52 protein-coding genes, 1 tRNA gene, 1 other RNA gene and 1 pseudogene (1 of these 55 cut by a window edge) are annotated in these 56,797 nt (G+C 65.2%); 33 read left to right on the plus strand and 22 right to left on the minus strand.

The window, feature by feature from the left end:
- Positions 1-182: 182 nt before the first annotated feature.
- Positions 183-1,376: a right-handed parallel beta-helix repeat-containing protein gene (locus tag QX132_RS28075; RefSeq protein ID WP_316163387.1), complete on the minus strand. Its 1,194-nt coding sequence runs from the start codon at positions 1,374-1,376 to the stop codon at positions 183-185.
- A gap of 299 nt (positions 1,377-1,675) precedes the next feature.
- Positions 1,676-2,044: a hypothetical protein gene (locus QX132_RS28080; RefSeq protein ID WP_316163388.1), complete on the minus strand. Its 369-nt coding sequence runs from the start codon at positions 2,042-2,044 to the stop codon at positions 1,676-1,678.
- On the opposite strand from QX132_RS28080, the gene QX132_RS28085 reads away from it, so the two are divergent.
- Both QX132_RS28085 and QX132_RS28090 read left to right on the plus strand, forming a co-directional pair.
- Positions 2,022-3,209 carry a TCR/Tet family MFS transporter gene (locus QX132_RS28085; protein WP_316163389.1) on the plus strand — a complete coding sequence of 396 codons (1,188 nt, stop codon included), beginning with the start codon at positions 2,022-2,024 and terminating at the stop codon, positions 3,207-3,209. The genes QX132_RS28080 and QX132_RS28085 overlap by 23 nt on opposite strands.
- Positions 3,209-3,463 carry a hypothetical protein gene (locus QX132_RS28090; RefSeq protein WP_316163390.1) on the plus strand — a complete coding sequence of 85 codons (255 nt, stop codon included), beginning with the start codon at positions 3,209-3,211 and terminating at the stop codon, positions 3,461-3,463. Before QX132_RS28085 ends, QX132_RS28090 begins: the two co-directional genes overlap by 1 nt.
- Positions 3,464-3,494: 31 nt before the next feature.
- On the opposite strand, the gene QX132_RS28095 is transcribed toward QX132_RS28090, so the two are convergent.
- Entirely contained in the window at positions 3,495-3,887 is a 393-nt protein-coding gene (locus tag QX132_RS28095; protein ID WP_315734901.1) for a hypothetical protein, read from the minus strand.
- Positions 3,888-4,295: 408 nt separating this feature from the next.
- Between QX132_RS28095 and QX132_RS28100 the strand changes: the two genes are divergently transcribed.
- The gene (locus QX132_RS28100; RefSeq protein WP_315734902.1) at positions 4,296-4,472 is read left to right on the plus strand and encodes a hypothetical protein; all 177 of its coding nucleotides are present in this window, start codon (positions 4,296-4,298) and stop codon (positions 4,470-4,472) included.
- Positions 4,473-4,688: 216 nt separating this feature from the next.
- On the opposite strand, the gene QX132_RS28105 is transcribed toward QX132_RS28100, so the two are convergent.
- A complete protein-coding gene (locus QX132_RS28105; RefSeq protein WP_316163391.1) occupies positions 4,689-5,927 on the minus strand; it encodes an NF038122 family metalloprotease in 1,239 nt (412 codons plus the stop codon).
- Positions 5,928-6,178: 251 nt separating this feature from the next.
- Between QX132_RS28105 and QX132_RS28110 the strand changes: the two genes are divergently transcribed.
- Both QX132_RS28110 and QX132_RS28115 read left to right on the plus strand, forming a co-directional pair.
- Positions 6,179-7,129, plus strand: coding sequence for an aldo/keto reductase (locus QX132_RS28110; RefSeq protein ID WP_316163392.1), 951 nt, complete (start codon positions 6,179-6,181; stop codon positions 7,127-7,129).
- 292 nt (positions 7,130-7,421) lie between these two features.
- Entirely contained in the window at positions 7,422-8,585 is a 1,164-nt protein-coding gene (locus QX132_RS28115; protein ID WP_316163393.1) for a hypothetical protein, read from the plus strand.
- Between the two features lie 42 nt (positions 8,586-8,627).
- On the opposite strand, the gene QX132_RS28120 is transcribed toward QX132_RS28115, so the two are convergent.
- Both QX132_RS28120 and QX132_RS28125 read right to left on the minus strand, forming a co-directional pair.
- A complete protein-coding gene (locus QX132_RS28120; RefSeq protein ID WP_315734906.1) occupies positions 8,628-10,079 on the minus strand; it encodes a HAMP domain-containing sensor histidine kinase in 1,452 nt (483 codons plus the stop codon).
- 5 nt (positions 10,080-10,084) lie between these two features.
- On the minus strand, positions 10,085-10,756 hold the full coding sequence (locus tag QX132_RS28125) for a response regulator transcription factor (RefSeq protein WP_315734907.1): 672 nt from the start codon (positions 10,754-10,756) through the stop codon (positions 10,085-10,087).
- A 468-nt stretch (positions 10,757-11,224) separates the two neighbouring features.
- Between QX132_RS28125 and QX132_RS28130 the strand changes: the two genes are divergently transcribed.
- Positions 11,225-12,781 (plus strand): glycosyltransferase family 39 protein, encoded by a 1,557-nt coding sequence (locus QX132_RS28130; RefSeq protein ID WP_316163394.1) that lies wholly within the window; start codon positions 11,225-11,227, stop codon positions 12,779-12,781.
- A gap of 101 nt (positions 12,782-12,882) precedes the next feature.
- Here the strand turns inward: QX132_RS28130 and QX132_RS28135 are convergent, their stop codons facing one another.
- The gene (locus QX132_RS28135; protein ID WP_316163395.1) at positions 12,883-13,206 is read right to left on the minus strand and encodes a hypothetical protein; all 324 of its coding nucleotides are present in this window, start codon (positions 13,204-13,206) and stop codon (positions 12,883-12,885) included.
- A gap of 781 nt (positions 13,207-13,987) precedes the next feature.
- Here QX132_RS28135 and QX132_RS28140 point away from each other — a divergent pair.
- Both QX132_RS28140 and draG read left to right on the plus strand, forming a co-directional pair.
- The gene (locus QX132_RS28140; RefSeq protein WP_316163396.1) at positions 13,988-14,812 is read left to right on the plus strand and encodes an NAD(+)--dinitrogen-reductase ADP-D-ribosyltransferase; all 825 of its coding nucleotides are present in this window, start codon (positions 13,988-13,990) and stop codon (positions 14,810-14,812) included.
- A gap of 12 nt (positions 14,813-14,824) precedes the next feature.
- Complete coding sequence (draG, locus tag QX132_RS28145) at positions 14,825-15,715, plus strand: ADP-ribosyl-[dinitrogen reductase] hydrolase (RefSeq protein WP_316163397.1); 891 nt, start codon at positions 14,825-14,827, stop codon at positions 15,713-15,715.
- Positions 15,716-15,802: 87 nt separating this feature from the next.
- Here draG and hisC read toward each other — a convergent pair whose 3' ends face one another.
- Positions 15,803-16,870, minus strand: a complete 1,068-nt coding sequence (hisC, locus tag QX132_RS28150; RefSeq protein ID WP_316163398.1) for a histidinol-phosphate transaminase — start codon at positions 16,868-16,870, stop codon at positions 15,803-15,805.
- A 316-nt stretch (positions 16,871-17,186) separates the two neighbouring features.
- Between hisC and QX132_RS28155 the strand changes: the two are divergent.
- From QX132_RS28155 to QX132_RS28190, 8 genes and pseudogenes are all read left to right on the plus strand, one after another.
- Positions 17,187-18,546 (plus strand): annotated as a pseudogene (locus QX132_RS28155) (tyrosine-type recombinase/integrase).
- A 275-nt stretch (positions 18,547-18,821) separates the two neighbouring features.
- On the plus strand, positions 18,822-19,295 hold the full coding sequence (locus QX132_RS28160; protein ID WP_316163399.1) for a helix-turn-helix transcriptional regulator: 474 nt from the start codon (positions 18,822-18,824) through the stop codon (positions 19,293-19,295).
- Positions 19,296-19,307: 12 nt separating this feature from the next.
- Positions 19,308-21,323 carry a hydrogenase 4 subunit B gene (hyfB, locus tag QX132_RS28165; protein ID WP_316163400.1) on the plus strand — a complete coding sequence of 672 codons (2,016 nt, stop codon included), beginning with the start codon at positions 19,308-19,310 and terminating at the stop codon, positions 21,321-21,323.
- Complete coding sequence (locus tag QX132_RS28170) at positions 21,314-22,267, plus strand: respiratory chain complex I subunit 1 family protein (RefSeq protein WP_316163401.1); 954 nt, start codon at positions 21,314-21,316, stop codon at positions 22,265-22,267. The genes hyfB and QX132_RS28170 overlap by 10 nt, the downstream gene beginning before the upstream one ends.
- A 2-nt stretch (positions 22,268-22,269) precedes the next feature.
- Positions 22,270-22,935 carry a hydrogenase-4 component E gene (locus QX132_RS28175; RefSeq protein WP_315734917.1) on the plus strand — a complete coding sequence of 222 codons (666 nt, stop codon included), beginning with the start codon at positions 22,270-22,272 and terminating at the stop codon, positions 22,933-22,935.
- Complete coding sequence (locus tag QX132_RS28180) at positions 22,935-24,383, plus strand: hydrogenase 4 subunit F (RefSeq protein WP_315735705.1); 1,449 nt, start codon at positions 22,935-22,937, stop codon at positions 24,381-24,383. The genes QX132_RS28175 and QX132_RS28180 overlap by 1 nt, the downstream gene beginning before the upstream one ends.
- Before the next feature lie 5 nt (positions 24,384-24,388).
- Positions 24,389-25,900 (plus strand): NADH-quinone oxidoreductase subunit C, encoded by a 1,512-nt coding sequence (locus tag QX132_RS28185; protein ID WP_316163402.1) that lies wholly within the window; start codon positions 24,389-24,391, stop codon positions 25,898-25,900.
- Positions 25,901-25,914: 14 nt separating this feature from the next.
- Complete coding sequence (locus QX132_RS28190) at positions 25,915-26,442, plus strand: NADH-quinone oxidoreductase subunit NuoB (RefSeq protein WP_315734919.1); 528 nt, start codon at positions 25,915-25,917, stop codon at positions 26,440-26,442.
- A 211-nt stretch (positions 26,443-26,653) separates the two neighbouring features.
- Here the strand turns inward: QX132_RS28190 and QX132_RS28195 are convergent.
- Together QX132_RS28195 and QX132_RS28200 are read right to left on the minus strand one after the other, a co-directional pair.
- Positions 26,654-26,730 (minus strand) — tRNA-Arg (locus tag QX132_RS28195).
- A 269-nt stretch (positions 26,731-26,999) separates the two neighbouring features.
- Entirely contained in the window at positions 27,000-28,475 is a 1,476-nt protein-coding gene (locus tag QX132_RS28200) for a HAMP domain-containing sensor histidine kinase (protein ID WP_315734920.1), read from the minus strand.
- A 501-nt stretch (positions 28,476-28,976) separates the two neighbouring features.
- Here QX132_RS28200 and rpmH point away from each other — a divergent pair.
- The 10 genes from rpmH (at position 28,977) to dapE (ending at position 37,979) form a co-directional block, all read left to right on the plus strand.
- Positions 28,977-29,111, plus strand: a complete 135-nt coding sequence (gene rpmH / locus QX132_RS28205) for a 50S ribosomal protein L34 (RefSeq protein ID WP_006609582.1) — start codon at positions 28,977-28,979, stop codon at positions 29,109-29,111.
- Between the two features lie 31 nt (positions 29,112-29,142).
- Positions 29,143-29,553 carry a ribonuclease P protein component gene (gene rnpA / locus QX132_RS28210; protein ID WP_315775596.1) on the plus strand — a complete coding sequence of 137 codons (411 nt, stop codon included), beginning with the start codon at positions 29,143-29,145 and terminating at the stop codon, positions 29,551-29,553.
- A gap of 22 nt (positions 29,554-29,575) precedes the next feature.
- A complete protein-coding gene (yidC, locus tag QX132_RS28215) occupies positions 29,576-31,441 on the plus strand; it encodes a membrane protein insertase YidC (protein WP_315734922.1) in 1,866 nt (621 codons plus the stop codon).
- 139 nt (positions 31,442-31,580) lie between these two features.
- Entirely contained in the window at positions 31,581-32,237 is a 657-nt protein-coding gene (gene yihA, locus QX132_RS28220) for a ribosome biogenesis GTP-binding protein YihA/YsxC (protein ID WP_316163403.1), read from the plus strand.
- Positions 32,234-32,605, plus strand: a complete 372-nt coding sequence (locus tag QX132_RS28225) for a DUF423 domain-containing protein (protein ID WP_316163404.1) — start codon at positions 32,234-32,236, stop codon at positions 32,603-32,605. The genes yihA and QX132_RS28225 overlap by 4 nt, the downstream gene beginning before the upstream one ends.
- 75 nt (positions 32,606-32,680) lie before the next feature.
- Entirely contained in the window at positions 32,681-33,577 is an 897-nt protein-coding gene (gene argB / locus QX132_RS28230) for an acetylglutamate kinase (RefSeq protein WP_012047096.1), read from the plus strand.
- A 203-nt stretch (positions 33,578-33,780) separates the two neighbouring features.
- Entirely contained in the window at positions 33,781-34,791 is a 1,011-nt protein-coding gene (locus QX132_RS28235; RefSeq protein WP_316163405.1) for a DUF1036 domain-containing protein, read from the plus strand.
- A 220-nt stretch (positions 34,792-35,011) separates the two neighbouring features.
- The gene (locus QX132_RS28240) at positions 35,012-35,704 is read left to right on the plus strand and encodes a pyrimidine 5'-nucleotidase (RefSeq protein WP_316163406.1); all 693 of its coding nucleotides are present in this window, start codon (positions 35,012-35,014) and stop codon (positions 35,702-35,704) included.
- A 215-nt stretch (positions 35,705-35,919) separates the two neighbouring features.
- Positions 35,920-36,765 carry a 2,3,4,5-tetrahydropyridine-2,6-dicarboxylate N-succinyltransferase gene (dapD, locus tag QX132_RS28245; RefSeq protein ID WP_315775602.1) on the plus strand — a complete coding sequence of 282 codons (846 nt, stop codon included), beginning with the start codon at positions 35,920-35,922 and terminating at the stop codon, positions 36,763-36,765.
- Positions 36,766-36,824: 59 nt separating this feature from the next.
- Complete coding sequence (gene dapE / locus QX132_RS28250) at positions 36,825-37,979, plus strand: succinyl-diaminopimelate desuccinylase (protein WP_316163407.1); 1,155 nt, start codon at positions 36,825-36,827, stop codon at positions 37,977-37,979.
- Positions 37,980-37,998: 19 nt separating this feature from the next.
- Here dapE and QX132_RS28255 read toward each other — a convergent pair whose 3' ends face one another.
- The 4 genes from QX132_RS28255 to def all read right to left on the minus strand — a co-directional run bounded on the left by QX132_RS28255 (position 37,999) and on the right by def (position 42,670).
- Positions 37,999-40,056 carry a HAMP domain-containing methyl-accepting chemotaxis protein gene (locus QX132_RS28255; protein WP_316163408.1) on the minus strand — a complete coding sequence of 686 codons (2,058 nt, stop codon included), beginning with the start codon at positions 40,054-40,056 and terminating at the stop codon, positions 37,999-38,001.
- A gap of 154 nt (positions 40,057-40,210) precedes the next feature.
- Complete coding sequence (gene truA / locus QX132_RS28260) at positions 40,211-40,948, minus strand: tRNA pseudouridine(38-40) synthase TruA (protein ID WP_316163409.1); 738 nt, start codon at positions 40,946-40,948, stop codon at positions 40,211-40,213.
- Between the two features lie 117 nt (positions 40,949-41,065).
- On the minus strand, positions 41,066-42,001 hold the full coding sequence (gene fmt / locus QX132_RS28265; RefSeq protein WP_316163410.1) for a methionyl-tRNA formyltransferase: 936 nt from the start codon (positions 41,999-42,001) through the stop codon (positions 41,066-41,068).
- Between the two features lie 141 nt (positions 42,002-42,142).
- The gene (gene def, locus QX132_RS28270) at positions 42,143-42,670 is read right to left on the minus strand and encodes a peptide deformylase (RefSeq protein WP_316163411.1); all 528 of its coding nucleotides are present in this window, start codon (positions 42,668-42,670) and stop codon (positions 42,143-42,145) included.
- Positions 42,671-42,839: 169 nt separating this feature from the next.
- On the opposite strand from def, the gene QX132_RS28275 reads away from it, so the two are divergent.
- On the plus strand, positions 42,840-44,072 hold the full coding sequence (locus tag QX132_RS28275; RefSeq protein WP_316163412.1) for a DNA recombination protein RmuC: 1,233 nt from the start codon (positions 42,840-42,842) through the stop codon (positions 44,070-44,072).
- Positions 44,073-44,188: 116 nt separating this feature from the next.
- Entirely contained in the window at positions 44,189-45,571 is a 1,383-nt protein-coding gene (locus QX132_RS28280) for an AmpG family muropeptide MFS transporter (protein ID WP_315775609.1), read from the plus strand.
- Between the two features lie 205 nt (positions 45,572-45,776).
- On the opposite strand, the gene QX132_RS28285 is transcribed toward QX132_RS28280, so the two are convergent.
- The 5 genes from QX132_RS28285 to ffs form a co-directional block, all read right to left on the minus strand.
- Positions 45,777-46,202 carry a hypothetical protein gene (locus tag QX132_RS28285; protein WP_316163413.1) on the minus strand — a complete coding sequence of 142 codons (426 nt, stop codon included), beginning with the start codon at positions 46,200-46,202 and terminating at the stop codon, positions 45,777-45,779.
- A 20-nt stretch (positions 46,203-46,222) separates the two neighbouring features.
- A complete protein-coding gene (recR, locus tag QX132_RS28290; RefSeq protein ID WP_008964175.1) occupies positions 46,223-46,822 on the minus strand; it encodes a recombination mediator RecR in 600 nt (199 codons plus the stop codon).
- Positions 46,823-46,847: 25 nt separating this feature from the next.
- Entirely contained in the window at positions 46,848-47,168 is a 321-nt protein-coding gene (locus QX132_RS28295) for a YbaB/EbfC family nucleoid-associated protein (RefSeq protein WP_315775610.1), read from the minus strand.
- A gap of 103 nt (positions 47,169-47,271) precedes the next feature.
- Entirely contained in the window at positions 47,272-49,110 is a 1,839-nt protein-coding gene (locus QX132_RS28300) for a DNA polymerase III subunit gamma/tau (protein ID WP_316163414.1), read from the minus strand.
- 132 nt (positions 49,111-49,242) lie between these two features.
- An RNA gene (gene ffs, locus QX132_RS28305) (signal recognition particle sRNA small type) lies at positions 49,243-49,339 on the minus strand.
- A 145-nt stretch (positions 49,340-49,484) separates the two neighbouring features.
- Here ffs and QX132_RS28310 point away from each other — a divergent pair.
- The 5 genes from QX132_RS28310 (at position 49,485) to QX132_RS28330 (ending at position 53,412) form a co-directional block, all read left to right on the plus strand.
- Positions 49,485-49,904: an HIT family protein gene (locus tag QX132_RS28310; protein ID WP_315734951.1), complete on the plus strand. Its 420-nt coding sequence runs from the start codon at positions 49,485-49,487 to the stop codon at positions 49,902-49,904.
- Positions 49,905-49,907: 3 nt separating this feature from the next.
- Complete coding sequence (gene nudC, locus QX132_RS28315; RefSeq protein WP_315773626.1) at positions 49,908-50,852, plus strand: NAD(+) diphosphatase; 945 nt, start codon at positions 49,908-49,910, stop codon at positions 50,850-50,852.
- A gap of 130 nt (positions 50,853-50,982) precedes the next feature.
- A complete protein-coding gene (locus tag QX132_RS28320; protein ID WP_315773624.1) occupies positions 50,983-51,483 on the plus strand; it encodes an Lrp/AsnC family transcriptional regulator in 501 nt (166 codons plus the stop codon).
- A gap of 112 nt (positions 51,484-51,595) precedes the next feature.
- Positions 51,596-51,925, plus strand: coding sequence for a hypothetical protein (locus QX132_RS28325; protein WP_315775612.1), 330 nt, complete (start codon positions 51,596-51,598; stop codon positions 51,923-51,925).
- Between the two features lie 20 nt (positions 51,926-51,945).
- Positions 51,946-53,412 (plus strand): methyl-accepting chemotaxis protein, encoded by a 1,467-nt coding sequence (locus tag QX132_RS28330; protein ID WP_316163415.1) that lies wholly within the window; start codon positions 51,946-51,948, stop codon positions 53,410-53,412.
- Positions 53,413-53,475: 63 nt separating this feature from the next.
- On the opposite strand, the gene QX132_RS28335 is transcribed toward QX132_RS28330, so the two are convergent.
- From QX132_RS28335 to hrpB, 3 genes are all read right to left on the minus strand, one after another.
- Positions 53,476-54,975: a phosphomannomutase/phosphoglucomutase gene (locus QX132_RS28335; protein WP_315812548.1), complete on the minus strand. Its 1,500-nt coding sequence runs from the start codon at positions 54,973-54,975 to the stop codon at positions 53,476-53,478.
- A 224-nt stretch (positions 54,976-55,199) separates the two neighbouring features.
- The gene (locus tag QX132_RS28340) at positions 55,200-55,700 is read right to left on the minus strand and encodes a TIGR02281 family clan AA aspartic protease (protein ID WP_315773682.1); all 501 of its coding nucleotides are present in this window, start codon (positions 55,698-55,700) and stop codon (positions 55,200-55,202) included.
- Positions 55,701-55,861: 161 nt separating this feature from the next.
- Positions 55,862-56,797: the 3' end of an ATP-dependent helicase HrpB gene (hrpB, locus tag QX132_RS28345; RefSeq protein ID WP_316163416.1), read on the minus strand. 1,539 nt of this gene lie beyond the right edge of the window; 936 of the gene's 2,475 nt are visible here — the last part of the coding sequence; the start codon falls outside the window, past its right edge; it ends in the stop codon at positions 55,862-55,864.

Consider the following 56,797-nt stretch of genomic DNA (forward strand, 5'->3'; position numbering starts at 1 on the left):
ATGCAGTCATGGCTCGAAATTGCACCGCGCCGAGCCCTCTCACCCCCCTAATTCGGATTCTTGCCCAGCCTCGACGGTGCAAGCCGGGAAGCGTGCGACAAACTGGCGCGACGGGCAGTTTGCGCATGATGGGGATGCGGGAATTGCCCGTCGGGCCGACGCCGACAAGAAGGAGCAAGAATCTAATTAATCTGAGGAGAACTCTCCCACGAGTTGCCAACGTATTCATTGTTGTTCTCAGACAAGAACCACCCACCATCGTTCAGGCGACGGCACACGTTGTAACTGAACTTGCACCCCCAAACGTAAACACCGCCACCCCCTGTGATGCCATCCATTCTGAACATCGAATAGCCTGATTGATTGCGCTCGAATGAGCACTTGCGAAACATGATCTGCTCGACCTCGCCAAAGAAGCTACACAGATCAAACTCACGATTGTCAGCAAACACGCAACCAGTAAACGTAATGTTCTGGCTGTTGGAAATCTTGAGAATTCCGTAGGAGCAATCCCGAACCGTCGTATTGTCAACATCAACGTCAGCACAATTCTCAAACTCAAAGCCATATGTCCCTGATCCGTACAAATCGCAATTTCTGACCTTCACTCCATTGCAATTCACAAATCTCAGAACACCACCTTGACAGTACCCAGCGCTGACATGACCTAAGGTAAGGTCAGTTATCGCGATGTTTCTGCAGTTCTCGAAAGTAATAACCCAAGAGTATTGCGGCTCGACCAGAAGCGCGGCATCATCACCTTCAATCTCGAAATGCTCCACCCCGGCGATGACAAGCTCCTTGCCATCGAAAACGCTGTTCCACCTCACGTTTTCGGTAGCAAGCGGAAAGCCATCGTTTAAAAGAATTTCGACGCTACTTACGTGGACTATACGGTGAGACGAGACACTTTGGATTAGGGCTCTAACTGTCTCAATCGAAATGGGCGGCGACTGCTGTGCCGATCGAACAGGGTTGACAGGCTTGTAAGTCAGGCGCACCGGCTCGGACATTTGACTTGCGTCGAAGAATAGCTGGACGTCGACAAACGTCGCTTTCCGCAGCTCGTCCCGAAGAACCTCAATACTAGAAATGTCCAGCGTCCACCCGAGTGTATCGGATTCATTGCTCATAACACCTACCCCCATGGTCAAGGTGCCTTGAAATGACAGATGCAAAGGCTTCTTTCGGCGGGCCGGGCCGTTCACCGGCTGAATCTGGACCAGCCAATTGTCGCGCAATACATAAGGATGAATAGCAAAGACAGGCTTCCGCTTGAAGAACGCCTCAATATATCGCTCGGCTATCGGCTTTAGGACCCAAGTAGCAAGCGCAGTGATGACCGCAACAATCGCTGTGTTTAGGTCGACTTGCATTCCTTATTCACCTAGGATCGTAAAAGATGAGGATCATTGATCCGTTCACCAATCTGGCATGGCGACCCGATTCGTCAATCTTGGGTTGCTCCCCGAACCGCTTTATTTGCTTGCCTGCACCGTATGTTCAGCCAGCAGCGATTGCGGTGACACCGGTAGACTGCACACAATTGAACGCCAGCGCGCCGCGCACTCACCGCCGGCTCATCTACCGGTGGGCACGCGTCGCCTCAAGGCAGCACTGTACCCAACTAGCCAGAGCCTAAGGCATCTCCCCAGCTCAAGCCGCCGTGGCTTGTTCACCGTCTCGATGCGATCGAGAATCTTGCCGAGATCGCGCCTCGCGATCTGGCGTCGTAGTCGGTCTGCAGATTGAGCCAGAGCTCCGGCGATGTATCGATGAATATGCATTGAATGCACCGATCGTCGTTCGGAAAAAGCGGCTTGCGCCGCCCGATCTCGGCGTGTAGACGGCGCCTGTCGCGAAAAGCGGCCGTTGCCTGCGGCCGAGTACAAGCCGTCCATCTGCCTTTTGGCATGGACCGGCCCAGCGTCTCCCACACATCAATCGCCTGACGGATCGTCAGGCTCCAGCGAGCGGTCGCGCGTGTTTGCGCCATCGGCTCGCGTGAACCGGAGCGCGCCATGACCAGGGCTGTTGCCGTCATCTATCTCACCATCGTGCTCGATGCCGTCGGCATCGGGCTGATCTTTCCGATCCTGCCTGCGCTGCTGCACGACGTGACCCACACCGGCGACGTGCCGTTCCTTCTCGGCGTCATGACGGCGCTCTACGCCGCGATGCAGTTCATCTGCGCCCCGGTGCTGGGCTCGCTGAGCGATCGGCTCGGCCGGCGCCCGCTGCTGCTGGTCTCGCTGGCCGGCGCCATCGTCAACTACCTGTTCCTGGCGGCTGCGCCCGATCTCTGGATGCTCCTGCTTGGCCGCGCCATCGCCGGCGTCACCAGCGCCAACGTCTCGGTGGCCACGGCCTACATCACCGACGTCTCGCGCGAGGACGAGCGGGCCCGCCGCTTCGGCCTCCTCAATGCGATGTTCGGCATGGGCTTCATCATCGGGCCCGTGCTCGGCGGCGCGCTCGGCGACCATTGGCTGCGGCTGCCGTTCGTCGTGGCGGCGGCATTGAACGGATGCAACGTCCTGCTGGCGTTGCTGATGCTGCCGGAATCGCGACCACCGGACCCTGGCAAGATCGAGATCGCAGTTCTGAACCCGCTGCGGCCACTGCGCTGGGTGTTCGCCGTCAAGAGCCTGCTGCCGGTCGTTCTCCTCTTCTTCCTGTTCAGCGCGACCGGCGAGGCCTATGGCGTCTGCTGGGCGCTGTGGGGCGACGACACCTTCCACTGGAGCGGTCTTTGGATCGGCCTGTCGCTCGGCACCTTCGGGGTGTGCCAGATGCTGGCCCAAATATTCCTTCCCGGTCCGGCCGTGAGATTGCTGACCGAGCGCGGCGCCATCCTGACCGGGGTCGCCTGTGTCTGCACGGCCCTCACCGCCATGGCGTTCGTCAACCGGAGCTGGATGGTCTTTGGCGCCATGCCGCTGTTCGCGCTCGGCGGCATGGGCATGCCGGCCCTGCAGTCGATCGCCACCCGGCAGGTGGACGAGGATTTGCAGGGGCAACTCCAGGGCGTGCTCGCCGCCACGGTCAGCCTCGCATCGATCGTTGCGCCGCTCGGCTTCTCGAGCCTGTACTTCGTCGTCAGGGACGATTGGCCCGGGGCGATCTGGCTGTCGGTCGTCGCCATCTACGCGATCGCCGTTCCCATCGTTCTCACGCTGCGCCCAGCCAAGCCGGCGGCTGTGCCCTGATGTATCGGAACGATCGCCGTCGCCGTCCGTTGGACCCGATGCCTCAGATCGAACTTGTAAAGCCGCTCTCTCGCGCGATGCAGATCTATCGCCGCGTGGCCGGACACGATCTCGACCAGGGAACGCGACGCGCCCTCGCGCGGCATATCCGCGGGCTGGCCGAACAAGGCGTGCATGATCCCGGCCGGCTGACCGTCTGCGGCCTCAGCTATCTGCGCAAGCTCGACCGCCAACGCGGCCGCGAACGATTCTGATAACGATCCTGATCAAGGCACGCCGCCCGTGCTAGCAGCTCGAGTCCCCACCGGCCCAGCGATAGATGCGGCTGCTCAGGGGGCCTGCTCCCATCGGGTTGCTAACCTTGATGGTCACGCGGGATCCAGAGCCGGATTTTTCGATGCGCGCCGCGACGAAGTAGTTCATCCGGATCCCATAGCTGCCGGCGACCAGGCGAAACTCCGCGAAGCCGCGGTCGCGGTGCAGTTCGCCTTCGGCTTCGATCTGTCCCTGGGCCGGGTTGCCTGGACTGAAGACCGGGACGGGCGGATTGCAGCGCTTGCCGGTCTCGATCAAGCGGCGGTAGATTTCCTCGTAGCTTTCGGAAAAGCTTCTGCTATCGGCAACGTCGCGCGAATTCAGGCCCTCCGGCGACGTCGCACATCCACCGAGCAGCGCCATGGCAGCCGCCGTCAGCGCCGCACGCAAAGCGAACTTCATTCCCATGAACCGTCCCCCAGCGCCCAACGATCGCCTCGCCCCGAGTGATCACCGTCGTCTTCACGCTACCTGAAGGATACGCGAGTTCCCGTGAACCATGCAATATGCGACGCGTCCAGACTTGGTGCTTTTGCCCCGGAGATGTCTTGACATGGCGGTCGGAGACTGAGGTTGAGGTCAACCCGCCAGCAGCGATCGTCGTCTATCGGTAGGAGCCGAACGCGGGGACCATCCGCATCGTTTGCGCGTGAGCGAAATCAGCGGCGCACCAGTTGGCTCCGATGATGGGCCGGCATTCGGAACGATCGCCGCCGGCTTCCGTTGACTTCGATGCCTCGGATCGAACTTGCCAAGCCGCTCTCGCGAGCGATGCAGATCTATCGCCGCATGGCCAGACACGATCTGGACCAGGCGACGCGGCGCGCGCCGGCGCGGCACATGCGCGGGATGGCCGATCAGGGCGTGGATGATCCCGGCCGGCTGACCGTCTGCGGTTTGAGCTATTTGCGTCAACTCAACCGACAACGCGACCGCGAGCGATCCTGACCTGTCGCGTCGGACACATGGCGATTGATCGTGAGCGGACCGCACCTCCGATCCGCCCGATCGCTTGGCTACATCACGCCTTTCAGTTCAGGCGAGTGCGACGGAGATGGCCGGGGCAAGCGCGGCCATGACGACGATGAAATGGCGGGCATGACTTAGATCGACTACGCGATGACCTTCTCGCGCCCAATCGATCCTCTGCTGGTAGCGACCGCCTCAGTTCGCACTGATCGCGTGCAGATGCATCGCGAGCATCATCGGATCGTGGTGCGGCTCGGCGGAATAGGACGCATAGGCCGTTGCGTGGTCATGGTTCGCGCCGGCATCGGTGCCATTCAGCGCAGCAGCATCGGCCTGGGCATTCGCCAGCACCTGCGCGGCGCCGGCGGCATCACCCAGCTTGGTGAGGCTGGCGGCCGTCTCGGCGGCCACGGCGGAGGCGATCGCGACGGCCTGCTGCGGCGTCTGCACCGGTGCGGCGACCCCGGCGGCGTGCGGGATCTGGGCGAGCAGCGCCTGCGTGTCGGGGGTCGAGATATTGTAGCCGAGCGTCTCCAGCACCACGAGATCGATCGGCGACAGTGTCTGCGACGTGGTCGGATTGTAGAACTCGTTCAAGGGATCGCGGGCGCCCTGGATGCCGGTGTTGAGGAAGTCGGCCGGGTCCGACATCTGGCCGTAATCGGCGATCTTGGTGAGCCCGCCGTCGAGCGAGAAATAGGCCGGCGGCGCCGAGCTGATGCTGTTGTTGATCAGATGCTGCCCCGGCTTGGTGAAGTCGAACAGGTCGAAGATGTCGAGATTGCCCGGCGACGGCACCCGTCCCAGCGCATGCGACAGTTCGTGCAGCGCGACGCCGACCAGCGACTGCGTCGGGATGTCGGTGTTGAAGACGGCGAAGCCGTCCTCCGTCGTCGTGCTGTTTGGATCGATGAGCCCGAGCACCTTGGCCTGGGCGTTGGCGACGAACACCTGGGAATGGCCCTGCACTGCCCGCCCCGTCGGCAGGTTGTCGAACACCGTGTCGCCGGCCACCGCGTGGTCCTGCAGATCGGTTCGGAGCTGCGCGTAGCTGGCGAGGACGCCATTGGAGACATTGGCGCCGGCGCCGCCGCCGGTGCCGGCGAAATCGATCGCGAGGTTGACCGTGGCCTGATCGGTGATCGCCGAGGACAGGATCGCCGCAGCCTGCTCGACGCCGACGCGGAAGCTTTCGGGCGCGGCAGCAGCGGCGGCATCGAAGGTGAGGTTGAAGGTGAGACCGCCGGTGTGAACCGAGACGGTCTCGGAGCCGTCGGCATGCACCACCGGATCCGACACCGCGCCGGGCGGCAGCACGACAGGCGGGGCGGCCGCAGCCGTATTGGTGGTCGCGTTCTTCGCCGCCGCGGCCGGATCGGGCATCATGAGGCCATCTGAGCTCAGCCCGAGCTGGTCATAGGTCAGCGTGTTCATCAGACGGACTCCTTGATCATGGCCCCCGCGTCTCCAGCTGCGAGGCGTTCGCAGGCTGCGACCATCATCGGCAAGTGAGTGAAAAGTCTGACGCTGCCGGACCCACTTCGGGGCAGCCGCGCCACGGTTTGGATGCGGCCGGACGGGCCCGCCATGCTCCTGCCGCGCTGGTCTCGCGCGACGAATGACGGCAATCTGCGGCAGGCGTCCGCGATGGATGCAGCCAACATCATTCAGATCGAGAGCCTCCCATGAAGATGCGCCCGCTCGGCCGTTCCGGCCTCAACGTTCCGCCCCTCTGCTTCGGCTGCAACGTGTTCGGCTGGACGGTGGACGAGGCGGCCTCGTTCCGCCTGCTCGACAAGGTGCTGGAGTCCGGGATCAACTTCCTCGACACGGCGGACGTCTATTCGCGCTGGGTGCCCGGCCACAGCGGCGGCGAGTCCGAGACCATCATCGGCAAGTGGATGAAGCTGCGCGGCAATCGCGATCGTGTCATCCTCGCCACCAAGGTCGGCATGGACATGGGCGACGGCAAGGTCGGGTTGAAGGCCGACTACATCGCGCGCGCGGTGGAGGACAGCCTGCGCCGGCTGCAGACCGACGTGATCGATCTCTATCAGTCGCACAAGGACGACGAGACGACGCCGCAGGAGGAGACGCTGGCGGCCTATGACAGGCTGATCAAGGCCGGCAAGGTGCGCGTGATCGGCGCCTCGAACTTTTCGGCGGAGCGGCTGCAGGCCGCGCTCGAGCTGTCGGCGAAAAGCGGCTTGCCGCGCTATGAGAGCCTGCAGCCGGAATACAGCCTCGCCGAGCGCGCATCCTACGAAGGCGCGCTGCAACGCGTCTGCGAGAACTACGGCGTCGGCGTCATCACCTTCTTCTCGCTGGCCGCCGGCTTCCTCACCGGCAAGTATCGCTCGGAGGCCGATTTCGGCAAGAGCCCGCGCGGACAGCGCGGCATCCCGAAATACATGAACGAGCGCGGCATGCGCATCCTCGCCGCGCTGGACGCGGTCGCAAGGGAGACCGGAGCGCAGCAGGCCTCGATCGCGCTGGCGTGGCTGCTGGCGAAGCCGTCGGTGACGGCGCCGATCGCCAGCGCCACCAGGCCCGAGCACGTCGACACCCTGGTGGCGGCGACGCAGCTCGCGCTGACCGCGGATCAGGTCGCGCGGCTCGACGCGGCCAGCGCGTGAGCGCCGGCGCGCGGCGCCATCATTCAGCGCCGAGCATGCGACGTTTCGACACGCACGCAGTGCGATCGTTCTCCACCGAACACGGCCTGTGATCGAGGATTCGGCGCGCTCAGCGCCGGTCCTCGATCGCGGCACTTGATCACGCTGCTCCTGCACCGCATTTTCAGCACAGCCGTGAAGCAGGCCGGGCGACTTTGCAGCATCTCGCGGATCGCCACCTCACGGCCAAACTTCGGCCGGGATCGAACTGCTAAGTCCACTGTCAATTTAGAATGTATCGAGGAAGCGTTCGGTGAATCGTGTCGCGCGCGTAGCTGTTGGCGCATTCGTATTTGCACTTGTTCTGTCATCCCTCGTGGCGCCGGCTGGCAGCGCCCGGGCGCAGCAATTGCCGCAGCGTCCGCCGGCCGGCGGCGCCGTCGGTACGCTGCCGGACCGCGAGGCGCTGAACTCCGGCACCGTCACCGTGATCACCGCGCCGATCGGCGGGCCGATGTCGGTCATGGGCTCCGACATGGCCGCGGTGCTCGACGAGGGCGAGAGCCTGCGCGTGCTGCCGATCCTCGGCAGGGGCTCGGCGCAGAACCTCATCGACATCATCATGTTGAAGAACATCGACATGGGCTTCGTCACCACCGACGCGCTGGAATTCGTGAAGACGGAATACAACATTCCAGACATTGCGCAGCGCGTGCGCTACATCGCGCAGCTCTTCCACAACGACGTCCACATCGTCGCGCGGCGCGAGATCCGCTCGCTGGAGGATCTCAATGGACGGCGGGTGTTCGCCGAGCGCTCGATCGGCCTGCCGGCGGCGCGCACGATCTTCCGCCGGCTCGGCATCCGCGCCGACATCGACTCCCAGACTGATCCGACCGGCGGGCTGCAGAAGCTGATCGACGGCCAGGGCGATGCCTGGATCGCCTCGGTGTCGAAGGACGCGCCGATCATCAAGGGCATCAAGAACGAGGGCGGCCGGCTGCATCTCCTGACGATCCCCTATGACCACGCGCTGCAGGACATCTATCTGCCGTCGTCGTTCTCGTCCGAGGAATATCCGAACCTGGTGCCGCCCGGCACCAAGGTCGAGACCGTCGCCGCCTCGACCGTGCTGATGGTCTACAATTGGCCGGAGAACAGCGAGCGCTATCGCCGCACGGCGCGGTTCGTCGACGCGCTGTTCGGCAAGATCCAGGTGCTGCAATCGCCGCCGCGGCATCCGAAATGGCGCGACACCGTGCTGTCGGCGCCGGTGCAGGGCCTGGTCCGCTTCAAGGCGGCGCAGGAATGGCTCGACGGCGCCCGCACGATGCAGTCGCCGGGCCAGGATGCCAACCCGGCCGAATTCCGCAAGTTTCTCGACGAGCGCAAGGCGCAGGCGCGGATGTCGCCGGACGAGGCCGCGAGACTCTACAGCGACTTCCTGAAGTGGCAGCGGAGCAGGGAGCCGCGCTGAGCGCGGGCCGCGCGAGGCTCGCGAGGTCGGGCCGCGGAATCGTTAAACGGAGCGCGGCGGCGGCGCGGCCTTCTCGGCTGTGCGGCGGACCGCCGGGATTGCCGCCTCGGCCGCCGCCGGTGCACCGCCCGGCTGAGGCGCGGCAGGCGCGAAGCTGAGCTCGACCGTGGTGCCGCCACCTGGCGTCTCACGCAACGCCACGCGGCCGTGATGCGTCGCCATGACCTGCGACACGATCGAGAGCCCGAGCCCCATGCCATCGCCATGGGCGCGGCCGCGCTCGAACGGCTGCAGCAGGCGCTCGGGCTGATCGGCCTGCAGGCCGGGCCCCGAATCGATCACGCTCAGGCGCGCCGACGCGTCGACCTCGACGAGAATCGGACCGCCGGCGCCGGCATGCATGACGGCGTTCCTGATCAGGTTGGAGAGCGCGACCGCCAACGCGGGCTCCGAGCCGAGGATCGAGACCGGCGCATCGCATCCGGCGAAGCCGATCTCGAGGCCGGCCTTCAGCGCCATCGGCACATGCTCGGCCGTGACGCGCCGGGCCAGCGCCACCAGATCGATCTCGGTCAGCTCGACCGGCTCCATCGAAATGCGCGCCAGTTGCAGCAGCATGGTGACGATCGACGACAGCTTCTGGTTCTCGCCGACGAGACGTGCCCGCAAGCCAGCATCCGGGATTGCCTCGAGCATGGTCCGCGCATTGGTCAGCGGCGTCCGCAGCTCATGCGCCGCGTTGGACAGGAAGTTGCGCTGCGCCTCCGCGGCATGATCGATGCGCGACAGGGCGCGATTGAACGCGGTGACCAGCGGCAGCAATTCCGCCGGCGCGTCCCGCTCGGGCAGCCGTCGGCCGTCCGGCACGCCGTCGATCATCTCGGCCGCGCGCGCCACCGCACGAACCGGGCGCGCGATCAGCGTCGGCACGAACACCAGGGCCGCGAATACCGTCACGACCAGCACCAGGATGATTGGAAGCGCAACGACCGTCGCGTCGGTCAGCGTGCCCAGCATCAGCTGCGTCGACGTATAGGCGACGCCGCCGGTCTCGATCCAGACCTCACCGACCGGCGTATTCCGAACGGCCGTCATGCGCTTGAAATTCCGCGTCTCGCCGTCGATCGCATAGGCCAGAAAGCTGGTGCCGTCCTGCGACGACGGAGGCTTGTGCGGACGCCATTTCGGAATCGGCCCGTAGCTGACCTCGCCGCTCTTGTCGGAGACAACGTACCAGAAAGTCGGGAAATCCTGGATGATCTTGTCGAGACGCGACGTCTGCTTGATGAGCAGGTGGCCGCCGGCATCGCGGGATACGGCCTCCTTCAGCGCATCGGCGACGTCGGCGGCGCCCCATGTGCCGTCATCGTCGCCGCCGAACCGGATCAGCAGGGCGGCCGCGCAGATCAGCATGATGGTGGTGACCACCCCGATCAGCGTCGCCGAGAGCAACGTGATCGAGCGGCGGATACGGCTGAGCTTCTGCCACCTCACCTGGGTCACTCGCCGCTGAGGAGATAGCCGAGGCCGCGCACCGGCCTGATGGCGGCCTTGCAATTGGCCTCGCGCAGCCGGCGGCGCAGCCGCGAGACGTGGGCCTCGATGGCATTCGACTGGATCTCGTCCTCAAAGCCGTAGGCCGCGGCTTCGAGCGTCTCGCGCAGGACCACCCGCCCGCTGCGGCGGACCAGCGCCTCAAGGATTGCCAGCTCGCGCCGCGGCACCACGATGGGCACGTCCTCGACGCAGACGGCGCGATTGACGATGTCGTAGCTCAGATTGGCGATGGAGACCGTCGCGCCGCGGTCGAGAAACAGCCGGCGCAGCACCGCCCTCGCCCGTGCCACCAGCTCGATCGGCTCGAACGGCTTGGCGACGTAGTCGTCGGCGCCTTCGTCGAGCGCACGCGCGATGTCGGCGGGGTCATCGAGCGCGGTCAGCACGACCGTCGCCGGGCTCGGCTTCTGCTGCCGCAGGTCCGGCAACAGCGCCAGCCCGTCGCCGTCCGGGAGGCCGCGGTCGATCACCACGAGCTCAAAATTGCGCACGGCGATCGCCGCACGCCCTTCGTCGAGTGTCGTGACGATGTCCGACGAGCCGAACGCCGTCGCGAGCGCATCCCGCAGCCAGATCCCCAGCTGGGGGTCATCCTCAACGACCAGAACGCGCACGCGATTCTCCCGCATCATCGACAATCGGCTGTTCCTATCATTACGGAGGGATTACAATAGGATTACGTCGGCGGTGTTCTGATACTTTTGTTTGATCGCGCAAGCGAAGTTGACTCGTTTTGCCAGCGCCGATCGCGCGCAGCTCATATACTCCACGCTGCTGGCGGGCACTGGCCCTATCGCGACATCTCCGATTGCAAGCTGAACCGCTTCTCGGCTGGCGCGATTGCGGTCGTATGACGTGCCCCGCCGCGATGATCCGTTTTTCCATCGGCCGGCAAGCCGGCGGCGTCAGCCTTTCGTAATCGTCTTGGCCGAGACTGGCACACTCAAACAAACGCCGAGGATTCGCTCGCATGGAGCCTGCCGCATGATCGACCGGACACACCGGACGGTCCGCCCCCAATTATCGGCCGCGGCCGCTCACCGAACGTCCCGTTCGACGCACCATTTTTGATGCACACCGGCATGTTCCACGAGTTTGCGTTCTCGACCGTCGCTGAACGGTCGGACAGCCATCCGGCAGCCTGGCGCATTCCATTCCTGCGCTGGCTGGACGGCATCGAGGCCGGCTGGGCGGTGCCGCTGCTGCTGACCTGCTTCGTGGCCGTGTGGACGGCCTATCTCTCGATCGCCTATGCCGGCGCCGGCCTGCATCCCGACGTTCTCGAGACCTGGACATTCGGACGGCAGTTCGCCTGGGGCTACGACAAGCATCCGCCGCTGATGGGCTGGATCGCCGGCGCCTGGACCGCCGTCTTCCCTCTCTCCGACTGGTCATTCCACCTGATGGCGATGACCAATGCGGCGCTGGCGCTGTGGTGCGTCGATCTCGTCTCGCGCCGTTTCGTCACTGGGGACAAGCGGGTGATCGTGCTGCTGCTGCTGATGCTGACGCCGGCCTATCAGTTTCACGCACAGCGCTTCAACGCCAACTCGGTGCAGCTCGCGACGTGGCCGCTCGCCACCTACTGCTTCCTGCGCGCGTTCGAAACGCGAACACTGCCCTGGGCGGCGGCCGCCGGCCTGACGGCCGCGCTCGCGCTGCTCGGCAAGTACTACTCGATCTTTCTGGTGATGAGCTTCGCATTCGCCGCCATGGCGCATCCGCAGCGACGCGCCTACTTCACGTCGGCATCGCCGTGGATCTCCGGCGTCGTGGGCCTCGCCGCGCTGTCGATGCATCTCGACTGGCTCGTCGCCAACGATGCAGCCCCCATTCAGTACGCGCTGCTGCACGCCAGGTCCAACCTGTCCACGTCGTTACGGGATTCCCTGTTCTTCCTGCTGGGGCTCGCGGCCGCGATGGCCGTGCCGGCCGCGACCTGGCTGATCGTCGCCGGCGCCAGGATCAGGTCTTTCACCACGGAGATGGCCACGCTGAACGACGGCCTCCGGCTGTTGTCATATATCGCCGTCGGCACGCTCGGCCTGCCCGTCATCAACGCGCTGGTCATGGGCACCGACCTGCCGTCGCTATGGGCGCTGCAGGGACTGTTCCTGTTCGTCGTGGTCGTCGTCTGCGGCACCAGCTATCCGATCGCGCGCTTTCATACCGTCAACATCGCGGTGCTGACGGCCGGGATCGCCGTCCTGGCTGCGATCGTTGCGGCGCCGCTCCACGCCTTCTATCGCAACAAGCACGGCTATGAGGAAGGTCGTACCTTCTACCAGCAGACCGCGCGGGAAGCGACGCGACAATGGCGGGAGTTGACGGGGAAGCCGCTCGAGCATGTCGGCGGCACCGAGAGCCTTGCGCTCGCAACCACCTTCTACAGTGCCGATCATCCCGCTTACGGTCTGCCCACCACAGCCCACCAGACCGGTGCGGACTCTGGCAGCGGAGGCTGGATTTCGCTGTGCTTCCGCGACCAGGCGGATTGCATCGCCGCCGCGGAAGCGGCGGCCGCCGGATCCGGCAACTACGTCAAGCGCGAGTTCGCGGTGCAGGCCCGGCTGCTCGGCTGGACAGGATGCACACGAACGGTGGTGGCATTCCTGGTGACACGGCCGAAGGAACCATAGGTCGAGGCAACGCTGGACGCGGCAGCCTCGTCAGCGGATCCGAACATTCGGATCAAGGACAAGGTCCCGCGTCGGCGGGACCTTGCGCTTGGGCGGCGGTCTCAGTCGTTGTCCCAGGATCCGTCGGAATAGCCGTCCCGGTAGCCGGACACATAGCCGTCGCCATAGTTGCCGTATTCCGCGTCGTACTCATAGACGCGGTGACGACGATAGACGACCCGCGGCGGCGGATAATCCTCGTAGCTGTAGACATAGGTGGGCGCGGAACGGGCGGTTGCCGCAGACCCGATCAGGGCTCCGATCGCCAGACCTCCGACGACGCCGGCCGCCACCGCCGCTCCGCGGTTGCCACCGGCATTGGCCGGCGTCGCGATCGCGCCTGCGATGGTCGAGGCCACGATCATAAGCGCGCAAATTCGTTTCATTGGGTTCTCCTTGCGATCAGCTCAGCCGTCGCTGCGGGAGACTCGCGGCCGCGGCTTACCGTATCATTACAGACGCAAGACGATGCGATCAACATGTGAGCGCGAGTGTCACCACGAGGTCCATCATTGCAGGCCGTTCGGAAGTGTGGGGCTGGGACACAAACCGAACGGCCCGCTCACTGGACTCCGACGACGTTCGAAGCCATGCGGCGCCAGATCATGATGGAAGGTGCCGCAGGTGGGACGGAGCCGACCTGATCAGGCCGGGCTTTCGGGTCTGCGGCGGCGCTCCAATGTCCTTCCGATCGAACACCACATCGAGAGACGGCGAGCCATGGCTCATCATGACACGCCGTCGATGGCGAAACCGATGTGATGTCGGTCGTAAGGACGCATCGAAGCTAGCGTCACGGCCTTACCGTAGCATTACAGTAGACGCAGATGACGCGGGCATCTCACCAGTGGACGGCCGGGAAGAATTCAACGCGATCGTGCTGATTGCCCTCCGTGCTGACACACTGCGCGCGATCGAGCAGCCGGCTTCGAATGGATCGAAGACAACGCTCTCGGCAGGCGCGCTCGATGCACTTCACAGACGAACCGCTCCGACAGCGCAACGGCGACGCAGTTGCCTGCGGGCGATTTCGAAGGCTCCAAGCGGCGGGGTTGCGGTGGTCATGGTAGCACCGGCTGGGGCGGTTGCAGCTGACAATCAGAAGCTCTCCGCCATGTCAGTACCGACGGCTTCCCTTACACTGCGCGACCCGGCATCATGCCGACCATGAACGACGCAGCACAGCGCGCCCGCCGCGGCATCGGCCATTCGACCAACCTCGTGGGGCGTCCTTCCGAGTGGCTGGCGAGCGCTGCCTTCAACGAGGCGGCGGTGCCGCTGCACATCTGGGGCGTCACCGAGATGAACCCCAGCCTGTTCACGATGCTCGATCAGGCCGAACATCTCGCCGAAGCCGGCGAAGCCTTCACCACCTACATGATGGCGATGTTCGGGCTCGATCCCGAGCAACGCGCCGCGACGTCCGGCGGCCGGCGGCGTTTCCGCTCGTCCTTCCTGCGGCTGATCCAGGGCTGGGGCTTCGACAGCAACGGCCCGGAAGGCGCCGTGCTCAAGGGCTGGGTCGAGAGCCGGTTCGGCCTCGGCCCATCGTTCCACAAGGAGGCTATCGAAGCCGTGGCAAGCCGGGCCTGGACGACCTATGTCGAGGAGAAGATGTCGAGCCGCTTCCACAACAATGCGATCTGGGTGCAGCTCGATCTGCTGTTCGAATTCTGCCAATGGGCCATGCGCCGCTTCACCTTCCCCGACCAGACGCATCTGACGCTGCATCGCGGCGTCAATTCGTTCGACGAGCATTGGATCGTGGAGCGAACGACGCGGCGCGAGGCGGTGGTCCGGCTCAACAATCTCGTCTCGTTCTCCTCCGACCGCGACACTGCCGGCTGCTTCGGCGACATGATCCTCACCGCGCGCGTCCCCGTCAGCAAGATCGTGTTCTTCAACGGCCTGCTGTCATCACATGCGCTGAAGGGCGAAGGCGAATACCTCGTAATCGGCGGCGACTACCGCGTGAGCGTCGACTATGTGTGAGCGGATCGCAGCATGACCGCACTCGATGTCGAGGAACGCGCGCTCGCGGCCTATCTCGGCTTTGCCATCGGCGACGCGCTCGGCGCCACCGTCGAGTTCATGACCCGAGACGAGATCGCCGCGCAATATGGCGTGCATCGCGACATCATCGGCGGCGGCTGGCTGAAGCTGAAGCCGGGCGAGGTCACCGACGACACCGAGATGTCGCTGGCGCTGGGACGCTCGCTGATCCGCAATGGCGGCTTCGACGCACGCGACGTCTGCGAGGAGTTCGCGGCGTGGCTCCGGACCGGGCCGGCCGATGTCGGCAACACCTGCCGCCGCGGCATCCGCCGTTACGTCATGCGCGGCACGGTCGAAGGTGTCTACGCCGAAGGCGACGCTGGCAATGGCGCGGCGATGCGCGTACTGCCCGTGGCGCTCGCGACGCTCGAGGCACCGGACAACGCCGAGACGTGGACGCTGGCGCAGGCGCGCGCCACGCACCATCATCCGTTGTCGGACGACGCCTGCGTTGCGCTGGTGCGCATGACTCATGCCTTGCTGCAGGGTGAGGGCCAGGACGCCGTCCGCCGCGAAGCCGAAGCTCTGATCGGCAAGCACCGCGCCTTCAGCTTCGTCCCCTACCCCGGGCAGAGCTCGGCCTTCATCGTCGACACCGTGCAGACCGTGCTGCACCACTATCTCGCCATCGACTCGTTCACAGAATGCCTGGTGCAGACCGTCAACCAGGGCGGCGACGCCGACACGACGGGCGCTCTCGCGGGCATGCTGGCCGGCGCCACCTATGGGCTGGCGGCGATTCCTGCGCGCTGGCGCGACAGGCTCGACCGCGACGTGGCTGCAGCCATTCACGCGCAGGTGCCGCGGCTGCTAGAAATCGCGCGCGTGCTTCGGGTCTGATGTCTGGGACCAATGGCATCCAGACTTCGCAGAGTGTGCCGGTCGTGGCGGATCGGCTCCGACCGATCGTCATCTCAGCCACAACTCTCAACCATTCTGCGCCAACACCTCGCGCAGCGCGTCCGTCAGCCGCGCGAGCTCCGTCTCCGAGCCGATGGTGATACGCAGATAGTCCGCAATCCGCGGGGCGGTGAAATGGCGGACGAGCACGGCGCGCTGACGCAAGGCCGTGGCCAGCGCCTGGCCGGAACGATCAGGATGACGGACGAAGACGAAATTGGCGCTGGACGGCAGGACCTCGAAGCCGAGACGGGCCAGCGCGGCGGTGAGGTCGGCGCGGTTCTTCATGATGACCGAGCGCGCCTGCTGGAAATGGGCGTCGTCCTCGATCGAGGCGATCGCGCCGGCCTGGGCGGGCCGACCGAGCGGGTAGGAGTTGAAGCTGTCCTTGACCCGCGTCAGGCCTTCGATCAGGCCGGCGGCGCCGATCGCGTAGCCGACGCGCAGCCCGGCCAGCGCGCGCGATTTCGACATCGTCTGCACCACCAGCAGGTTGGGATGCTCGGAGATCAAAGGGATCGCAGTCTCGGCGCCGAAATCGACATAGGCCTCGTCGATGACGACGGCCACATCGCTGTGGGCAGCAGCCAACCGTGCGATCTCGGCACGCGACAGCGCAATTCCGGTCGGCGCATTCGGATTGGCCACGATCACGGGGCCGGGGCGGTCGACATAATCGTCGATACGCACGCGCATCTCGGCATCGAGCGGAACGGTCGCGTAGTCGATCCCGAGCAGCCGGCAGTAGACCGGATAGAAGCTGTAGGTCACGTCAGGGAACAGCAGCGGCGCAGGTTGCTTCAGGAGCGCCGCAAATGTATGCGCGAGCACCTCGTCCGAGCCGTTGCCGACGAACACCTGCTCGGGTGAGACCTTGTGATAGGCCGCGAGCACCTCGCGCAGCCGCGTTGCCTGGGGATCTGGATAGAGCCGCAAGGTGTCGGCAGCGGCGGCCCGTATGGCCTCGATCGCCTTCGGCGACGGCCCGAACGGGCTCTCATTGGTGTTGAGCTTGACCAGGCCCGGGATCTGCGGCTGCTCGCCAGGCACATAGGGCGACAGCCCATGAACGAGCTCTGACCAGAAGCGACTCAAGATTGTTCTCCTGCGCACCCGAGATCCGCCAATCGACGCATCGACCGGAAGTGATGGACGTGCGAATTGAACGTGCTGTGGTTCATCGGCGAATGGCGCGCCCGGAACGTTTCGAACGTCCGACCCTCAGATTCGTAGTTCAAAAACATTGCTTCGCCACGCTATCCGACTGTACGCCACAGCGCAACGATAGACGCAAAAGTCCTTAATTTCGAGCCTTTTATCGCACATCCTCCTACAAGGTCGAGGTCGAACCGTCGAACTCCCCGATTTGCCAAAACCGTTTGAAAAACCGTTTTTGTTTCGGAGCGCTCCGATGGCCGATGTCCGTCTCCTGCTGACCGACAAAGAAATCGCTCGCCTGCCGACCCCGAGGAAGGGCTGGTATCTGGCGCGCGACACCGAACTGAAGGGCTTCTTCGTCGTCGTCGGAAAGCGGAAACGAACCTTTACCGTCCAAGGCGACCTTCGCGAGGACGGCAAGCGAGCGACGTCGATCCGGGTCGCAATCGGCGACGTCAAAGGACTCTCGACAAGGACGGCCCGAGCGACTGCCAAGGAATATCTTGCTCAGATAGGCCGGGGTCAGCATCCCAAGGCCGGGTCGAAACCGAGTCGCGTCGCGGCCAGCGGGGATAGCCCGATCGCGCATCAATCCGGCGGCATCACGCTCAGGCAAGCGTGGGAGCGATATCGCGACGCCCACATGACTAGGAAAGGCCGTAGCGAGCGCACAATCGAGAGCTATCGGGATCACGTGGAACGAATCTTCATCAAATGGCTCGATACGCCATTGAAAGATTTGGGCCGCCACCCTGCAAAGGTGGTCGAGAGACATGACGAAATCACCAAGGAGAACGGGCCATATATTGCGAATGGAAGCATGCGCACTCTCCGGGCCATCTATTCCCACGCCCGAAAAGCCAACAAGACCTTGCCGCCCGATAATCCCGTCGGGGCTATCGACTGGAATGGAGAGAAGCGACGCGACACCGGAATGGGGCCCGGTGATCTGAGGGCCTGGTTTTCCGAATTGCCGGTTTTGGACAATCCGATCCGCCGTGAATTCCATCTCTTCACGCTGCTTTCGGGGATGTCGGCCCACCGCGTTGCAGGAAACCACTCCGGGCAATATCGATTTCAAGAGACGGATCCTGCACATTCCGAAGCCCAAGGGCGGCGCGAAGCGGGCCTTCGACATTCCTCTATCTCGGGAAATGATCCGCTGCCTGATCCGAGTCATGCGCTTCGGACATCAGATGCGTCCGTCGCACGCCCGCCAATGGATATTCCCGGCCGACAGCGTGTCGGGGCACATCGTCGAGCAGAAAGAAGATCGGGCCACGCTGTCGAAATGGGGTAACGATCTACGGCAGAGCTTTCGCACCATCGCCGCCGCAGCCGGCGTGTCGGAGTTCGATGCGAAGCTGCTGATGAACCACGCAATTCCCGGCGTGAACGCAGGCTACATCACTCGCCCCAAGCTGCTGGAGGATCACCTACGACGCCAACAACAAGCGATCAGCAGTACGGTATTTGCGGCATCGAATGCGAATAGCCCAAGTATCCGTCGGTGGCTGAAATCCACCAACTCGCAACTTCTCAACCCACGTGCGAATGTTATCGCTGACGACATTCGCGGGCAACAAGGGCTGAAGTCAGCGATCGCGGAATAGCAAGAGCGCGCTCCGTGGGAGAGAGGTGCTTAGTGTCGGCTCCTAGACGCGCGAAACGCGTGTAGCGATCCGCTCTTCTGCATAGATGACGGCACAAGCTCCCCTGTGGCGGAGAGAGTATCAGTCAATCTCCATTGAAAGAGAACGCATTTTCGTTCTTCCCCGACCCAAACCCACCGATTGAGCTACGGCCGGAGAATAGGGTTTCGCCCCCGACAACGACCTGTTCCGCCAATAATCCATCATCGCCGAAAGTCCATCAAGCGAGTCGATCAATGGCCGGCCTGCAATACGCACCCTCCAATGCGTTGATGCCTGGGACAAAGTCCTCGGCAAATGAGGTCTCGAACATCAATATAGCTATACAAAACAACTTCATTGGTATAATTGATCGAACAGCTAGCACTTTTACGTGCAGTATTGATGCACAAAATATCAGTACTGGCATCTCGACGATGATCACCGCAGCACAGCTCCGCGCGGCCAGGGCGCTTCTTGACATCGACCAGCGCCAGCTTGCCGAACTGTCTGGCCTTTCGGTCCCCACGATCCAGCGTATGGAAGCGAGCGAAGGCGTCGTGCGCGGCAACGTCGATTCCTTGATGAAATTGATCGAGGCGCTGAACCAGAGCGGTATCGAACTGATCGGCGACGGAGCAGCCAGTCAGACCGGAGGCCGCGGAGTCAGGCTCAAGGAGCCCACACTCTCCGACTCGCGCCACGTGAAGGGTATGGCGAAGAGGGCATAGGATCCAATTCAGATGAGTGTCGTTGCATTCCTCATGCTCTGCGCAGCGGCGATGTTGGGGGTTGCGCTGTTGGCGGTAGCCATCGCGCGCGCGTATGCGGCGACTCGCATCATCTACGGCACCATGCTGGCGCTGTGCAGCGCGGCGACGGTTTTTTCGCTTCTCGCGCTTGCCGGCCATGCCGGCGCCCCGACTGACCTCGTTCTGCCGCTCGGCCTGCCCTGGATCGGCGCACACTTCGCGATCGATGCGCTCGCGGCCTTTTTTCTCGTTGTCGTGAATATCGGCGGCGCCGTGGCAAGTCTCTACGCGCTCGGCTACGGCGCGCACGCGGAGGAGCCGCATCGCGTGCTGCCGTTCTTTCCGGCCTTCCTCGCCGGAATGAATCTGGTCCTGCTGGCGGCTGATGCCTTCAGCTATCTGTTATCCTGGGAGTTCATGTCACTGGCCTCCTGGGCGCTCGTAATCGCGCATCATCGCGATCCCGAGAACATGCGCGCCGGCTACGTGTATCTGATCATGGCGAGCCTCGGCACGCTCGCGCTCCTGCTCGCCCTCGGCCTGCTCGCCGGGCCGGGCGGCAGTTACGACTTCGAGACGATCAGACATGGCGTGCGAACGCCGCTGACGGCTGCGATGGTCCTCGTGCTGGTCCTGATCGGTGCAGGATCCAAGGCCGGGCTGGTGCCGCTGCATGCCTGGCTGCCGCTTGCGCATCCGGCGGCGCCAAGTCACGTTTCGGCTCTGATGAGCGGCGTGATGACGAAGGTCGCAATCTACGCCTTCATCCGCATCGTGTTCGACCTTGCCGGCGACCTGCCCTGGTGGTCGGGCGCGCTGCTGCTCGCGATCGGCAGCCTGAGCGCAGTCCTCGGCGTGTTGCAGGCCCTGATGCAGGACGACGCCAAGCGGCTGCTCGCCTATTCGACCATAGAAAATATCGGCATCGTCTTCATCGGGCTCGGCCTCGCGCTGTCGTTCCGAGCCGACGGCATGAATGCGGCGGCCGCGCTGGCCATAACGGCGGCCTTGTTGCACGTGCTCAACCATTCCCTCTTCAAGAGCCTGCTGTTCTTCGGCGCCGGCGCGGTGCTGACCGCAACCGGCGAGCGCGACATGGATCGTCTCGGCGGATTGATCCACCGCATGCCGGTGACGAGCTTCCTGTTCCTGGTCGGCTGCATGGCGATCTCGGCGCTGCCGCCACTGAACGGTTTCGTATCGGAATGGCTAACCTTCCAGGCCGTGCTTCAGAGTCCCGACCTGGCGCGATGGTTGCTGAAGGTCATGGTCCCGGCGGCAGGCGGCCTGCTCGCGCTCGCAGCAGCGCTGGCGGGCGCGACCTTCGTCAAGGCCTTCGGTATCACCTTCCTCGGCCGTCCACGCAGCACGGAAGCGGGACAAGCAACGGAGGTGGACCGCTTCTCGCTCTCGGCCATGGCGACACTTGCTTTGCTCTGCCTGATCACCGGCATCGTTCCGGGCTTCATCATCGATGCCATCGCCCCGATCACGCACCAGCTTGCCGGCACGGCGCTGACGCCGCAGGGGAGCCGGCCCTGGCTCACGATCGTGCCGGAGGCCGAAACCGGCAGCTCCTATAACGGCTTGCTCGTCTTTCTCTTCATCACCACGTCCGCGCTGCTGGCGGTGTGGGCCATCCACCGCTTCGCCTCGCACGCGATCCGCCGCGGCCCGGCATGGGATTGCGGCTTTCCCGATCCCAGTCCGCTGACGCAATATTCCGGCTCGAGCTTTGCCCAGCCTATCCGCCGCGTGTTCCTAGCGCGGACTCCTGTCACGAGTGAAGAGGTCACCATGCCCGCGCCCGGCGACACACGCGCCGCCCGCTTCACGCTGACGATCGCCGATCCGGTGTGGGACTGGCTCTACGAGCCGTTTGCCGGCGCCGTCGAACGCGCCGCGCTCCAGCTCAACAAACTGCAATTCCTCACCATCCGCCGCTACCTCAGCCTTGTCTTCCTCTCCCTCGTGCTGCTCTTGCTGGTGCTGGCGATATGGAGCTGATCTCCGCCCTTCTCGTTCAGGTCTCGCAGATGATGCTGGTGCTGCTGGCGGCGCCGCTGCTGACCGGCTTCATCCGCAAGGTGAAGGCGCGCCTCCAGCGCCGCCGCGGCCCGCCGATCGTGCAGCCCTATCGCGATATCCTACGGCTCCTGAAGAAGGAGGTCGCGGTCGCGGACAATGCCTCGTGGATATTCCGCGTCGCGCCCTATCTGATCTTCGCGGCGACCTGGGTCGCCGCCGCGCTGGTGCCGACCTTCGCCAAGGGTTTGCTGTTCAGCTGGTCCGCGGACCTCATCGCCATCATCGCGCTGCTCGCCAGCGCGCGGTTTTTCCTCGCGCTCGCCGGCATGGATATCGGCACCGCCTTCGGCGGCATCGGGGCGAGCCGGGAAATGATGATCGCCTCGCTCGCCGAGCCGGCCATGCTGCTGGTCGTCTTCACCATGGCGCTGGTTGCGCACTCGACGCAGCTCTCGGCCGTGGCCGATCTGTTCGCCTCGGGCGTCGGCCTGCGTGTCTCGCTGGGCCTTGCGATGGTCGGGCTGATCATCGTCGCCATCGCCGAAAACGGCCGCGTTCCGGTCGACAACCCGGCGACCCATCTCGAACTCACCATGGTGCATGAAGCCATGGTGCTGGAATATTCAGGTCGCCACCTCGCCATGATCGAACTCGCGGCCGCGGTCAAGCTGCTGCTCTACATCTCGCTGATCGGCTGCATCTTCGTGCCGTGGACGCTGGCTGCGCCCAGCGCGAGCACCGCAAGCCATCTGACCGGATTCGCCGGCTATCTCGCCAAGCTCACTGTGTTCGGCTTTCTGCTCGGCGTGTTCGAGACCGCCATTGCGAAGATGAGGGTGTTCCGCCTACCGGATTTCGTCGGCGCTGCCTTGATGCTCGGCCTGCTCGGCACGCTGCTGTTGTTCGTATCGAGGAGCCTCTAGCAATGGCGCACGGACTGACATTCGACGTCGCGCACCTGTTGGCGGGCAGCCTGTTGCTGGTCAGCTTCCTGATGATCACACAGCACCGGCTCTATGCCCTGCTCAACGCCTTTGCGCTCCAGGCCGTGCTGCTCGCGATGTCGGTCGCCTGGCAGGCCCACGTCCAGAGCGCGCCGCATCTCTATGTCACCGCCATGATCGCGCTGGTCTTCAAGGCCGTGGTCGTGCCGGTCGGACTGCATCGCATCATCCAGCGGCTCGGCATCCATCGCGAGATCGAAACCGTGATCGGTTCCGGAACGACCATGCTGACCGGCATGGGACTGGTCGCGCTCTCGATGACGGTCATGCTGAAGGTCACCCCCGCCGCCGATCCGCTCGCACGCGAGGACCTCGCCTTCGCGCTGTCGGTCGTACTGCTCGGTCTGTTGATGATGGTGAGCCGGCGTAACGCCGTGAGCCAGGTGGTCGGCTTCATGTCGCTTGAAAACGGGCTGGTGCTCGCAGGCACCGGCGCGCGCGGCATGCCGCTGGTGGTCGAGATCAGCGTCGCCTTCTCGATCCTGATCGCCTTCTTCGTGATCGGCGTCTTCCTGTTCCGGATCCGCGAGCGCTTCGATACCGTCGATGTCCAGGCGCTGGATCGCTTTCGCGGAGAGCGCCGATGATGTTGTCCACCAACGAGGGCGTCGTCCTCGTCACCGTCATTCCGGTCGTCTCGGCCGCTGTGCTGGCCCTGCTTCCCGGCTATCGGCTGTCCGCGCGCCTCAACGTGCTGGCGTCGGGGTTGACCTTCGCGGCCTCGCTCTCGATGTTCTTCGCCGATCACATCCAGCCCGGCTCTTACCTGTTCGTCGATGAACTCAACATCGCGTTCATCGTGCTCAATACCTTCGTCGGCTTCACCACCAGCGTGTTTTCGGCAAGCTATATCGGCCACGAGCTGGCGACCGGGCGGCTGACGCCTGCATACTTGCGATTCTACCACGCCATGTTCCAGGTCATGATGGGCGGGATGAATCTCGCGCTGACCGCCAACAATATCGGCTTGATGTGGGTCGGCATCGAACTGGCGACGCTGACGACCGTGCTGATGGTCGGCATCTACCGCACCCATGAAGCGCTCGAAGCCGCCTGGAAATATTTCATTCTCGGCAGCGTCGGCATCGGGCTCGCGCTGTTCGGTACCATCCTGGTCTACATGGCTGCGCTCCCCGTGGTGGGCGAAGGCATCAACGGCATGGTCTGGACGGTGCTGGTCGCGCATGCCTCACAGTTCGATCCGGCGCTGATCAACGTCGCCTTCATATTCCTGCTGCTCGGCTACGGCACCAAGGTGGGGTTGGCGCCGCTGCACGCCTGGCTGCCGGATGCGCATGCGGAAGGGCCGACGCCGATCTCCGCGGTGTTGTCCGGCCTCCTGCTCAACGTCGCACTCTACGCAGTGCTTCGTTTCAAGATCGTGCTGGCAGCCAATCCGAGCGCGGTGGCTCCTGGCCCCCTGATGGTGACACTCGGTCTGGTGTCGCTGGTGTTCGCCGCCTTCATGCTCTACCGGCGGCGCGACATCAAACGCCTGTTCGCCTATTCCTCGATCGAGCACATGGGGATCATCACCTTTGCCTTCGGGATGGGCGGCCCGGTCGCCAATTTTGCGGGGCTGCTGCACATGGTGATGCACAGCCTTACCAAGTCGGGAATCTTCTTTGCCGTTGGCCATGTCGCGCAGATCAAGGACACGCAGAAGATCGCCGATATCCGCGGCCTGACCGCGACCCATCCGGCGCTCGGCTGGAGCCTCGTGATCGGTGTCGTGGCCATCGCCGGATTGCCGCCGTTCGGCGTCTTCATGAGCGAATTCCTAGTCGTGACCTCAACCTTCGCGCGCGAGCCACTGCTTGCCATCCCGCTCGTGTTCGGCATCCTGCTCGCGCTCGGCGCGCTGTTCTATCATCTCAACGGTATCGCCTTTGGCGTGCCGACCGGGAGCACTGCACCATCGGATGCCTCCTACATGCCGATGATCGTGCATTTCGGTCTCGTGCTGATCGCCGGAATCTTCCTCCCGCCCACGCTGGTCACGTGGTTCCGGCACGTCGCCGATATTCTGGGGTGATCGCAATGGGCCTCGACGAACTCCTGCGCCAAGGCGAGCTTGCATCGAGCCCCTGTCCCTGGCCGCGCGCCGTCGTCGGCGTCGCGACCTGGAACGAGGCGATCGCGGGACTTGCCGGCGCCGACTGGGAACTGCTCGGCCTTTGGGGCGAGGCGGATCGCGTTCACATGGCGCTGCTCGATGCGCCGAAGACTGTGGTCGGCATCGTCACGCTCGATTGCCCGACCCGCCGCTATCCGTCGGTCGGTCTGCACCACCCACCGGCACTTCGGCTGGAACGGACCATCCGCGATCTCCGCGGCCTGGAGCCGCAGGGCCTGCCGGACCCGCGCGCCTGGCTCGACCACGGCAATTGGGACCTGCGGCATCCGCTCGCTGCGAAGCCCGAGCCGACGCCGATCGACAAGACCTATGCGTTCCTTCCCGTCGAAGGCGACGGCCTGCATCAGATTCCGGTCGGCCCGGTCCATGCCGGCATCATCGAGCCCGGCCACTTCCGCTTCACAGCCAACGGCGAGACCGTTGTGCGGTTAGAGCCTCGGCTCGGCTATGTGCACAAGGGTATCGAAGGCCTGATTGCGGGCGCGAACCTTGCGAAGGCGGGCAAGCTCGCAGCTCGCGCCTCCGGTGACAGCACAGTCGCCTACGGACTGGCCTTCGCGCGCGCGGTGGAGGCCGCGTTGGGGGTGGAAGTTCCGCCGCGCGCGCACCATCTGCGCGCGCTGATGGCGGAGCTGGAGCGTCTCGCCAATCATCTCGGCGATTTCGGCGCAATCTGCAACGATGCTTCCTTCGCCCTGATGCTGGCCCATTGCGGCGTGTTGCGCGAGAAGGTGCTGCGCGGCGCGGGCAATGTTTTCGGGCACCGCCTGATGCGCGACTTGATCCTGCCCGGCGGCGTTGCGACCGATATCAACCAGGATGGCATCCAGGCGATCCGATTGCTGGTGAGCGATATCCAGGCACGCTTCCCAGCCCTGGTCGAACTCTACGACAACACGGCCTCGCTCCAGGATCGCACCGTCACCACGGGCACGGTGAAGGCCGATCTCGCCCGTCAATACGCGCCCGGCGGCTTCATCGGCCGCGCATCGGGCCGCGCCTTCGACGCGCGCAAGCATCTTGCCTACGCGCCCTATGACAAGCTCGCCTTCGAGATTCCTGTGCTCGAGGCCGGCGACGTCAACGCGCGGGTGTGGATTCGCGTTCGCGAGATCGAGCAGAGTCTAGGGCTCGTCACCCAATTGCTGGAGCGGATGCCGCAGGGCGAGTTGCGGATCGATCTGCCCATGGCCGGCGAGGTTCGCGAGGGCATGGCGCTGGTGGAGGGTTTTCGCGGCGACATCCTGGTCTGGCTCAGGCTCAATGCCGACAACAGCATTGCGCACTGCCATCTGCGTGACCCTTCCTGGTTCCAATGGCCGCTGCTGGAGGCCGCGATCCAAGACAACATCGTTGCCGATTTCCCGCTCTGCAACAAGTCATTCAACTGCTCCTACTCGGGCCACGACCTCTAGGGACGTCCATCCAGATGAGAAAGCTGCTGTTCCAGAGTCTCGTGCAGATGCCGTTGACGGAGCCGGCGCCGTCGGCCGACGACCGGGCACTTGCAGAAGTGGGCGCTGCGCTGGAGCGGGCGGCCCGCCGGCGCCTTGGACGGTCGCTGTCGATCCGCGAGGTCGACGCCGGCTCCTGCAACGGCTGCGAGCTGGAAATTCATGCACTCAACAACGCCTATTACGATCTCGAACGCTTCGGCCTCCGCTTCGTCGCCTCCCCGCGCCACGCGGACGTGCTGCTGGTGACTGGGCCGGTGACGAAGAACATGCGCATGGCGCTGGAGCGGACCTACAACGCAACGCCAAATCCGAAGTGGGTCGTGGCCGTGGGCGACTGCGCCCGCGACGGCGGGTGCTTCGCCGGCAGCTATGCCGTGGTGGGGGGCGTGGGAGAGGTCGTGCCGGTCGATCTGCATGTCCCGGGGTGCCCGCCCGCTCCGCTCGAAATTCTCCGCGGGCTACTGGCTCTTCTCGAACGCGTGGCTTCGGCCACGCCATAGCCATCTCGACGGCTTCGATGGTTTATAGGACCTCAGAGGCACTGGCGGAGAGAGTGGAATTCGAACTCCCGTTAATTCTCCGATCAGGATGCAATCCTTTGCCAGGAGCGGCACCGTCCACAAGCATGCATGTCGCACACCAAAACCATTTGAAAAACCGTTTCAGTTTTCAAATCTCAAACGGTGATTTTAGCTAAGTCATTGATTTAGATGGCGCGCCCGGAACGATTCGAACGTCCGACCCTCAGATTCGTAGTCTGATGCTCTATCCAGCTGAGCTACGGGCGCGTTTTTCGCGTTTGGCAGGCTCCGGGCCAGGGGCCGGATCCCGGAAGGCCGGGGCGGCAAATGCCGGCAGGCCTCGCGAAGGGCCTCTGACTAACGGCTCGGAGACCGCTTGGCAAGGCTGGAGCGGGACAATTTGCGACCATTTTTCCGCAGACGCGCTGGCGCGGTTCGGTAGGGCCGGAGCGGACGGGCTTCGTTCCGGCACGCCCGGAGTTCCGGGCTCGACGCCTGCGGCATCGCCCCGGAATGGCAGGTGAGGCCGGTCCGGTTCAGGCGCTGGCGCGCTCGGTCCAGAAGGTCTGCAGCTCGACAGGGCGGTCGGGAATCGTGATTCGGAAGGTGGCCCCCAGGGTCCCTTCGACCAGCTGGATGTCGCCATCGTGGGCCCGGACCAGCTCGGCCGCGATCGCAAGGCCCAGCCCCGAGCCGCCCGGACGACCGGCACCACGGAAGGCCTCGAACAGGTGCTCTCGCACCTTCGCCGGGACGCCGGGACCCGTGTCCGAGACCTCCAGGATCGCCACCCCGCCCTCGCGGCGGCCGGTGATGCGGATCTGGCGCACGCCGGCATCCGCCGCGAGGCTGTCCAAGGCCTGGGCGGCATTGCGCACCAGGTTGAGCAGCACGCGGAACAGCTGGTCCGGATCAGCATCGATCTTCAGCCCGCGCTCGATCGCCGCGATCCACGTGATCGAGGCATCCGGCGACAGGCCAGCGGTCTCCCGCACCTCCGCCACCACCTGCTCGACCGCCACCATGCGGCGGTCCGGCGCCGGCTCCTGCACCTTGCCGTAGGACAGCGTCGACTGGCAGAACGCGATGGCGCGCTCCAGCGAGCGCATCAGCTTCGGCGCGAAGCGCTGCACCCGCGGATCGGGAACGCTGGCGAGCTGGTCCGACAGCAGTTGCGACGAGGCCAGCAGGTTGCGGAGGTCATGGTTGATCTTGGACACGGCGAGGCCGAGGGCGGCGAGCCGGCTCTTCTGATGCAGCATCGAGACGAGGTCGCGCTGCATGTCGGCGAGCTCGCGCTCGGCGACGCCGATCTCGTCGGAACGCTGGCTCGGCACGATGATTCGCGCCACGCTCTCCGGATTTTCGTGGAAGCCGACGAGGCTCGCGGTGAGGCGCCGCATTGGCCGCACGAACAGGAAATGCAGAGCAAGATAGACCAGCGCCGCGGTCAGCACCGCCAGCAGCAGTGACACGCCGAGCAGATTGCGCGAGAAGCGATACATCGCCTTGCGCAACGGCTTCTCGTCGGTCACGACCTCGATGAACTGGGCGCGGCCCGGCGACGGCCCGATCACGCGCATGGTGTGATCGCCGGTCTCCGTCATCATCGTCAGCGAGTTCACGATCGACGACCACACCGTCATGTCGCGCATGTCGAAGTCGTGGTCGATCGAGGCGGGCAGGTCGGCGCTGGCGAGCAGGCGGCGCTGCTGGCCCATCTTGATGGCGACGCCGCGCGCGTTGATGGAGGTGAGGATCTGCCGCGCCAGCGAATCCGGCACCATGCCGGACGGCGCGGCATCAAGCACCAGCGCAGCGGTATTGGCGGCCGCCAAGCGATCGTTAAGCCGGTTGGTCCAGAAATTGGCGATCGCCGGCACGTAGATCAGCACCTCCGCGATCATCACCAGCGGAATGGTCAACAGCAGCAGCTTTCCAGACAAGCCGAGCCGGCGCGACCTTTTCGGTCGCAGGCGCTCCAGGATTGGCTGGTTGTCGCTCTCGGTCACGTATCGCCCTTGTAAGAGACACCCCCACCCTTACGGGACCGCAAGATGGGACTGCACCGGAGTCCGGTCAAATTACGGATCGCTCATGTTCCGGTTTCCAAATCGTTCATAATGGAACCCAAAACTGCACGACCTCTGACGTCTTCAACCCCGCCGTGCCGAGGCTATTCTTGCCCTCGTCTTGCGCCCAGGGTCTTGCGTTCTCGTCTTGCTTCGTCTCATTCGCCACGCCGACCCACGGCCGGTGACGAAGGTCTTTACGAGATCTCGGCGCCGTCGATCGCCTGCACCGCCTAGGACGCCTTGCCGCGATTGACGAAGGCGGGACGCTCCCTTATAAGCCGCGCCAACCGTCCGCGATGACCCGGCCCGCCCGGGAGCGGCTCGATTTCAGGGCCGGCAGCGGTCCATTTCGGGCCCGGAAGCATCACCGGACATCAATCGACATTTCAAGCAGGCAAGTTGTCAACTGGCAAATTGCCCGGCAGCGGAGAACGACCCGTGAAGCGGACTTATCAACCCAGCAAACTGGTGCGCAAGCGCCGTCACGGCTTCCGCGCCCGTCTCGCCACCACCGGCGGCCGCAAGGTCCTTGCCGCGCGTCGCGCCCGGGGCCGCAAGCGTCTCAGCGCCTGAAGCCAGGGCGTCTGTCCCGGAGATTTCCATCATGGATCGGCTGCGGCAGCGGGCGGACTTCCTCGCCGTTGCCGATGGCGTGCGGGCGAACAGCCCTGCCTTCGGGGTCCAGCGCCGGGAACGGCCGGACCAGGGCCCGATCCGGATCGGCTTTACCGTCACCAAGAAGAATGGCACCGCCACGGAGCGTAATCGCATCCGTCGGCGGTTGCGCGAGCTTGTGAAACGGCTCGATCCCCTGTCGATGCGGCCGCACAGTGATTACGTGCTGGTCGGCCGGCGGGATGCCCTGTCACGCGACTTCTCGACCATGCTCGCCGACCTCCAGGCGACGCTCCGCCGCCTCGACCGGCCGCAGGCCAAGCCGCAGCCGCGCAAGCCGTCGGATGCGGACAAGCCAAACGCTCCCGCACCGGACGCGCATTCCCGCAAACCGGATTGAACGACGAGACGATAAGAAAACGATGACCGACAATCGCAACACCATCCTCGCCGTCATTCTGTCCGGCCTCGTGCTGATCCTGTGGCAGGTCTTCTACAACGGACCGCAGATGGAGAAGCAGCGCGCGCAGGCCCAACTGCAGGCCGAGCTCGCCAAGAAGCAGGCGCCGGCAACGCAGCCCGACAGCACCGCTCCGTCTGCCACCCCGCAGCCGGGCGCTTCCGCAACCGGCAGCCCGAGCGCACCGGGCGGGGCCGTGATCAGCACAGGCGTGATGCCGCGCGACACCGCCATCGCCGCCACCCCGCGCGTCAAGATCGACACGCCGCGGCTGACCGGCAGCATCTCGCTGAAGGGCGCGCGCATCGACGATCTGGCTTTCGTGAAGTACCGCGAGACGGTCGATCCGAAATCGCCGGCGATCGTGCTGTTCTCGCCGTCCAACACCGCCGAGCCCTATTACGCCGAGTTCGGCTGGGTCAACGCCGCCGGCGCCAAGGTGCAGGTGCCGGACCAGAGCACGATGTGGCAGCAGGACGGCTCCAACGCGCTGACGCCCTCGACCCCGGTGAAGCTGACCTTCACCAACGGCGACGGCCTGACCTTCCAGCGCACCATTTCCGTGGACGACCACTATCTCTTCACCATCAAGGACGACGTCACCAACGCCGGCAATGCGCCGGTGACGCTGTATCCCTACGGCCTGATCTCGCGTCATGGCACGCCGCAAGTCTCGGGCTATTACATCCTGCATGAAGGCCTGATCGGCTATCTCGGCGAAAAGGGCCTGCAGGAATTCACCTACAAGAAGATGGACGACGAGAAGGCGGCGAAGTTCGACGTCACCAATGGCTGGCTCGGCATCACCGACAAATATTGGGCGGCCGCGCTGCTGCCGATGACGGATGCCCGCCTGCAGGCGAACTATTCGTCGAAGCTGGTCGACAACCAGCATCGCTACCAGACGGACTATGTCGAGACCCCGCAGACGGTACCGGCCGGCGGCTCGGCCAGCGTCTCCACGCGGCTGTTCGCCGGCGCCAAGGAGGCCGGCGTCGTCGGCATCAACTTCCCGATCGGCGGCCTCGGCGGCTACAACCAGCAGCTCGGGCTGAACCATTTCGATCTCCTGATCGACTGGGGCTGGTTCTACTTCCTGACCAAGCCGATGTTCCTGGCGCTGGATTTCTTCTTCCGCTTCTTCGGCAATTTCGGCATCTCGATCCTGCTGGTGACGGTGCTGGTGAAGCTCCTGTTCTTCCCGCTCGCCAACAAGTCCTACGCCTCGATGGCGAAGATGAAGGCGATCCAGCCGCAGCTCCAGGCGCTCAAGGAGCGCTATCCGGACGACCGGATGAAGCAGCAGCAGGAGATGATGGAGATCTACAAGAAGGAGAAGATCAACCCGGTCGCCGGCTGTCTTCCGGTCGTGCTGCAGATCCCGGTGTTCTTCTCGCTCTACAAGGTGCTGTTCGTCACCATCGAGATGCGGCATGCGCCGTTCTATGGCTGGATCAAGGACCTGTCGGCGCCGGATCCGACCAATCTGTTCACGCTGTTCGGCCTGATCCCGTTCGACCCGACCCAGCTGCCGCTGTTCGGCCACTACCTGGCGCTCGGCATCTGGCCGATCATCATGGGCATCACGATGTGGTTCCAGATGAAGCTGAACCCGACGCCGCCGGACCCGACCCAGGCGATGATCTTCAACTGGATGCCGCTGATCTTCACCTTCATGCTCGCGGGCTTCCCGGCCGGCCTCGTGATCTACTGGGCCTGGAACAACACGCTGTCGGTGCTGCAGCAGGGCTTCATCATGCGCCGCAACGGCGTGAAGGTGGAGTTGTTCGACAACATCCGCGGCACGTTCAAAAAAAAAGCGGCGTGACGAGTAAGGCGGCGTGAGCCGGACGGCGGCTTCGGCCGCCGTTTCGTCATTGCGAGGAGCGCAGCGACGAAGCAATCCAGACTTCTTTTCGAGCCCTGGATTGCTTCGCTTCGCTCGCAATGACGAGGCGATGGCATTCATGACGACCAGCGACACCGACGAGCGCCTGATCGAAAAAGGCCGCAAGCTATTCGCTCAATCGTGGCGCTTCACCCACGCCTCGCCCTCGATCGAAAGCCTGCCGCCGATGGGGGCGATCGAAGTCGCCTTCGCCGGCCGCTCCAATGTCGGCAAGTCCAGCCTGATCAACGCACTGACCGGCCAGAACGCGCTGGCGCGCACCTCGCATACGCCGGGCCGCACCCAGGAGCTGATCTTCTTCGAGGGGCCCGAGCATGCGCCGCTGCGGCTGGTCGACATGCCCGGCTATGGATATGCCGCCGCGGCGAAGACCAAGGTCGCGTCCTGGACCGAGCTGATCCACAAATTCCTGCTCGGCCGCGCCTCGCTCGCCCGCGTCTATGTGCTGATCGATGCCCGTCATGGGCTGAAGGAGGTCGATCAGGAGATTCTCAAAACGCTCGACAGGTCCGCCGTCAGCTATCAGCTCGTCCTGACCAAGGCCGACCAGATCAAGCCGGCTGAGCTCGCAAGCCGGATCGCCGAGACCGAGGCCGCGCTCGCCAAGCATCCGGCGGCGTTTCCTCAGGTGCTGGCGACGTCGTCACGATCCGGCGCCGGCATGCCGGAGCTGCGTGCCGCCATGGTGCGGCTGCTGGAAGAGCGGAGCACATGATGACGCCGTGGCGAATCCTGGTCGCGATGGCCGGGCTGATGGGCGCCGCCGGCGTCGCGCTGGCGGCCAAGGCCGCGCACGACCCTGACGCATCGCGGCTCGCGACCGCCTCCACCATGCTGCTGTTCCACGCCTGCGCCCTGCTCGGCACCATCGCGCTGGCAGAGCGCGGCGTGGTTCATCGGCGCATCGGCCTGATCACGGCGATCGGCTTCGTGCTCGGCCCGGCCCTGTTCGCCGGCGACCTCCTGATGCGGCAGTTCACCGGCGATCGGCTGTTTCCGTTCGCGGCGCCGATCGGCGGTAGCTTGCAGATCGCGAGCTGGCTCGCACTCGCGGTCTGCGCGCTGTGGCCGCGGCGGGCGTGATCCGGCGCTTTGCGCCGCGGGCGGCAATCGGCTAGAACGCGGCGCGACGCCCCCGACAGCCGAGACCTCCCAGACATGACCGACGCGACCACCATCAGCCCGCTCGATCAGGCCCGCATCCTGTCCGAAGCGCTCCCGCACATGCAGGAGTATGACGACGAGACCATCGTCATCAAATATGGCGGCCACGCCATGGGTGACGAGGACACCGCGAAAGCGTTCGCGCGCGACATCGTGCTGCTCGAGCAGACCGCCATCAATCCGGTGGTGGTGCACGGCGGCGGACCGCAGATCGCGACCATGCTCAAGCGCCTCGGCATCGTCTCCGAATTCGCCGCCGGCCTGCGCATCACCGATGCCGCAACCATCGAGATCGTCGAGATGGTGCTGGCCGGCTCCATCAACAAGCAGCTGGTCGGCTACATCAACGAGGCCGGCGGCAAGGCCGTCGGGCTGTGCGGCAAGGACGGCAACATGGTGCGCGCGGTCAAGGCGACCCGCACCATGGTCGATCCCGACAGTCACATCGAGAAGGTGGTCGATCTCGGCTTCGTCGGCGAGCCGGACAAGGTCGATCTGACGCTGCTCAATCAGCTGATCGGCTACGAGCTGATCCCGATCCTCGCGCCGCTGGCGACCTCGAAGGAAGGCCAGACCTTCAACGTGAATGCCGATACGTTCGCCGGGGCCGTGGCCGGTGCGCTGAAGGCCAAGCGCCTCTTGCTGCTCACCGACGTGCCCGGCGTGCTCGACAAGTCGAAGAAGCTGATCCCGGAATTGTCGGTGAAGGACGCGCGCAAGCTGATCGCCGATGGCACCATCTCCGGCGGCATGATCCCGAAGGTCGAGACCTGCATCTACGCACTCGAGCAGGGCGTGCAGGGCGTCGTCATCCTGGACGGCAAGGTGCAGCACGCCGTGCTGCTCGAGCTGTTCACCAACCAGGGCACGGGCACGCTGATCCACAAGTGAGCAGGCGCGACCATCTCTCTCCGTCATGGCCGGGCGAAAGCGCGGAGCGCGTCTTCGCAATGCAGACAGCCCGGCCATCCACGTCGTTCGGCGAAGTCGGAGAGAGAGACGTGGATGCCCGGGCCTCCGCCGCGCCGAAGTGGCTTCGGCCGCGCAGGCGGGTCAAGCCCGGGCATGACGATGTGGGGATATGGGGGCCTGCAATGCCCCTCACGACTCGCCTCTTCCTCGCCGTGTCTACGATCCTCCTTACCGTTCTCGTCGCGGCCACCCCCGCTCGCGCCGACCTCAAGCTCTGCAACCGGATGAGCTACGTCGTCGAGGCCGCGATCGGCATCGACGAGAAGGCGGCGACCGCGACGCGCGGCTGGTTCCGGCTCGATCCGGCCACCTGTCGCGTGGTGCTGCAGGGGACGATGACCGCCGACCGCATCCTGCTGCATGCGCGCGCGCTCAGCCTGTACGGCGCCTCGCCGATCGCCGCGAACGGCAATGACCAGCTGTGCGTCGCGACCGACAATTTCGTCATCGCAGCCGCCCGGCAGTGCCGCACCGGGCAGACGCCGGCGCCGTTCACGCAGGTGACGCCGACCAAGGCCGACGACGGCACCCTGATCGCCTACCTCGCCGAGAGCGCCGAATATGACGACGAGCAGGCGCGGCTCGCCGGCATCCAGCGGCTGCTCGGCATCGCCGGCTATGACGCCTCGCCGATCGACGGCGTTGACGGGCCGAAGACCCAGGCCGCGCTCGCCGCGTTCCTGAAGAGCCGCGGGCTGTCATCCGACGTTGTGTCGCAGCCGAATTTCTTCGCGACCATGGTGGAGGCGGTGCAGACGCCGGCGCCGACCGGGCTGACCTGGTGCAACGACACGCCGCACAAGGTGATGGCGGCGGTGGCGACGGACGACGGCCGCACCGTGGTCAGCCGCGGCTGGTACCGGATCGATGCCGGCAAATGCCTGCATCCGGACATCACCGGACAGCCGAAGAAGGTCTACAGCTTCGCCGAAGCGGTCGACGATGAGAACCGCACCATCAAAGTGAAGAACAAGCCGCTGAACTGGGGCGGACTGGTGCAGCTCTGCACCCGCGAGAACAAGTTCGAGACATCCGAGCAGGGCGACTGTCCGAGCCGCGGCTTCACCGCCACCGGCTTCACCGCCGTCGACATCACCCGCGGCGGCAAGACGCTGCGATTTGCACTGCCTTGATAGGCATATCGATGTTGCCCACGTTGCCACCACACCCACAGCTGTCATCCCGGCGAACGCCGGGATCCATAACCACCGGCCGAGGTTTGGGCCATCGGCATCAGCCATCATGCCACAAGATAGCTTCCGCGGTATGGGTCCCGGCGTTCGCCGGGACGACAGCGGAATATACCGCCCTAGCCGGGCATGATGACCGAAGGCAGGATGGACCGACGCCCACATGACAGAATCCCCCCGCGCCTTCGATCACGTCGACACCTGGGTGTTCGACCTCGACAACACGCTATATCCGCATCACGTCAATCTGTGGCAGCAGGTCGATGCCAGGATCGGCGAGTTCGTGTCCAACTGGCTCAAGGTCGACGCGGATGAGGCGCGCCGGATCCAGAAGGACTACTACCGCCGCTATGGCACGACGATGCGCGGCATGATGACCGAGCACGGCGTGCACGCCGACGACTTCCTGGCCTATGTGCACAAGATCGATCATTCGCCGCTGGAGCCGAATCCGGCGATGGGCGCGGCGATCGAGAAGCTGCCCGGACGCAAGCTGATCCTGACCAACGGCTCGGTCGACCATGTCGATGCCGTGCTGGCGCGGCTCGACATTGCCGGCCATTTCCATGGCGTGTTCGACATCATCGCGGCCGAGCTGACGCCGAAGCCGGCGCGCGAGACCTACGACAAATTCCTCAAGCTGCATGCCGTCGATCCGACACGGGCGGCGATGTTCGAGGACCTTTCCCGCAACCTCGTGGTGCCGCACGACCTCGGCATGACCACGGTGCTCGTGGTGCCGGACGGCACCAAGGAGGTGGTGCGCGAGGACTGGGAGCTGGCGGGTCGCGACGACCCGCATGTCGATCATGTCACGGACGATCTGACCGGATTCTTGCAGCGGCTGGTGGGGTGAGACCCGCCACGCATTGAACTGTCATTCCGGGGCGATGCGAAGCATCGAACCCGGAATGACGGAGCACGATAAGCTGCACCTCCCGCGCGGACGGCCCCCGCCACCGATGCGTCCTTGACTCTCCGGGTCCAAATCCCGAAAAAGCCGCCCTGCCCACCATGCTCGTACACGGCCGTCCCCGGCTTTCTGCCCAGGGACCAAGCGAGGATCGACCGATGTCACTGTCCGCCCTGGAATCCACCATCAACAGCGCCTTCGATGCCCGTGACGGCGTCTCGACCACGACCAAGGGCGAGGTCCGCGACGCCGTGGAGAGCGCGCTGGAGCTGCTCGACAAGGGTGAGGCGCGGGTCGCCGAGCGCGGCACTGACGGCAAGTGGAGCGTCAACCAGTGGCTGAAGAAGGCCGTGCTGCTGTCGTTCCGCCTCAACGACATGAGCGTGATCCCGGGCGGCCCCGGCCAGGCGTCGTGGTGGGACAAGGTGCCGTCGAAGTTCGAAGGCTGGGGCGAGAACCGTTTTCGCGATGCCGGCTTCCGCGCCGTGCCCGGCGCGATCGTGCGCCGCTCGGCCTACATCGCCAAGAACGTCGTGCTGATGCCGTCCTTCGTCAATCTCGGCGCCTATGTCGACGAAGCCACCATGGTCGACACCTGGTCGACAGTCGGCTCCTGCGCCCAGATCGGCAAGCGTGTGCACATCTCCGGCGGCGTCGGCATCGGCGGCGTGCTGGAGCCGCTGCAGGCCGGTCCTGTGATCATCGAGGATGACTGTTTCATCGGCGCGCGATCGGAGGTTGCCGAGGGCGTGGTCGTGCGCAAGGGGGCGGTGCTGTCGATGGGCGTGTTCCTGGGCGCGTCGACCAAGATCGTCGACCGCGAGACCGGCGAGGTGTTCGTCGGCGAGGTGCCGGAATACGCCGTCGTTGTGCCGGGCGCACTGCCGGGCAAGCCGATGAAGAACGGCCAGATCGGCCCCTCCACCGCCTGCGCCGTCATCGTCAAGCGGGTCGACGAGCGCACCCGCTCCAAGACCTCGATCAACGAGCTCTTGCGCGACTGATCGTCCGCGCTCGGGCGGCCGCACTAGCCGCCGCCCGAGCGCCCATGTTAAGCGAGGGCATGACCGATGCCCTCGCCATCACCCGCGACCTGATCCGCTGTCCCTCAGTGACCCCCGCCGATGCCGGGGCGCTCGGCGTGCTCGAGGCCCTGCTGAAGCAGGCCGGCTTCACGACCCATCGCGTGACCTTCTCGGAAGCAGGCACGGCCGACATCGACAATCTCTACGCCCGTATCGGCACCGAGGGGCCGCACATCACCTTCGCCGGTCATACCGACGTTGTGCCGCCCGGCGACGAGGCGGCGTGGAGCCTGCCTGCGTTCTCCGGCGAGGTGAAGGGCGGCTACATCTATGGCCGCGGCGCCGTCGACATGAAGGGCGGCATCGCCTGCAGCGTTGCGGCCGTGCTCGACTATCTACGCGATCACGGCGGACAGCCAAAAGGCTCGATCTCGTTCCTGATCACTGGCGACGAAGAGGACGTCTCGGTCAACGGCACCATCAAGCTGCTGAAGTGGGCGGCCGATCGCGGCGAGCGATTCGACCATTGCGTGCTCGGCGAGCCGTCCAATCAAGAGGTCATGGGCGACTGCATCAAGATCGGCCGCCGCGGCTCGCAGTCCGGCACCCTGATCGTCGAGGGCAAGCAGGGCCACGTCGCCTATCCGCACCGTGCCTCCAACCCGGTGCCGGACATCTCGCGCCTGATCGTCGCACTGTCGGACGAGCCGCTCGATCATGGCAGCGCGCAGTTCCAGCCGTCGAATCTCGAATTCACCACCGTCGATGTCGGCAACACCGCAACCAACGTCATCCCGGGCCTGGCGCGGGCGAAGTTCAACATCCGCTACAATGACTGCCATACGCAGGAGACGCTGCGCGCGCTGGTGGAAGAGCGGCTCGCCAAGGCCTGTGGCAACCGCATCCGCGCCCACATCGACTGGCTGCCGTCGAACTCCAACGTGTTCCTGACCAAGCCCGGACCGTTCACCGACCTCACCGTCGCCGCGATCGAGAGCGTGACGGGGCGCAAGCCGGAGCTCTCCACCACCGGCGGCACCTCGGACGCGCGTTTCATTTCGAGCTACTGCCCGGTGATCGAGTTCGGCCTGGTCGGCCAGACCATGCACCAGATCGACGAGCGCGCCTCGGTCGCCGACATCGCGACCCTGACGAAGATCTATCGCGGCATTCTCGAAAGATATTTCGCCTGAGCGGCGCGCCTGATCCTGATCAGGCGGCCTTCACCTCCGCCAGGAACTGATCGACCTCGCGACGCAGGTCGGTGGCCTGGCCGGCGAGGCTCGCCGCGGAGTCGAGCAGCGAGCGCGCCGATCCGCGGGTGTCCGCGGCGGCCGCGCTGACCAGCGCGATCGACGACGAGACGTCGTTGGTGCCGCTCGCGGTCTGCTGCACACTGCGGGCGATCTCGCGGGTCGTGGCGCTCTGCTCGGCCACCGCGCTCGCCACCGCACCGGTGACGCCGCTGATGGTGTTGACGACGGCGGCGATTTTCTCGATCGCGGCCACCGTGCTGCCGGTCTCGTTCTGGATCGCGGCGATCTGGCTTTCGATCTCCTCGGTGGCCTTGCTGGTCTGCGAAGCAAGGCTCTTCACCTCTGACGCGACCACGGCAAACCCCTTGCCCGCCTCGCCCGCACGCGCCGATTCGATCGTGGCATTGAGCGCGAGCAGATTGGTCTGCGAGGCGATGGCGCGGATCAGCTGCACGACGTCGCCGATGCGCGTGGCGCTGCCGGCGAGCGTGCGCACCTTGTCGGTGGTGTCGAGCGCCTGGCTGGTCGCGTTGGAGGATTCCGACGCGGCTTCCGCGATCTGCCGGGTGATCTCCTTCATCGACGCGTCCAGCTCCTCGGAGGCAGCCGCCACCGTATTGACGCCAGAGGTCGCCTGCGCCGCCGCTTCGGCCACGGCGGTGGCACGGGACGCGGTGGTGCTGGCCGAGCCGTCGAGCGTCTCGGCCGATTGCTTCAGGCCGCTCGCGGCATCGCTCAGCCGGCCACACAGCGTGTCGATGACCTCGCCGAAGCGGCGCGTGAGCGCCTCGATCTTCTGCCGACGGGCGTCGCGCCGGGCCTCGGCATCGGCGCCCTGCAGCGACAGCCGGTCGGCCTCCGCCGATTTCTCCTGCAGAACACCGATGGCGTTGGCGAGCGTGCCGATCTCGTCGGTCCGATCGCCATATCCGATCTCGACGCTGCGCTCGCCACCGGCGATCCGACGGATCATCTCGGTCAGATTCGACAGCGGCTTGATCACGCGGGCATTGAACCAGACCGTCCCCAGTGCGGCGGCCGCGACGTTGACCAGCAACAGGACCAGCGCCAGGGCAAAACGGGTCTGCGACTCGGCAATCGCGACCTCGCTCTGGCTCAGCGCCTCGGCGAGGGCTGCATCCCGCAGCGGCAGGATCGTATCGAGGATCGGGAATACGGACCGCAGGAACTGGTCGGGATCGAGCTCGAGCACCTTGCCCCGGTTCGGCACCACCTGCGACGAATAGAACTCGCCACCGCGGGCCCAATAGCCATTCTCGACCTCGGTCAGGGCCGCGAAGATCGGCTTCTGGTTGATCTCTGCGGCAGCGAGCTTGGCCGTCGTCCAGATGCGCTCGATGCGTCCCTTGAACGTCGCGAGCGCCTCGGCCGGTTCACCCGCCATCGGCTGCTTGGTCGCGATCATGCGAACGAACGTCGTCGTGGCGCGACCGGCCCAGTCGCGCAAATCCCAGCCGATCACCGCGAGACGCGCCGCCTGGCCTACCGCGGGATTGGCCGCATTGATCCGGCGCACGATCACGTCGACATGGCTGCCGGTCGTTTCCTGGATCGTGAACATCTGCGGCACGTAATCACGGACGATTGCTTCGGATCGCGCCGCCTTGGCCTGCGCGACGGCATCGAGAGCGGCCCCGCGCGTCGCACGCAATTTCTGTTGGATCGAGTCCAGCGCGGCGGTGTCTTCACTCAGCAGCGCCAGGCTGCGCGCCTTGGCGAAGGCGTCGTCAGAGCCTTGAAGTATCTTCTGCAGCGCGGCCAGCTCATCGGCCGTCGCCGGATTCGGCGATGCCAGCCGCGGATTGACCATGGCGCGCTCGAGGTTCAGCTTTTCAGGCAGCCGCAGCATGGCGGCCAGCAGCTGCGTATCACGGCCTGCCGTCCTCGCGGCCTGCAGCGAGGTCAGCTGCTGCCAGGCGAACAACATGGTTGCGAGCAGGCCGATGACGGCCCCGAGCAGCAAAGAGAGCAGGAAGACTTGACGAATGCGCACGATCGACCTCGCTGGACAGCAGCCTGAGGTCCGGATAGCAGCGAGGGCTTCAATTTGGAGTTAATGAATCCTGTCCCTTACTCCCGAAACGACTACTCATTAGGATAATCATTGGCAGCTAATAGCGATTCGCGGGTTCCACTGCAGAACGATCTCAATAGTCGACCTTCACGAGATAGAGGCCTTCCGGCGGGGCGACGACGCCACAGGCGGCGCGATTGCGCGCGGCGAGCGCGGCGGCGAGATCATCGGCGCTCCAGCGGCCCTGCCCGACCCACACCAGCGAGCCAACCATCGAGCGCACCTGGCTGTGCAGATAGGAGCGTGCGGAGGTGAGGATGGTGATCGCATCGCCGTCCCTGACGACGTCGAGCTGATCGAGCGTCTTCTCCGGCGATTTTGCCTGACATTCCGTGTTGCGGAAAGTCGTGAAATCATGCTTGCCGATCAGCCGCTGGGCTGCCGCGTGCATCGCGTCCGAGTCGAGCCGCTGCGGCACGCGCCAGACGCGGCCGACCTCGAGCGCGAGATTGGAGCGGCGGTTGACGATGCGATAGCGATAGTGCCGCCTGCGGGCGGAGAAGCGTGCTTCGAAGGTGTCGGGAACGAACTCGGCGTCGAGCACCGCGATCGGGTTGGGCCGCAGATGCGCGTTGAGCGCGTCGCGCAATTTGTCGGGCCGGAATTCTTTCTCAACGTCGCAATGCGCGACCTGACCGGTGGCGTGGACGCCGGCATCGGTGCGCCCCGAGCCATGCACCCGGGTCGGCACGCCACAGGTCGCCTGCACCGCCGCTTCGAGCGCGCCCTGCACCGACGGCAAGGTCGCCTGCAGTTGCCAGCCGCAGTACGGCGCGCCGTCATATTCGATGGTGAGCTTGTAGCGGGGCATCTGACCCGATCGAGTTTTGCCGTCATTGCCGGGCTCGACCCGGCAATCCATCCCTGGACGAAGCTTGTTCTTGAGATGGATGCGCGGGTCAAGCCCGCGCATGACGAGATGAGGTGGTCAGCCGAAGCGCAGGCCCGGCGCGATACGGGTGCCGCGCAGGAAATCCGCGGCCTTCATGGGACCCTTGCCGGCGCGCTGTAGCTCGGTGACGCGGATGGCGCCGTCGGCGCAGGCGATGGTGAGCTGCTCGTCAAGAACGGCGCCCGGCTCGCCCCCGCCGCCGGCAAGCGCGCAGCGCAGGATCTTCAAGCGGACCGCTTCGCCATCAAGCGTGAACTCACTCCAGGCGCCAGGAAATGGCGACAGGCCGTGGATGTGCCGCAGCACCGCGTGGGCCGGCTTCGTCCAGTCGATCCGCGCCTCGGCCTTCTCGATCTTGGCGGCGTAGGTGACGCCTTCCTCTGCCTGCTTCGTCAGCGTCAGCCCGCCGCGCTCTAGCGCCGCCATCGCGCGCACCATGAGATCGGCGCCGATCCGCGACAGGCGGTCGTGCAGATCGGACGCCGTCATCGCGTCGGTGATCGCAAGGCGCTCGGCCATCGCGACATCGCCGGTGTCGAGCCCGACATCCATCTTCATCACCATGACGCCGGACTCGGCATCACCCGCCATGATCGCGCGGTTGATCGGCGCGGCACCGCGCCAGCGCGGCAGCAGGGAAGCGTGGAGATTGTAGCAGCCGAGCTTGGGCGCATCGAGAATGGCTTGGGGAAGGATCATGCCGTAGGCGACGACCACGGCCGCATCGGCCTGATGAGCCTGAAACTCGGCCAAGGCCTCCTCGGTCTTCAGCGTCTTCGGCGTGAACACGGCAATGCCGAGCCGGCGCGCCTCGGTCTCGACCGGCGTCGGCTGCAGCGCGAGGCCGCGGCGGCCGCCGGGTTTCGGCGCGCGCGTATAGACCGCCGCGATCTCGTGGCCGTGGCCGGCGAGTTCGAGCAGGGTCGGCACGGCGAAATCCGGCGTGCCCATGAAGATCAGGCGAAGCGGCATCTGGTGGAAGATCCTGCATTGCCGAATCCTCCGCGTCATGGCCGGGCTTGTCCCGGCCATCCACGTCGAGCTGCCTGTAACGCGCGGCGAGACGTGGATGCCCGGGTCAAGCCCGGGCATGACGGAGGAGAGAGTTGATCGTTACTCGCTGGCGCGCTTGGCGGCCTTGGTGAACTTCTTCATCACGCGGTCGCGCTTCAGCTTCGACAGATAGTCGATGAACAGCACGCCGTTGAGATGATCGATCTCATGCTGGATGCAGGTGGCGTAGAGCCCCTCGGCATCCTCCTCGCGGACCACCCCGTCGAGATCGGTGAAGCGCACGCGAACGCGTGCCGGCCGCTCGACCTCCTCGTAATATTCTGGGATCGACAGGCAGCCTTCCTCGTAGACCGACAGCTCGTCCGACTTGGCGATGATCTCGGGATTGATGAAGACGCGCGGCTCGCGCTTGCCCTCCCCGTTGGCATCGGGCTTGGCCAGATCCATGGTGATGACGCGCAGCGGCTGCGCGACCTGGATCGCTGCGAGCCCGATGCCCGGCGCGTCGTACATGGTCTGGAACATGTCGTCGACCAGCTGCCGGATCTCCAGCGTGACCTTCTCGACCGGCTTGGACACCAGCCGCAACTGCCGGTCCGGCAGGATGATGATTTCTCTTAGGGACATGGCGCGCGATTTAAGCCGCGGAACCGGCGCGGTCAATGTGATGGCTCGCGGTTAAGACTTAACTAACCATGAATTTCAACGTTTCGTTAACCATGATTCTTAACGTGCCCTTAACCATAATTGTTCTCTCTTCGTTCGCGAGCTTGCGCGAATCGGATAGACGGGGGTGATGACCGTCAGCCAATCCCTCAATCCTGTCGTCGTCATCATCGGCGACCTGCCCATCAGGGCGAGCGATGCGCTGATCGGATTCGGCGTACTGGTGCTGCTGCTGCTCGTGATCATCGCGGCCGCCGTGGCCCGCTCCGGACGGCGCGGCGCGGAGCTCGCCGCCCAGCAGGCGATGCGGGCTGACGAGATCGAACAACGGTTCGGCGAGATGATCCGCGTCCAGAGCGAGGCCTCCGGCCGGGTCGACGCGATGGCCCAGTTGCTCGCCGGCCGTCAGGTGGACCTGGCCCGCAGCGTGAACGAACGGCTCGATGCGGTCACCCACCGCGTCGGACAGTCGATGGAGCAGAGTACGCGCCACACAATGGATAGTCTGCGCGTGCTGCACGAGCGCCTCGGCATCATCGACAACGCCCATCGTGATCTCAGCGAGCTGACGACGCAAGTGACGACCTTGCGCGACGTCCTCGCCAACAAACAGTCGCGCGGCGCCTTCGGCCAGGCGCGCATGGAGGCGATCGTCCAGGACGGGCTTCCGAAGGGCAGCTACGCGTTTCAGCACACGCTCGCCAGCGGCAAGCGGCCCGACTGCGTCGTGTTCCTGCCCGATTCGCGACCGCTGTGCATCGACGCCAAGTTTCCGCTGGAAGCCGTGACCGCGCTGCACGACGCCGTGACCGAGGAGGAGAAGCGCGCCGCGGCGCAGCGGCTGCGCACCGACGTGCTCCGCCACGTCAATGACATTGCCGAGAAGTACCTTGTGGTCGGCGAGACGCAGGACACGGCGCTGATGTTCGTGCCGTCGGAATCGGTCTATGCCGAGATCCATGACGGCTTCGACGACGTGATCCAGAAAGCCTATCGTGCCCGCGTCGTGCTGGTGTCGCCGTCGCTCCTGATGTTGGCGATCCAGGTCATGCAGCAGATCATGAAGGATGCGCGCATCCGCGACGCCGCCGACCAGATCCGTAACGAGGTGATCAACCTCGGCGACGATCTCGGCCGCCTGCGCGAGCGCGTGCTCAAACTGCAGAAGCATTTCGGCGATGTCGGCGAGGACATCCGCCAGATCCTCATTTCCGCCGACAAGATCGAGAAGCGCGCCGCCCGCATCGAGGAGCTCGATTTCAGCAAGCAGGATGCGCCGGTGGACTCACCACGCATCGCGCCGGCTGCGGGCACGACGCCGGACCTGTTTCCTCTAACGGGGCGCATGCAGGCCGGAGAGTGATCGTTGGCTGCGTCTGTTGCATGAGAGGGCAATCCAGACAAGATTGTCATCGCCCGGTCAAACCGGGCGATGACGGCTGTGTTTGTGGTGCTGTCGAAATCTGTTACCACCCGGTCATGACCGCACCCGACACCGCTTCCGAGATCACCGCGACCGCCGCAGAGTCCGCCGCCAAACCCGCCCCCACCTGGCGCGAGAGCATGGCCGTCTACCTGCAGCCGCGCGTGCTCGTGGTGCTGTTCCTCGGCTTCTCGTCGGGACTGCCGCTGGCGTTGTCCGGCTCGACGCTTCAGATCTGGATGCGTGAGCTCGGCGTCGATCTCGGCACGATCGGGCTGTTCGCCCTCGTCGGGACGCCGTACACGCTGAAATTCCTCTGGGCGCCGCTGGTGGACGCGCTGCACGTGCCGCTGCTCACGCGCGCGTTCGGACGGCGGCGCGGCTGGCTGGTGTTCGCACAGCTGCTCTTGATCGGCGCCATCCTGCTGCTGGCGCTCACCGATCCGGCACATGCGCCGTTCATGGTGGCGCTGGCCGCGCTGCTGGTCGCCGCGATGTCGGCGACCCAGGACATCGTGGTCGATGCCTTCCGCGTCGAGAGCCTGCCGGAGAGCGAGCAGGCCGCGGGCATGGCGGCGTATGTCGCCGCCTATCGCATCGGCATGCTGGTCTCGACTGCCGGCGCGCTGGTGGTGGTCAGTGCGTTCGAAACCAGCGGATTGTCGCGGCCATCGTCCTGGATGTGGGGCTATGTCGCGATGGCCGGACTGGTGCTGATCGGCACGATCACGGCCCTCGCGGCGACTGAGCCGGCTCAGTCGCAGCAGGCGGAGGCCGCGATGGGCGCCGACACCGCGCTCACCCGCGTGATGCATGCGGCTGCCGGGGCCTTCGTCGAGTTCCTCGGCCGGCGGGATGCGCTCACGGCGCTCGCCTTCGTCGTGCTGTTCAAGTTCACCGATGCCTTCTCCGGCACGATGACCGCGCCGTTCGTGATCGATCTCGGCTTCAGCAAGGTCGACTACGCCGCGATCGTGAAAGGCGTGGGTCTCGCCGCGACGCTCGCCGGCGGCTTTGCCGGCGGCTTCGTCGCGCGACGCTATTCGCTCGCGACGAGTCTCTGGATCGGCGGCGTGGCGCAGGCGATGGCGAACCTCTCGTTCTCCTGGCTTGCGATCGTCGGAGTCAATCAATGGGCACTGGCGCTGGCGATCTCGGCGGAAAACTTCACCAGCGCGGTCGGCACCGTGATCTTCGTCGCCTATCTCTCCGCGCTGTGTCAGAACCCGCTGCACACCGCCACCCAATATGCACTGCTGACCGCGCTTGCCGCGGTCGGGCGCACCTATTTGTCGTCAGGCGCCGGCTACGTGGCGAAGGCGACCGGCTGGCCGCTGTTCTTCGTGATCTGCGTGCTGGTCGCGATCCCGAGCCTCGTGCTGCTCGCCTGGCTGCAGCGGCGCGGACATTTCGACCAGTTGGGGCCAGTGAAGGTGTAGCTGCCGCCTTACATTCAACCGTCGTCGCCAGCCACCGGGTGTCGTCTTCGACGAGCCCGATGACAGGCTCCGACGGGTGACCCAGTATTCCAGAGACCTCAGCCATCAAGCGAGCAGCCGCGGCGTACTGGATCGCCCGGGTCAAGCCGAGCGACGACAGCGGAAAGCCAGGACGCCGCGTTAGCGTGGACGCCCCGATCAGGTCTCACCGCTTCACCAAGCTCCACTTGGTCACGACCGCCTCGCTCATCTGTCCCGCGTCCTGGGCGCAGGCGATCTCGTCGACCTTGACCGCGATCTGCTTGCCGAGCAGACCCCTGAGCTGCGACGCCTGCGCCGTGTTCGCGGTGACGAGCTGGAACGTCTCCGGGCCGGTCTCCAGATTGCACAGCCCGTTCGGCGGTGGCAGACGGCGCGGCTCGCTCGTGATCTGATAGGCGGCGGACGGCTGGCCCGGCTTGGCGCCTTTCAGCTTCAGCGCGGTCAGCTCGCCCGACAGCACGTCGCCGGCATTGAGCGGACGCCCCGCCTTCTGCGGGGCTTCGCCCTGTTGCGCCAGCACTGACGGCGCCGAGAGCGCCGCCAGAATCGCGCCCAAAGCCAGCCGTTTGCCGAATCCGCGTTTCGTCATCATTCCACTTCCGTCTGTGCTTAGAACAAGGTCCGCTGCCGCATTGCGGCCGAGAGCGTGCCTTCGTCGAGATAGTCGAGCTCGCCGCCGACCGGCACGCCATGTGCCAGCCGCGTGACCTTGACGTTCGCCTCCTGCAGGAGGTCGGTGATGTAGTGCGCGGTGGTCTGGCCGTCGACCGTCGCATTCAAAGCGAGGATGATCTCGGACACCTCGGGCGCATGCGCGCGCTGCACCAGCGCATCGATGGTGAGATCCTGCGGACCGACGCCATCGAGCGGCGACAACGTGCCGCCGAGCACGTGATAGCGGCCGTTGGAGGCCTTGGCGCGCTCCAGCGCCCAGAGGTCGGCGACGTCGGCGACGACGACGATCATCGCGGGATCGCGACGCGGATCGGTGCACACAGTGCACGGGCTTTGCGTATCGATGTTGCCGCAGGTCTTGCAGACCTGGATGCGATCGATCGCGACCTGCAGCGCCGAGGCAAGCGGCACCATCAGCGCCTCGCGCTTCTTGATCAGATGCAGTGCGGCGCGCCGCGCCGAGCGCGGCCCGAGGCCGGGCAGGCGCGCAAGCAATTGGATCAGGCGTTCGATCTCGGGACCGGCGACGGCCATCAGTTCACGAATGTCATCAGGTCAACTAACCGAAACCGAAGCCCGGCGGCAGGCCGAGCTTGCCGGTGATGGCCTGCATCTTCTCCTGCATCGCGGCTTCAGCCTTGCGGCGCGCATCGCCATGCGCGGTGACCAGCAGGTCCTCCAGGATCTCGGCCTCCTCCGGCTTGAGCAGCGACGGATCGATCTTGACGCTCTTCACGTCCATCTTGGCGGTCATGCGCACGGCAACCAGACCGCCGCCCGAGATGCCCTCGACCTCGACGTTGCCGAGTTCCTCCTGCATCTCCTGCATCTTCGTCTGCAGCTGCGCCGCCTGTTTCATCATGCCGAGAAAGTCAGCCATCGGAGCACCTCATCATCAGCCATCTTGTTGAGCATGATCTCCGCGCAAACGCCTTTGGCGTTTGTCGCGAGGAAAACCGGTTTCCACTTTTCCGGATCATGCTCTAGAAATCATCATCGTCGGACTCGTCAGGCGGCTCGACAGCACTGGCGTCCGATTCGGGCGGCTCGGGGGCGAGCCGGCGCACTTCGACCACCTTGGTGCCCGGGAACCGCGCCAGGATCTCCTGCACGCGCGGATCGGCCTCCGCCGCCGCCTCGCGCTCGCTCTTGGCGCGCAGATTCTGCTCGCGCAAGGTCGCCTGGCCCGGCTCGTTGGAAACGATCACCGTCCAGCGCCGGCCGGTCCAGTCCTCCAGCTTGCGCCCGAGGTCCGAGACAAGCGAGCGCTGCGCCGTCCGTTCCAGCGCGATCTCCAGTCGCCCCTCTTCGAAGCGGACCAGCCGCACGTCCATCTCGAGCGCGCTCTTGGTGATCAGGTCACGGTTCTTGCCGGCCAGCGCGACGAGTTCCTGAAAGCTCCCTATGCGCAGTGCGGGCTGGTCCTGTGATGCCGGCGACGGCTGCGATGACATCGCCTGCGGGCGCATCGAACCGCCGACCGCGGCGAGCGTCGGGCCTTGCGCGCGCGGCGCCTGCATCGGCGCCGACGTCATCACAGGCGGCGCCCCCGCGCTCATGCCGGATGCCGGCGCAGGGCGCGCCCCGCCGCCGTTCGTGACGATCGGCGAGCCACCACCGCTCTGCTCGATCATACGAATGGCTTCGTCGGGCGTCGGCAGATCGGCCGCGTAGGCGATGCGCACCAGCACCATTTCCGCCGCTGCAGCCGGGCGCGTCGCGCCTTGCGTCTCCGCAATGCCCTTCAGCAGCATCTGCCACATCCGCGACAGCACCCGCATCGACAGCTTGGTGGCGAAGTCGCGCGCGCGCAGCCGCTCGGTCTCGCTGAAGGCGACGTTGTCGGCCGTCGCCGGCACGACCTTCACCCGGGTGACGAAGTTCACGAACTCGGCCAGATCCGACAGCACGACCACGGGGTCGGCGCCGACGTCATATTGCTCGCGGAATTCCTTGAAGGCGGCAGCGATGTCGCCGCTGGCGAGATGGTGGAACAGGTCGATCACGCGGGTGCGGTCGGCGAGGCCCAGCATCTGACGGACATCGTCGGCGCGGACCTCGCCGGCGCTGTGCGCGATCGCCTGATCGAGCAGCGACAACGAATCGCGCACCGAGCCTTCGGCGGCGCGCGCGATGATGCCGAGCGCCTCGGGCTCGATCGTCACGCCTTCCTTGGTCGCGATGCCCTGGAGATGCTTCATCAGCACCTCGGCCTCGACCCGGCGCAGATCGAAGCGCTGACAGCGCGACAGCACCGTGACCGGCACCTTGCGGATCTCGGTGGTGGCGAACACGAACTTGGCGTGCTCCGGCGGCTCCTCCAGCGTCTTCAGGAAGGCGTTGAACGCCGCCGTCGACAGCATGTGGACTTCGTCGATGATGTAGACCTTGTAGCGCGCGCTGGCCGGGGCATAGCGCACGCTGTCATTGATCTGGCGGACGTCGTCGACGCCGGTATGGGACGCCGCGTCCATCTCCAGGATGTCCATGTGCCGGCTTTCCATGATCGCCTGGCAATGGGTGCCGAGCACCGGCATATGGATGGTCGGCCCCTTCACCGAGCCGTCGGGCAGCTCGTAATTCAGGGCGCGCGCGAGGATGCGGGCCGTCGTGGTTTTGCCGACGCCGCGGACGCCGGTCAGAATCCAGGCCTGCGGAATCCGGCCGGTCTCGAACGCGTTCGAGACCGTGCGCACCACGGCCTCCTGGCCGATCAGATCTGCGAAGCTGGAGGGGCGGTATTTGCGCGCCAGCACCCGGTAGGGCTTGGCGGGAGCGTCGGCGCTGTCAGGCGGAACAGGTGGGGCGCCAGCGTCGGTCATCGAGCGATCCGCAAGTGAGTATTCCAGGCCGGCATCGATCGCGGGTCGTCGACGCAATCAGCCGGAGCGCGGTCGAGCGCCCGCCCTGCGCGGGGTCCCCGCCATCTTTGCGCGATTCGCTCGAGAAAACAGGTAGGAGACTGACGAGCGACCCGATCCGGACCTCGTTAGGGCTGCTTCCTTCCGGACCTGACCCGGTTGGCGAGTGGCTCGTCCACCGCCAATCTCCCGCTGCCTATTTGGGGCCAAACGGTCCGGAAAGCAAGCGCGAGCTTCGCCGGGGCGGCCCACCGCCCCGCGGGCTTGTGCCGCAGCTCGGAAAGGCTTTAGGTGCCGTCGAACTCCCCGCCAGACCGTCCGCCAGGAACCGCCGCATGCCCGAATCAGCCTGGTCGCTGCATCCGCAACTTGCGAAGGATACGATCGACATTGGCGACCTGCCGCTGTCCCGCGTGCTGGTGATCAAGGACGCGAACTATCCTTGGCTGCTGGTGGTGCCGCGCCGCGAGGGCGCGGTCGAGATCATCGATCTCGACGAGGTCGCGCAGGCGCAGCTGATGACCGAGATCACGCGGGTGTCGCGCGCGCTCAAGGAGATCACCAAATGCGACAAGCTCAACGTCGCCGCGCTCGGCAACATGGTGCCGCAGTTGCACGTCCACATCATCGCGCGACGCACAAGTGACGTGGCCTGGCCGCGACCGGTGTGGGGCGCCGCGCCGCCTGTGCCGCACGATGCGCAGGAGGTGCAGCAGTTCATCAGCGCTGTCAGGCGCAAGATCTGGTTAGGGTAAGAGATGTCGCCATTCGACTTGTTTCCGCTCGGCAAGCCGGCCTTCGTCAGCCATCCAATCGATCGCGCCGCCCATCTGCGCTTCCATGATGACAAGCTGATCGCCTTCGAGAGCAATCCCTCGACGCGCGCCTATGTCGTGCACCGCGATTCGCTGGTGCTGAAGCGCGACGGCGACCAGCTGCGCGCGCTGCTGTCGATCGACGAGGCGCTGAAGTTCGGTGCCAATCCGGGAACGATCTTCCTCGGGCTGCAGGACGGCGCGGCCGTGTTCGGCATGGGCATCTCGCCGGCCGCCGTCGAAAAGCTCGCCGGGCGCGACGATGTGTCGGTCGCCGAGCTGCGCGGGATGGCAATGCAGGGTGCGACCCCGGTCGACCAGCTGGCGACGATCGCGATGGCGAAATCCCTGGTGTCCTGGCATCAGCGTCACGGCTTCTGCGCCAATTGCGGCGCCAAGACCGCGATGCGCGAGGGCGGCTGGAAGCGCGAATGCCCGAGCTGTAAGACCGAGCATTTCCCGCGCACCGATCCGGTCGTGATCTCGCTGGTCGCTTCCGGCGACAAGTGCCTGCTCGGGCGGCAGAAGCAGTTTCCGGCCGGCATGTATTCCTGCCTCGCCGGCTTCGTCGAGGCGGCCGAGACGATCGAGGACGCCGTCCGGCGCGAGGTGTTCGAAGAATCCGGCATTCGCTGCACCGACGTGACTTATTACATGACCCAGCCCTGGCCTTACCCGTCGTCGCTGATGATCGGCTGCAGCGCCCGGGCGCTCAACGAAGACATCGTCATCGACCGTAACGAGCTCGAGGACGTGCGCTGGTTCAGCCGCGACGAGGCCCGGCAGATGCTGGTGCGGCAGCATCCGGATGGCTTGGCGGGACCGCATCCGTTCGCCATTGCTCATCATCTGGTCGGCCGCTGGCTGAAGGAGAACGACGAGCGGTAACAGGAGACCGGCCTACCCCTCCGCGAAAGCGGCCAGACCCGGCCGCAACGGGCTGAACGGCCGATCCTTGCCTTGGAACGATTTTCTCTATATGAGGGTTTTATAGCCTTCATATGGAACAAGTTTCTCCATGACCGATGTCGCCGCCCAAAGCTCCGAGGCCAATCGCCGGCTCGATGCCATCGACCGCAAGATTCTGATGGTCCTGCAGGAGGACGCTTCGCTGTCCGTCGCCGAGATCGGCGACCGGGTCGGACTGTCGTCGACACCGTGCTGGAAGCGCATCCAGCGGCTGGAGGCCGATGGCGTGATCCTGCGCCGGGTGGCCCTGGTCGATCAGAACAAGATCGGGCTCGGCATCTCCGTGTTCGTGTCGGTGGAGAGCGCCGACCATTCTGAGGCCTGGCTGCGCAAATTCGCCGAGGCGGTCAGCTCGATGCCGGAGGTGATGGAGTTCTACCGGATGGCCGGCGACGTCGACTACATGCTGCGCGTCGTCGTTGCGGACATGCAGAGCTACGATGTCTTCTACAAGAAGCTGATCAGCGCGGTGCCCCTCAAGAACGTCACCTCGCGCTTCGCCATGGAGAAGATCAAGTCGGTGACGGCGCTGCCGGTGCCGCCGGTCTGAGCCGAGCATTCCGGGCAGCTTCGACGTTGCAGCGCTAGCGTCCCGAACCTCGGTCGTCATCCCTAACGAACGTTTACCTGAAGTTATTCCCATCCCTCTATTCTTGGATGCGATGACGTCCGGTGCAACCATACCTCAGCCTTCGCGCGCCTGGCTCAATGCCACGGCGCTCCTGATCGCGAGCTTTGTCGCGGTTGCTGCGCTGTCACTCCAGGTGCGCATGGGGAGCGAAATCGTGGCCGTCGCTTTCCCACCTTGGTGGAGCGCGCAACAGGCGATGCTCGCTGCGGCCTCGGCTGACGCCGCTCTCGTGCGCACGACGACCGTTTCATCGCTGCTGGTCGTCCGTCCCGGCGAACACGACGGCTTGGCGCGGCTGCGCGAGGCTGGCGCCTGGCTCATCATCGATCCGCAGGCGGTCTCCGCCTGCTTTGCAAAATGATCTCTTTGGGGGAATAGGAAATGACCGTCGAGACCAGCGATCTGGCAACCGTCCGGCACACGACCAGCAAGCTTCTGCTGGCGGTGCTCTGGGTTCACGTTCCGCTCTCCCTCATCATCGGGCTGTCGCGCGGCGACTGGTTGATGCCGACCATGCTCATGGTCGTCATGGCAGTGGTGGCAACCCTTTCCTGGCGCAGCGCTGGCGACACTTTGTCGACCCAGCTCACCGTCGCAGTCGCCGTCATGGGCGGCGTATCCGTGCTCGTCTACCAGATGTCCGGACATGCCTGGCAGATCGACATGCACATGTATTTCTTCGCGGCGCTGGCCTGTCTGGTCGCATATTGCGACTACCGGCCGATCCTGGCCGGCACCGTCGCCGTCGCGCTTCACCATCTGGTCCTGAACTTCGTCTTTCCTGCAGCGATCTACCCGGGCGGCGCTGATTTCGGCCGCGTTGTGCTGCATGCGGTCATCCTGCTGATCGAGGCCGGCGTTCTCATCGCCCTCGCGCTCAAGCTGACGCAGTTGTTCGAAACCAGCGCGCGCAAGACCGCGGAAGCCGAATCGGCGATCGCTGCCGAGGCGCGCGCCAACGCCGAGCGGTTCGAGGCCGAGCAACGCGTCAAGCAGCAGACCGATCTTGCCCGGCGCGAGCTGGCAGAGGGCTTCGAGCGCAAGATCGGCGGCATCGTCGAGGCGGTGGCCGTCGCCGCAAACGAGATGCAGAGCCTGTCCTCGTCGATGAGCCGGAGCAGCGCCGAGTCCTCGCGCCAGACGTCGGCCGCGGCCGGCGCCTCGCAGCAGGCGTCGACCAATGTCGAGACGGTCGCTGCCGCAACGGAAGAGCTGACTGCGTCGATCAACAACATCTCGCAGCAGGTGACGCGCTCGGCGGAGATCGCCGCGAAAGCGGCGGACGAAGCTCGCCGCACCAACACGGTGGTCGAGAGCCTGGCTGCCGGCACCCAGAAGATCGGCGAGGTGGTGACGCTGATCCAGACGATCGCCAGCCAGACCAACCTGCTGGCGCTGAATGCCACCATCGAGGCGGCGCGCGCTGGCGAGCACGGCAAGGGCTTCGCCGTCGTGGCAAGCGAGGTCAAGGCGCTCGCCAACCAGACCGCGAAGGCCACCGAGGAAATTTCCAGCCAGGTGCAGAGCATCCAGAGCGCCACGGGGGACGCCGTCAGCGCCATCCAGGCGATCGGGGGAACGATTGCCGAGATCGACGAAATCTCCAAGGAGATCGCCACCGCGGTCGAGCAGCAGGGCCTCGCCACCGGAGAAATTTCCGGCAACGTGCAGCAGGCGGCCGAAGGCACGCGGCTTGTCAGCCAAAGCATGGGCAGCGTGACCCGTGCCTCCGACGAGACCGGCAGCGCCGCGTCCCGGCTGCTGGAGTCGGCGAACGGACTATCCTCGCAATCCACCCGGCTCAAATCCGAGGTCGATCAGTTCCTGAGCTCCCTGAGGGCTGCTTGATCCCATCGAATAGGATGGGATCAGCGCGAGCATCGGCCCCAGCGCGACATCATCAACGCGGCCTCAGATCGTCTGGTTGTAGGCGCCGACTTCGGGATGCGTCCGCAGCACCTCGTTGACCGCCTCGAACATGTCGTGCATGCGCCGCTCGGACACCGGGCTTTCGACTACCACCACGAGCTCGGGCTTATTGGATGACGCTCGCACCAGACCCCAGCTGCCGTCCTCGACCGTGACGCGCACGCCATTGACGGTGACGAGATCGCGGATCGGCTGGCCCGCGACCTTGCCGCCCTGCTGCTGCAGCGCCTGGAAATGCTTCACTACGGCGTCGGCGACGCCGTATTTGACCTCGTCGCCACAATGCGGCGACATCGTCGGCGACGACCAGGTCTTCGGCAGCGCGTCCTTCAGGTCGGCCATCGATTTTCCGGGCGCGCGATCGAGCATCTCGCAGATCGCGATCGCCGAGACCAGACCATCGTCATAGCCGCGACCGAATGGCTTGTTGAAGAAGAAGTGGCCGGATTTCTCGAAACCGGCGAGCGCGCCGAGCTCGTTGGTGCGGCGCTTCATGTAGGAATGGCCGGTCTTCCAATAGACGGTCTTCGCGCCCTGGGCCTGCAGCACCGGATCGGTCATGAACAGCCCGGTTGATTTCACGTCGACGACGAACTGCGCATTCTTGTGGATCGCCGACATGTCGCGCGCCAGCATCACGCCGACCTTGTCGGCAAAAATCTCCTCGCCGGTGTTGTCGACCACGCCGCAGCGGTCGCCGTCGCCATCAAATCCGAGACCGACATCGGCCTCGTGCGCGAGCACGGCATCGCGGATGGCGTGCAGCATCTCCATGTCTTCGGGATTGGGATTGTATTTCGGGAAGGTGTGATCGAGCTCGGTGTCGAGCGGGATCACCTCGCAGCCGATCGCCTCCAGCACCTGCGGCGCGAACGCGCCCGCGGTGCCGTTGCCGCAGGCCGCGACCACCTTGAGCCTGCGCTTGAGCTTGGGACGGCTGGTGAGGTCGGCGATGTAGCGCGCCGGATAATTCTCGTGAAATTGGTAGGAGCCGCCACCGCCGTTCTTGAACTCGGCGTTGAGCACGATCTCCTTCAGCCGGGTCATCTCCTCGGGCCCGAAGGTGAGCGGACGGTTGGCGCCCATCTTCACGCCGGTCCAGCCGTTGTCATTGTGCGAGGCGGTCACCATGGCGACGCAGGGCACGTCGAGATCGAACTGCGCGAAATAGGCCATCGGCGTCACCGCGAGGCCGACGTCATGCACCTTGCAGCCGGCGGCCATCAGGCCCGAAATCAGGGCGTATTTGATCGAGGCGGAGTAGCCGCGGAAATCGTGCCCGGTCACGATCTCCTGCTTCACGCCGCGTTCGGCGATCAGCGCGCCCAGCCCCATGCCGAGCGCCTGCACCCCCATCAAATTGATCTCCTTATTGAACAGCCAGCGCGCGTCATATTCGCGGAAGCCCGTCGGCTTCACCATCGGCTCGGATTCGAAGGCGTAGGTATTGGGAACCAGGACGGGCTTGGGTTTCGGAAACATCAGGAGACGGCCTCGGCAATATCACATCAATGGAAGAAGGCGTTCATGCTTAGCACGACGTCAGACAACAGTGTCAGAAGGCAGAGGAATGCAGGCAACAATCGGGCAGGACCGCTCGCGCAGGCCACCCGACGAACTATTCAATGACTGCGACTCGGGATCGGCCTGCCTGCCGGTATATGGGGGCCGGTGACGCGCGAAACAACATTCCGCTTCGGTGCAGCCTACTGCTCCAGCACCATCTGGCCGTTGGCGTAAGCGAAACGCTTCAGCTTGGACAGGAAGGACAGGCCGAGCAGGTTCTCCGACAGCGCCGTATCGGGCAGCACCAGCGCGTCGACATCGCGCACGGTGAGCTCGCCGAGCTCGACCATCGCGAGCTTCGCCCGCGCCGCCTTCACGGTGCCGTTGGCCGTGGTCACGGTGGCGGTGTAGTCGCCGCGCGCAGGGCGCAGGCCGAAGCGGGCGGCCGAGCTTTCGTTCAGCGCGACCATCGAGGCGCCGGTATCGACCATGAAGCTGATGCGCTGGCCGTCGATGCGGCCGTCGGCGCGGAAGTGACCGCGGCGGTCGGTCGGAATGCTCAGGCTGCGCTGGCCCGCGGCAGACGGTTCCGCCGTGGCAACCCGCACGGACGGTGTCGCGGATGCCGACGCGGGGGTCAGGCGATCGGCCAGTTGCGCCATGAAGGTGCCGAGACCGACGAGAACGGCCGCAAAGATCATTATGTTACGCATGACGCAAACGCCCGACTTTACCCCGCAACCGATTTGACCATCAAAGCCGCTGACGGGCGACTGCGAGCGACCGGCTGCCGCCGCCATTTTGGCGAAAACGATGAGTGAAGCGTTAACGACAACGATAGCGGCGGTACAATTTGCATGAGCTACGTTCCCCGCGGCTTGGCCCGCCGGGTCGGCTCGGCATGGGCCGGATCGTCGGGCCAGGGATGGCGCGGATAACGGCCGCGCAGGTCGGTGCGGACCGCGGCATAGGAGCCGCGCCAGAAGCCGGGCAGATCGCGCGTCACCTGTACCGGCCGCTGCGCCGGCGACAGCAGCTCCAGCACCAGGGGCACCGCGCCGCGCGCGATCGAGGGATGGACGTTCAGGCCGAACAGCTCCTGCAGCCGCACCGCGATGGTGGGCCCCTGCTCGGCCTCGTAGTCGATCGCCAGCATGGTGCCGGTCGGCGCCTCGAAATGCGTCGGCGCCTCCCGGTCGAGCCGGGCCCGCAGATCCCAGGGGAGCAGTGCCATGACGGCATCCGAGACGTCGCCGGGCGAGACATCCTTGAGCGAGGTCTTGTCGGCCAGCAGCGGCACCAGCCAGTCCTCGCGCCGCTCGGCAAGCCCCGCATCCGACAGGTCCGGCCAACTGTCGCCTTCCGCCTTGCGCAGGAAGGTAACGCGATCGCGCCATTGCAGGGCGGCCTTCGACCACGGCAGCCTGTCAAGGCCCGCGGCGCAGATGCCGTCGGCGAAGATGCGCGCGGTCTCCTCCGACGGCGTCAGCGCGACCGGCGCATCGGCCATGGTGATCGCATGCAGCTTGCGTCGGCGCCGCGCCCGCAACGCCATCGCGTCTTGATCGAAGCTGACCTCGTCTCTCGCTTCGATATGCGCAGCAAAATGCCGCTCGATATCCTCGATCGCCAGCGGCGCCGCCAGCAGGATGCGGCCGCTGGCCGCCGTTCCCGTCAGCTCACCGACCGCGATATAGGGTACGCGCGCCAGCGACGAGGTCGGCTCGACGGCGGCGCCACGGCCATTGGCGAGCACGAAGCTGGCATTGCCGCGGTTGCGCGCGATCCGGTCCGGAAA

The sequence above is a fragment of the Bradyrhizobium sp. SZCCHNRI20481 genome (genome assembly GCF_032485055.1).
GTDB lineage: Bacteria > Pseudomonadota > Alphaproteobacteria > Rhizobiales > Xanthobacteraceae > Bradyrhizobium.

Excerpts from the sequence above, each read along its gene's own strand:
- QX132_RS28240 (WP_316163406.1), top strand. The coding sequence starts at position 35,012 with ATGACAGAATCCCCCCGCGCCTTCGATCACGTCGACACCTGGGTGTTC.
- QX132_RS28105 (WP_316163391.1), bottom strand. The coding sequence starts at position 5,927 with ATGAACACGCTGACCTATGACCAGCTCGGGCTGAGCTCAGATGGCCTC.
- QX132_RS28300 (WP_316163414.1), bottom strand. The coding sequence starts at position 49,110 with ATGACCGACGCTGGCGCCCCACCTGTTCCGCCTGACAGCGCCGACGCT.
- QX132_RS28285 (WP_316163413.1), bottom strand. The coding sequence starts at position 46,202 with ATGACGAAACGCGGATTCGGCAAACGGCTGGCTTTGGGCGCGATTCTG.
- QX132_RS28130 (WP_316163394.1), top strand. The coding sequence starts at position 11,225 with ATGTTCCACGAGTTTGCGTTCTCGACCGTCGCTGAACGGTCGGACAGC.
- QX132_RS28325 (WP_315775612.1), top strand. The coding sequence starts at position 51,596 with ATGACGTCCGGTGCAACCATACCTCAGCCTTCGCGCGCCTGGCTCAAT.
- hyfB (WP_316163400.1), top strand. The coding sequence starts at position 19,308 with ATGAGTGTCGTTGCATTCCTCATGCTCTGCGCAGCGGCGATGTTGGGG.
- QX132_RS28090 (WP_316163390.1), top strand. The coding sequence starts at position 3,209 with ATGTATCGGAACGATCGCCGTCGCCGTCCGTTGGACCCGATGCCTCAG.
- QX132_RS28085 (WP_316163389.1), top strand. The coding sequence starts at position 2,022 with ATGACCAGGGCTGTTGCCGTCATCTATCTCACCATCGTGCTCGATGCC.
- QX132_RS28095 (WP_315734901.1), bottom strand. The coding sequence starts at position 3,887 with ATGGCGCTGCTCGGTGGATGTGCGACGTCGCCGGAGGGCCTGAATTCG.
- fmt (WP_316163410.1), bottom strand. The coding sequence starts at position 42,001 with ATGCCGCTTCGCCTGATCTTCATGGGCACGCCGGATTTCGCCGTGCCG.
- draG (WP_316163397.1), top strand. The coding sequence starts at position 14,825 with ATGACCGCACTCGATGTCGAGGAACGCGCGCTCGCGGCCTATCTCGGC.
- QX132_RS28135 (WP_316163395.1), bottom strand. The coding sequence starts at position 13,206 with ATGAAACGAATTTGCGCGCTTATGATCGTGGCCTCGACCATCGCAGGC.
- QX132_RS28310 (WP_315734951.1), top strand. The coding sequence starts at position 49,485 with ATGCCCGAATCAGCCTGGTCGCTGCATCCGCAACTTGCGAAGGATACG.
- QX132_RS28190 (WP_315734919.1), top strand. The coding sequence starts at position 25,915 with ATGAGAAAGCTGCTGTTCCAGAGTCTCGTGCAGATGCCGTTGACGGAG.
- QX132_RS28235 (WP_316163405.1), top strand. The coding sequence starts at position 33,781 with ATGCCCCTCACGACTCGCCTCTTCCTCGCCGTGTCTACGATCCTCCTT.
- QX132_RS28275 (WP_316163412.1), top strand. The coding sequence starts at position 42,840 with ATGACCGTCAGCCAATCCCTCAATCCTGTCGTCGTCATCATCGGCGAC.
- QX132_RS28330 (WP_316163415.1), top strand. The coding sequence starts at position 51,946 with ATGACCGTCGAGACCAGCGATCTGGCAACCGTCCGGCACACGACCAGC.
- rnpA (WP_315775596.1), top strand. The coding sequence starts at position 29,143 with ATGGATCGGCTGCGGCAGCGGGCGGACTTCCTCGCCGTTGCCGATGGC.
- QX132_RS28080 (WP_316163388.1), bottom strand. The coding sequence starts at position 2,044 with ATGACGGCAACAGCCCTGGTCATGGCGCGCTCCGGTTCACGCGAGCCG.
- QX132_RS28295 (WP_315775610.1), bottom strand. The coding sequence starts at position 47,168 with ATGGCTGACTTTCTCGGCATGATGAAACAGGCGGCGCAGCTGCAGACG.
- dapD (WP_315775602.1), top strand. The coding sequence starts at position 35,920 with ATGTCACTGTCCGCCCTGGAATCCACCATCAACAGCGCCTTCGATGCC.
- QX132_RS28225 (WP_316163404.1), top strand. The coding sequence starts at position 32,234 with ATGATGACGCCGTGGCGAATCCTGGTCGCGATGGCCGGGCTGATGGGC.
- QX132_RS28110 (WP_316163392.1), top strand. The coding sequence starts at position 6,179 with ATGAAGATGCGCCCGCTCGGCCGTTCCGGCCTCAACGTTCCGCCCCTC.
- QX132_RS28100 (WP_315734902.1), top strand. The coding sequence starts at position 4,296 with ATGCAGATCTATCGCCGCATGGCCAGACACGATCTGGACCAGGCGACG.
- yidC (WP_315734922.1), top strand. The coding sequence starts at position 29,576 with ATGACCGACAATCGCAACACCATCCTCGCCGTCATTCTGTCCGGCCTC.
- argB (WP_012047096.1), top strand. The coding sequence starts at position 32,681 with ATGACCGACGCGACCACCATCAGCCCGCTCGATCAGGCCCGCATCCTG.
- QX132_RS28175 (WP_315734917.1), top strand. The coding sequence starts at position 22,270 with ATGGCGCACGGACTGACATTCGACGTCGCGCACCTGTTGGCGGGCAGC.
- QX132_RS28340 (WP_315773682.1), bottom strand. The coding sequence starts at position 55,700 with ATGATCTTTGCGGCCGTTCTCGTCGGTCTCGGCACCTTCATGGCGCAA.
- recR (WP_008964175.1), bottom strand. The coding sequence starts at position 46,822 with ATGGCCGTCGCCGGTCCCGAGATCGAACGCCTGATCCAATTGCTTGCG.
- QX132_RS28160 (WP_316163399.1), top strand. The coding sequence starts at position 18,822 with ATGGCCGGCCTGCAATACGCACCCTCCAATGCGTTGATGCCTGGGACA.
- QX132_RS28140 (WP_316163396.1), top strand. The coding sequence starts at position 13,988 with ATGAACGACGCAGCACAGCGCGCCCGCCGCGGCATCGGCCATTCGACC.
- QX132_RS28075 (WP_316163387.1), bottom strand. The coding sequence starts at position 1,376 with ATGCAAGTCGACCTAAACACAGCGATTGTTGCGGTCATCACTGCGCTT.
- dapE (WP_316163407.1), top strand. The coding sequence starts at position 36,825 with ATGACCGATGCCCTCGCCATCACCCGCGACCTGATCCGCTGTCCCTCA.
- QX132_RS28185 (WP_316163402.1), top strand. The coding sequence starts at position 24,389 with ATGGGCCTCGACGAACTCCTGCGCCAAGGCGAGCTTGCATCGAGCCCC.
- QX132_RS28320 (WP_315773624.1), top strand. The coding sequence starts at position 50,983 with ATGACCGATGTCGCCGCCCAAAGCTCCGAGGCCAATCGCCGGCTCGAT.
- nudC (WP_315773626.1), top strand. The coding sequence starts at position 49,908 with ATGTCGCCATTCGACTTGTTTCCGCTCGGCAAGCCGGCCTTCGTCAGC.
- QX132_RS28180 (WP_315735705.1), top strand. The coding sequence starts at position 22,935 with ATGTTGTCCACCAACGAGGGCGTCGTCCTCGTCACCGTCATTCCGGTC.
- QX132_RS28280 (WP_315775609.1), top strand. The coding sequence starts at position 44,189 with ATGACCGCACCCGACACCGCTTCCGAGATCACCGCGACCGCCGCAGAG.
- truA (WP_316163409.1), bottom strand. The coding sequence starts at position 40,948 with ATGCCCCGCTACAAGCTCACCATCGAATATGACGGCGCGCCGTACTGC.
- QX132_RS28335 (WP_315812548.1), bottom strand. The coding sequence starts at position 54,975 with ATGTTTCCGAAACCCAAGCCCGTCCTGGTTCCCAATACCTACGCCTTC.
- QX132_RS28170 (WP_316163401.1), top strand. The coding sequence starts at position 21,314 with ATGGAGCTGATCTCCGCCCTTCTCGTTCAGGTCTCGCAGATGATGCTG.
- def (WP_316163411.1), bottom strand. The coding sequence starts at position 42,670 with ATGTCCCTAAGAGAAATCATCATCCTGCCGGACCGGCAGTTGCGGCTG.
- yihA (WP_316163403.1), top strand. The coding sequence starts at position 31,581 with ATGACGACCAGCGACACCGACGAGCGCCTGATCGAAAAAGGCCGCAAG.